Genomic DNA, 44,432 nt, shown 5'->3' on the forward strand with positions numbered 1-44,432 from the left:
ACGATGATGCGGCGCAGCTCGCGCTCCTTCTTGCGCACGTCGTCGACCTGGCCGCGCACCATGTCGCACAGCTTCTCGATGGTCTTGGCCGTGAAGCGGATGGTCATCAGCTCCTCGGACAGCGCGTGCTGCGCCTTCATGTACGTCGGCGTGCCGTAGCCTTCCTTGTCGTAGACCTTGTGCACCTTCTCGAACAGGCCGGCGATGCGGTCGAAGCGCTCCAGCGCCTGCAGCTTGAGCTCCTCGAGCTTCTTGGTCAGCGCCTTGGAGCCGCCGTTGCCGTCGTCGTCGTCGTCCGCGTCGAACTCGTCGAAGTCCTCCTCGGCGACGTAGTCGTCGGCTTCGTTGGGGTCGGAGAAGCCGTCCACCACGGTGGAGATGACGACCTTGCCCTCACGGATGTCCTTGGCCATCTCCAGGATCGCCGCGATGGTCGCGGGCGAGGCGGAGATGGCCTCCATCATGGCCTGCAGGCCGGCCTCGATGCGCTTGGCGATCTCGATCTCGCCCTCGCGCGTGAGCAGTTCCACCGTGCCCATCTCGCGCATGTACATGCGCACCGGGTCGGTGGTGCGGCCGAATTCGCTGTCCACCGTGGACAGGGCGGCCTCGGCTTCCTCCTCGGCCTCCTCCTCGGTGGCGGCGGTCGGGCCGGTGTTGGTCAGCAGCAGCGTCTCGGCATCGGGCGTCTGCTCGTAGACGGCCACGCCCATGTCGTTGAGCATGGACACCACGACTTCCAGCGTCTCGGCATCGACCAGCTTCTCGGGCAGGTGGTCGGTGATCTCGGCGTGCGTCAGGTAGCCGCGGGTCTTGCCGAGCTTGATCAGCGTCTTCAGGCGCTGGCGCCGCTTGGTCATCTCCTCTTCGGTCAGGATCGTCTCGTCCAGGCCGAATTCCTTCATCAAGGCCCGTTCCTTGGCCTTGCTGATCTTCATGCGCAGCGGCTTGACCTTTTCCGGGGTCTCGGCCACTGCCGGCTCCTCGGCGAATTCGGCCTCGATGTCGGACAGGTCCTCGTCCTCGGCTTCCGGCTTTTCGGCGGCCTTGGGCTTGCGGCCGCGCTTGGCGGCGCCGGCCGACTTGGCGGGTGCCGCGGACTCGGCGGCAGCCGCCTTGGGCGGCCGGCCGGGCTTCTTCTTCGCAACCTCCTCCCCGGCAGGGGCGGCGGCCTTGGCGAGCTTCTTCGGATCGTCCTTGGCGGCGGCCTTCTCGGACTTGGCGGTGGCGGGGGTCTTGGTACTGCTGGACACGGGCTTGGCTCTCGTTGACTGCTTGGCCGCGGCGGATGGCGCCGCGGGCTTCACGACCTTGAGCGCCGCCCTGGCGGGCGGCGAAGCGGTTTTGACCGGTTTTTTCGCGCTCGGTTTCGATTGCGGCTTGGCGAGCTTCGCTGGCTTCGATGCGGGCATGGACACCTCGGAACGACAGAACAGGTTGCGCCACAAACTACCTGGCGCGGGCGAAGAAGGCCGCGCGCCGGCAAGCGCTCAGGCCTTCGGTGGGCAAGATGGGTGGGCGAACATTTGGGGTGCAGTCCTTGCGGTGAGGTGGCGCTGTCGTGCTCGCTGTGGAGGCACGGTCGGCCGGCCCGGAGGTGCTGCTGTCGCTCTTGCCGCTGACAAACCGTAAATTATACCGTCCGGCCGCTTTTTCAAGCCCGCAACTGCCGCCGGTCGTCCAGCAGCTGCTGCTGGCGCCGGCTCAGCTTTAGCAGGCGACCCACCCGCGACGGGTCCGATTGCGGCAGCCGGTTCGCCTCCTCGATCGCCGCGGCCGCCAGGTCGAGGTGGATCTCCACCATCGACAGGCGCAGGTCGCGCTCGGTGGTGTCTATGTCCTCGACCACCCGGCTGATCGGCTGGCTCTCGTCGTAGGCCATCAAGCGCTCGGCGAGGCCGGCGAACTCCAGGCCCTGCAGGCCGGCCTGCAGGGCGGCCCAGGGCTGGCCGCCGTGCTCCTGGCTGCCGCTGTCGAGCCAGCCGAACAGGTCGCCCAGCGGCGCCTGCAGCCGGCACAGCACCTCGTGGTCGGGCTGGGTCAGCAGGTCCCAGCTGGACGAATGCCGCAGGACCAGGCGCGCGATGGTCTCGGCGAACGCGACGGTCTTGGGCTTGACCGGCTGCCGGCGCCCGACCTGCGCGGGGCGCGGCTCGCGCTCACGGCGCCGGCCGGCGCCGCCCGAGCCCGGCAGCCGCCACAGCTGCGCCAGCTCATGCGGACCGACCTGCGAGCGGTCGGCGATTTCGGCGAACAGCTGGCGCCGGAGGGCACCGTCGGGCAGGGCGGCCCAGAGCGGCTGCGCCATCGTGAGCATGCGCGAGCGTCCCTCGGCGGTCGAGAGGTCGCAGTCCTCGGCGGTGGCCTCCAGCAGGAACACGCTGAGCGGCACCGCCTGCCGCACGTAGCGCAGGAATTCGTCCTGGCCGTGCGCGCGGATGTAGCTGTCGGGATCGTGCTCGGCCGGCAGGAACAGGAACTTGACGCTGCGGGTGTCGCCGGCATGGGGCAGGGCCGCCTCCAGCGCCCGTCGGGCGGCACGCCGGCCGGCGGCATCGCCGTCGAAGCTGAAGACCACGCTGTCGGTGAAGCGGAACAGCTTCTGGACGTGCTCGGGCGTGCAGGCCGTGCCCAGCGTGGCCACGGCATTCGGGAAGCCGAGCTGGGCGAGCGCCACCACGTCCATGTAGCCCTCGGTCACCAGCACGTAGCCGGCTTCGCGCACCGCGTTGCGGGCTTCGTACAGGCCGTACAGCTCGCGCCCCTTGCTGAACACCGGCGTCTCGGGCGAGTTCAGGTACTTGGGCTTCTCGTCGCCCAGCACCCGGCCGCCGAAGCCGATGCACTCGCCCTTGACGTTGCGGATCGGAAACATGATCCGGTCGCGGAAGCGGTCGTAGCGGCGGGCCTGGCCGGCGCCGGCGCCGGCATCCTCCTCGCCGGCGATCACCAGCCCGCTGTCGACCAGCAGCGGGTCGTCGTAGGCCGGGAACACGCTGGCCAGGCCGTGCCAGCCCTCGGGCGCGTAGCCCAGGCCGAACCGGCGCGCGATCTCGCCGGACAGGCCGCGGCCCTTGAGGTAATCGATGGCCCTGGGCGATCCCTTCAGCTGCCTGCGCCAGGCCTGGCCCGCCTTCTCCAGTACGTCGGTGATCGTCGCCTGCTGGCGGCGCAGCTGCGCCGCCAGTTCGCGGTCCCGCGGCGAGCGGTCGTCCTGCGGCACCTCCAGGCCGTACTGGCCGGCCAGGTCCTTGACGGCTTCGACGAACCCCATGCCGGCGTGCTCCATCAGGAAGCCGATCGCGTTGCCGTGCTGGCCGCAGCCGAAGCAGTGATAGAACTGCTTGGTCGGGCTGACGGTGAACGAAGGGGATTTCTCCGCGTGGAAGGGACACAGCCCCTGGAAATTCGCCCCGGCCTTCTTCAGCTGGACGTGCCGGCCCACGATCTCGACCACGTCGGCGCGGGCCAGCAACTCCTGGATGAACGACTGGGGAATGGCCATCGGCTCGGTATTCTTACCTAACGGCGGCGCCGCCCGTGCGCGTACGCTCCCGGGGCGCGCGCCCATGAACGACAGGAGACTTGAATGGCCAGCATCTTCGACCAGGACCTTCCCCGCAACCCGGCCAACTTCACGCCGATCACGCCCCTGTCCTTCCTGGAGCGCACCGCGGAGGTCTATCCCGAGCAGCTGGCGATCGTGCACGGCGGACTGCGCCGGACCTGGGCGGAGGTGTACAGCCGCTGCCGGCAGCTGGCCTCGGCGCTGGCGCGGCGCGGCATCGGCCAGGGCGACACGGTGTCGGTGATGCTGCCCAACACGCCGCCGATGGTGGAGGCGCACTTCGGCATTCCCATGGCCGGCGCGGTGCTCAATGCGCTGAACACGCGCCTGGACCCCGAGACGGTCGCCTTCATGCTGGACCACGGCGAGGCCAAGGCGGTGATCGTGGACCCCGAGTTCGCGCCGGTGATGAAGAAGGCGCTGGCACTGCGCCAGCGGGCGGCACCGCTGCTGGTCATCGATGTCGAGGACCCGCTGTACACCGGACCGGTGGAGCGCATCGGCGAGATCGGCTACGACGCCTTCGTGGCCCAGGGCGACGCCGCCGACCCCTGGCAGATGCCGGCCGACGAGTGGGACGCGATCGCGCTGAACTACACCAGCGGCACCACGGGCAACCCCAAGGGCGTGGTCTACCACCACCGGGGTGCCGCCACCAACGCCGTTTCCAACATCCTCGAGTGGGACATGCCCAAGCACGCCGTCTACCTGTGGACGCTGCCCATGTTCCACTGCAACGGCTGGTGCTTCCCCTGGACCGTGGCGGCCCGCGCCGGCGTCAACGTGTGCCTGCGGCGGGTCGAGGCCCGGGCGATCGTCGATGCCATCAAGGAGCACGGCGTCACGCACTACTGCGGCGCGCCCATCGTGCAGGGCATGCTGGTCAACGCGCCGGAGGAAATGAAGAAGGGCCTGCCGCGTGGCGTCAAGGCCATGGTGGCGGGCGCCGCGCCGCCGGCGTCCATGATCGAGGGCATGGAACGGCTGGGCTTCGACCTCACGCACGTGTACGGCCTCACCGAGGTATACGGTCCGGCGACCGTGTGCCCCAAGCACGAGGCGTGGGAGCAGCTGGACATCGGCGAGCGGGCCCGCCTGAACGCCCGCCAGGGGGTGCGCTACCACCTGCAGCAAGGCGCGATGGTGATGGACCCCGAAACCATGCAGCCGGTGCCCTGGGACGGCGAGACCATGGGCGAGATCATGTTCCGCGGCAACATCACCATGAAGGGCTACCTGAAGAACCCCGCCGCGACGCAGGAGGCGTTTGCCGGCGGCTGGTTCCACACCGGCGACCTGGCGGTGCAGTACCCGGACGGCTACATCAAGATCAAGGACCGCAGCAAGGACATCATCATCTCGGGCGGCGAGAACATCTCCTCGATCGAGGTGGAGGACGTCCTGTACCGGCACCCCGACGTGCTGGCCGCGGCGGTGGTCGCCCGGCCCGACCCCAAGTGGGGCGAGACGCCCTGCGCCTTCGTCGAACTCAAGCCCGGCGCCGCCACACGGGTGGAGGACATCGTGGCGCACTGCCGCAAGCACCTGGCCAGCTTCAAGATTCCCCGCGCCGTGGTGTTCGGGGAGCTGCCCAAGACCTCGACCGGCAAGATCCAGAAGTTCGAGCTGCGCAAGCAGGCCGGGTCGGCCGCTGCCATCGACGTCTGAGTCTCTTTGGTCTTCGCCCTCCGGAGCGGGATCGGGCAAGTCCGGGCGGGTCAGTCGCCCATCACGACGCCCTCGCGACGCGGGTCCGCGCCGCCGAACCAGAAGCGCTGGCCGTGCGCCTGGCCGCGGGTCAGCATCTGCAGCCCGCTGGGCATGGGCCTTTCGCGCACCTCGGCACCGCGGGCGCGCAGCGCCTCGACGGTGGCGGGCGGGAAGCGCTTTTCCTCCAGCAGCGTCGGGCCGTTGAGCGACCCGAAGTTCGCCAGGTCGATCGCCTGCTGCGGCGTCAGGCCCCAGTCGAGCACGCCATACAGGCTCTTGGCCGTGTAGTGGATGATCAGCGCGCCACCGGGGCTGCCGGCGCTGGCGACCAGCCGGCCACTGGCCTTGTCGAACACCAGCGTCGGCGACATCGACGAGCGGGGCCGCTTGCCTGGCTGCACCCGGTTGGCGATGGGGCGGCCCTGCGCGTCGGCGGGCGCGAAGCTGAAGTCCGTCAGCTCGTTGTTCAGCAGGAAGCCCCTGACCATCTGGCGCGAGCCGAACTGGGCCTCGATCGTGGTCGTCATGGCGAGGGCGTTGCCTTGCGAATCGACGATGCTGATGTGCGAGGTTCCGTACTCGGGCTGTGGCGCCATCGGCGCGTAGCCGCTGCCCACGGCACCGGGCGTGCCCGGCTGCGCGACCTTCATGCTGCGGGGGCCGATCAGGCGGGCACGCTGCGCGAGGTACGCCGGGTCCAGCAGCGACATCCAGCTGCCCGCCGGCGGCTCGACGAAGTCCGGGTCGGCGACATACAGCCCCCGATCCGCGAAGGCGAGTCGCGAGGCTTCGGTGTACAGGTGCAGCCAGTCGGCGCTCGGCAGCCCGTCGTCCAGGGGCAGCGAGGCGGCATCGGTGTTCGACAGGATGCCCAGGATCTGGCCGATCGCGATTGCGCCCGAACCCGGCGGTGGAAAGCCGCAGACGCGGTAGTCCTTGCCGCGCGCGCGGTGGTCGTGGCACAGCGGCGCGCGCTTCTTCGGCTGGTAGCCGGCCAGGTCGGCGAGCGTCATGCGGCCGGGGTTGGTGGGGTGCTGCCGGACCTTGGCCACGATCGCCTGCGCCACCTCGCCCCGGTGCAGCGCGTCCGATCCTTCCCGGGCGATGCGGCGCAGGACCGCCGCCAGCTCCGGGTTGCGCAGCCTGGAGCCGAGCTCGCGCACCCGCCCGTCCGGGCCGAAGAAGTAGCCGGCCGCCGCCGGGTCCTTCTTCAGGTGGGCGTCGTCCCTGGCCATCGAATGCAGGCGCGGACCAACCGCGAACCCGCCTTCGGCCAGCGCGATGGCCGGCCGGAACAGCGTGGCCCAGGGCAGCCGGCCATGCTCCCGGTGCGCCAGTTCCAGCATGCGCACGGCGCCCGGTACGCCCACCGGACGGCCGCCCGCCACCGCGTCGTTGAAGGCCAGGGGCTTGCCGTCGGCGCCGAGAAACAGCTTCTCGTCGGCCGCGGCCGGTGCGGTTTCGCGCCCGTCGTAGGCCTCGACCCGCTGCCCGTCGTAGTGCAGCAGGAACGCGCCGCCGCCGATGCCGCTGGATTGCGGCTCGACCAGCGCCAGCACCATCTGCACCGCGATCGCGGCATCCACCGCGGAGCCGCCGGCCTTCAGCACCTGGTAGCCCGCGTCGGTCGCCAGCGGGTTGGCCGCGGCGACGGCGAACTCCTGTGTTGCCCAGCCGGGCTTTTCCGTATAGCCCGAGGCTGCCTCGGGCAGCACCCGGTGCTGGTAGCGGAAGTCGGATGGCGTACTGGCGCAGCCCGCGAGGACGGCAGCCAGCGCCAGTGCGCCGAGCGCGGATTTCAGGGCGCCTCCTTTCCCGGGAGACCCATCCTGGCGGGCCCGGGTCAGCGGGGTGCGAGGCGGATCGCGCCGTCGAGGCGGATCACCTCGCCATTGAGCATGTCGTTCTCGAAGATGTGCTTGGCGAGCCTGGCGTAGTCCTGCGGGGTGCCCAGCCGCGAGGGGAAGGGCACGCTGGCGGCCAGCGAGTCCTGCACTTCCTTGGGCATGCCGAACAGCATGGGCGTGCCGAAGATGCCGGGAGCGATGGTCATGTTGCGGATGCCGTTGCGCGCCAGGTCTCGGGCGATCGGCAAGGTCATGCCGACCACGCCGCCCTTGGACGCGCTGTAGGCGGCCTGGCCGATCTGGCCGTCGTAGGCGGCAACCGAGGCGGTGGAGATCAGGCAGCCGCGCTCACCGGTCGGCTCGGGATCGTTCTTGGCCATGGCGTCCGCCGCCAGCCGGATCATGTTGAACGAGCCGACCAGGTTCACGGTGATGGTCTTGGCAAAGACGGCCAGGCTGTGCGGGCCGTTCTTGCCCACGGTCTTCTCGGCCGGCGCGATGCCGGCGCAGTTGACCAGGCCCATCAGCTTGCCCATGGACACCGCCTTGGCCACCACCGCCTGGCCGTCGGCTTCCTGGCTGACGTCGCACTTGACGAACGCGCCGCCGATGTCCCGGGCGACGGTTTCGCCCTTTTCGACCTGCATGTCGGCGATGACGACCTTGCCGCCTTCGGCTGCCAGCATGCGCGCAGTGCCTTCGCCGAGGCCGGACGCGCCGCCGGTGACGATGAAGACCTTGCCCTTGATGTCCATGGAATGCTCCTGATTGAGTTGACGTGCACGTCAATTATCGCGGAGGTGGGAAGCCAGCCACTGGACGACCGGCCACCCCCGCCGCTCGACCGCGGTTGTCGGTGCGCCGCCGCTGGAGCGCGGCGCTCGCTCTTCCCTGGATCCCGGCTTTCGCTGCGCTCGCTGCTGGATATGGGCTGCTGCGTTGCTACTGGAGATGGGCTGCTGCGTCGCTACTGGATCCCGGCTTTCGCTGCGCTCGCCGGGATGACCTCGCGCGGGCCGCGTTGCGGCCCTTGCGAGGTCACTTGAACCCGGCTCGGTCCAGCATTTGCTGGACCTTGACCTGGTTGGCGCCGACCGCGGCCAGCGGAATGGTCTCGGCCTTGAAATCGCCGCCGCCGCTCATGGCTTCCAGTGCCGGGTTGCTGACCTTCACGCCCTTGGCGGTGGGCCACTCGTTGTTGCCGTTGGCGAAGTGGTTCTGCGCCTCGGGGCTGGCCAGGTACTCCAGGAACTTGACCGCCGCGGCGGTGTTCTTCGAGTTCTTGGCCACGGCGCCGCCGGCGATGTTCAGGTGCGTGCCCCAGGATTGCTGGTTGGGGAACACCACCGCGACCTTCTCCATCACCGCACGGTCCTCCGGCTTGGACGAGCGCATCAGGCGCGCGACGTAGTAGCTGTTGCCCACGGCGATCTGGCACTCGCCCGCGGCCACGGCCCGGATCTGGTCGGTGTCGCCGCCCTTGGGGTCGCGCGCCAGGTTGGCCTTGAGCCCGTTGATCCATTCCTGCGCCTTGGCCTCGCCCAGGTGCTCGGTGATGGCGCCGAACAGGGACAGGTTGTACGGGTGCGAGCCGGAGCGGATGCAGACCTTGCCCTTGTTCCTGGCGTCGGCCAGCTCCTCGTAGGTGTCCACGTCCTCGCGCTGGACCTTGTTCTTGTCGTACACCACGACGCGGGCGCGCGTGGAAAACCCGAACCAGGGCGTGCCTTCGGCCGACGCCTTGCCGCGGTACTGGGCCGGGATCGCGTCCTCGAGCACCTTGGACTTGACCGGCTTGAACAGGCCCTCGACTTCACCCTTGTACAGGCGGGCGGCGTCCACCAGCAGGATCACGTCGGCGGGAGAGGCGGCTCCCTCGGCCTTCAGCCGCGCCATGATGCCCGCGTCATCCGCATCCACGCGGTTGATCTTGATCCCCGTGGCCTTGGTGAAACCGCCGTACAGCGCCTCGTCGGTGGGGTAGTGCCGCGCCGAGTACAGGTTGAGGACCTGCTCCTGCGCGAAGGAGGGCAGGGCAATGCAGGCCAGCGCGGCGGCGGCGAAGAGGGCTTTACGGCTCATGCGGGGACTCCGGGAAGAGGAAAGGTTGAGGATGGGGACGCGCGCATCATAGAGCAAACGCGAATCATTCTCAATCGCGGATTCAGCCCCGGCACCTGAGCGGGTGGCGGGCTGGCAGCCGCGCCGCGCCCGGGCGAAAAAAAACCCAGCCTTGCGGCTGGGTTTGAAGGATCCCTGAACCTGAAAGGTATCGAAAGGACCCGAGGAGACAACCTGAAGAACTCCCGGTTCGATCACGAGAGTGTCGGATAGACGCTCCGTGGCGTGTAGAGTTCCTGCCCAATCCAGTTGCGGGCCGCGGCCCGCATTTCAAGTGCCCGGCTCAGCGCTTGGCGCGGCTGCCGGTCTTGGCGGCGTTCACGGCCGTGTTGGCGACCGCGTTGAAGTTGGCTTCGGCCACTTCGGTGGCCTGCTTGACGGCCTTCTGCACCGATTCCAGCGCGTTGTTGCCGGCGGCGACGGCGCTCTTGAACACGGCGACGGCGGTCTCCGAGCCGGCGGGCGCGTTCTTGGCAGCGTTGTCCACCACGGTCATGAATTTCTTCTGGGCCTCGGTGGCCTGGGCTTCGAAGGCCCTGCCGAACTCGGCACCGGTGCCGGCGGCGATGTCGTACAGGTGGCGGCTGTAGGCCGCCGTCTTTTCGGCCAGGGGCTGGAACAGGCTCGCCTGCAGGGCCAGCAGTTCCTGCGCGTCCTTGACGTTGAGGGCGTGCTGGGCGGTGCCGGCGGCTTCGACCAGCGCGGCCTTGGAGGCGGTCATGTTCAGCTCGACGAGCTTCTCCACGCCTTCGAAGGCCTTGGCGGTCAGGCCGAAGAGGGTTTCGACGGAGGCCTTCTGGGAGGCGAGGACTTGTTCAGCGGTCAGCATTGCAGTTTCTCCAAAGGGGTAGGTCAGCGGATGTGCTGCCATGCCGGCCGGAGCCTTGATGTTGCAGTGCAGCATACGCCTAGTATAGGGGCCCATGCCGCCGGTGCAAGTCTTTTTTGTTGCGACGCAGCAATCTAGAGTCGCGCACCCAGGGAAGGCGCCGCCGCCGCCGCCTGTCCACAATCGTGCATGCAGGTCTTCCACGCCAGCCAGTTCGTCCTGCCGCTGCCACCGGGCCACCGCTTCCCGATGGCCAAGTACCAGCTGCTGCGCGATCGGCTGGGCGACGAGCTGACCGGGCTGCGCTTCATGCCGGCGCCGCAGGCCAGCGACGGCGAACTGGCGCTGGCCCATGAGCCGGGCTACATCCGGCAGATCCACGAAGGCACGGTCGACCCGGCCGTGCTGCGCGAGATCGGGTTCCCCTGGAGCCCGGCCATGGCCGAGCGTGCAAGGCGTTCGGTCGGTGCCACCATCGGTGCGTGCCGGGCAGCCTTCGCCGAGGGCGTGTCGGGCCAGATCGCCGGCGGCACGCACCACGCCTGCGCCGACCGGGGCGGGGGCTTTTGCGTGTTCAACGACGCGGCCGTGGCGGCCCGGTTGATGCAGGCCGAGCAGGCCCGCCTCGGCCGCCATCTTCGCGTGGCCATCGTCGACCTGGACGTGCACCAGGGCAACGGGACCGCGCGCATCTTCCGTGGCGACGACAGCGTCTTCACGCTGTCGCTCCATGGCGGCCGCAACTTTCCCTTCCGCAAGGAGCCGTCCGACCTGGACGTGGACCTGCCCGACGGCTGCGGCGACGACGAGTACCTGCAGGCGCTGGAAGGCGCGCTGTCGGAGCTGGAGCGCCGCTTCGATCCCGGCCTGGTGATCTACCTGGCCGGCGCCGATCCGCACGAAGGCGACCGGCTCGGCCGCCTGAAGCTCAGCTGGGACGGCCTGGAGGCACGCGACCGGCGGGTGTTCGACTGGGCCTGGCAGCGTGGCCTGCCGCTGGCCTTCGCCATGGCCGGCGGCTACGGCCGCCGGCTGGACGACACCGTGCAGGCGCAGGTCAACACCTTCCGGGTGGCCTTGCACTACTGGGGCCGCTGGCAGAATCGGCGCCGATGAGCGACAGTCCCAAGCCCCAGCCCGAGCCCCGCAGCGCCTACAAGGCCTTCCGCACGATCAGCAGCCGCTGGATGGACAACGACGTGTACGGGCACGTCAACAACGTCGTCTACTACAGCTGGTTCGACACCGCCGTGAACGCGCACCTGATCGAGCGGGGCGTGCTCGACATCCACGGCGGCCAGACCATCGGCCTGGTGATCGAAACCCAGTGCAACTACTTCGCGCCGCTGTCGTTCCCGCAGGCCGTCGATGCGGGGATCCGGGTGGCCCGGCTGGGGACCTCCAGCGTGCGCTACGAGGTGGGGCTGTTCGCCGCCGGCCAACCCCTCACGGCCGCCAAGGGCCATTTCGTGCACGTGTACGTCGACCGTGCCAGCCGCCGGCCGGTGCCGCTGCCGGCGCCCCTGCGCGCGGAGCTGGAGTCGCTGCGATGAGCGCCGGCCGCGTCCGCTCCGTGGTGGCCGACCCGGCCAGCGTGGCCACGGCCATCGAAAGCCGCATGTCCGCGCGGGCCTTCCTGCCGACGCCGGTGCCGCGCGAGACGATCGAGCGGGTGCTGCAGTTGGCCAGCCGCGCGGCTTCGGGCACCAACACCCAGCCCTGGAGGGTGTACGTGCTGCAGGGTGGCAGCCGCGACCGGCTGTCGGCCCAGGTGTGCGCGGCCTACGACGCGATCTACGCCGATCCCTCGCTGGCCGCGCAGTACGGCGAGGACTACGACTACTACGCGCGGGAATGGGTCTCGCCCTACATCGACCGCCGGCGCCAGAACGGCTGGGGCCTCTACGGCCTGCTCGGCATCGAGCGGGGCGAGAAGGACAGGATGCACGCGCAGCACCGGCGCAACTTCCGCTTCTTCGACGCGCCGGTGGGGCTGATGTTCACCATCGACCGCATCCTGGGGCGCGGTTCGCTGCTGGACTACGGGATGTTCCTGCAGACCCTGATGCTGGCGGCGCGGGCGCAGGGGCTGCACACCTGCCCGCAGGCGGCCTGGAACGGGTTCTCCAGGATCGTCCTGCCGCACATCGGCGCCGGCGAGGGCGAAATGCTGGTCTGCGGCATGTCCATGGGCTACGCCGACGAGTCGCAGCCCGTGAACGGATTCGACACGCCGCGCGAATCGCCCGGCGCGTTCACCCGCTGGCTGGAATAGCGCCCTGCGGGAGCCGGGCGCTGCAGGTGCGCCCCGGTGGATTGGTATGCTCGCCGGCAGGCGGCCCCCACGCAGGCCGTCGTTCCCGGAGGAGACCATGACGTTTGCGCGCCCCCTCGGCGTAGCCCTGGCGCTGCTCGCGCCTCACCTGGCCATGGCGGCCGAATTCGACGGCCGCCAGCTCACCCCCGTGTGGGGCATTCCCTTCGCCGGCATCCTGCTGTCGATCGCGCTGATGCCCCTGCTGGCGCCGCACTTCTGGCACCACCATTTCGGCAAGGTGGCCGCGGCCTGGTCGCTGGCCTTCCTGGTGCCGTTCGCCATCCTGTTCGGCCCGGGCGTGGCGGGGGCCGCCTTCGTGCATGCGGCACTGGCCGAGTACATCCCGTTCGTCATCCTGCTGACGGCGCTGTTCACGGTCTCGGGGGGCATCTACATCAGTGGCAACCTGCGCGGCAGCCCGGCGCTCAACACCGCCATCCTGGCGATCGGCTCGGTGCTGGCCAGCTTCATGGGCACGACCGGCGCGTCCATGCTGCTGATCCGCCCGCTGATCCGCGCCAACGACAACCGCCGCCACAAGGCGCACGTGGTGGTGTTCTTCATCTTCACCGTCTCCAATGCCGGCGGCTCGCTCACGCCGCTGGGCGACCCGCCGCTGTTCCTGGGGTTCCTCAAGGGCGTGGACTTCTTCTGGACCGTCAGCCACATCTTCCCCGAGACGCTGTTCCTGCTGGGCGCCCTGCTGGCCCTGTTCTATGCGCTGGACAGCTGGTACTACCGGCAACCGGGTGAAGTGGAGCCGGTCGACCCGACGCCCGAAACGCGCGGCATCGGCTTCGACGGCGCGCGCAACTTCTGGCTGCTGGGCGCGATCGTCGGTCTGGTCCTGCTGTCCGGCTTCTGGAAATCGCCGGTGGTGTTCAACGTGGCCGGCACCGAGGTCGGCCTGCCCGGCATCGTGCGCGACCTCGGCCTGATCGCCGTGACCATCGCCTCGCTCACGATCACGCCGGCCACCGTGCACGCCGACAACCAGTTCGCCTGGGCACCGATGCAGGAGGTCGCCAAGCTGTTCGCCGGCATCTTCCTGACCATCATCCCGGTCATCGCCATGCTGCGCGCCGGCGTGGAGGGCCCGTTCGGCGCCGTGATCGCGGCGGTGACGCGGCCGGACGGCTCGCCCGAACCGGCGATGTACTTCTGGGCCGCGGGCGTGCTCAGCTCCTTCCTGGACAACGCCCCGACCTACCTCGTGTTCTTCAACACCGCCGGCGGCGATCCGCAGGTACTGATGACCACGCTGGCGCCGACGCTGGCGGCGATCTCGGCGGGCGCGGTCTTCATGGGCGCCAACACCTACATCGGCAACGCGCCCAACCTGATGGTCAAGGCGATTGCCGAGGACCGCGGCGTGGACATGCCCAGCTTCTTCGGCTACATGGCCTGGTCGGCGGGTATCCTGCTGCCGCTGTTCGCCCTCATCACCTTCATCTGGTTCCGCTAGTCCCATGAGCAAACCCGCCGTCCTCGTCGCACGCCCCGTCTTTCCCCAGGTCATCGAGAAGCTGCAGCAGCACTTCGAGGTCGAGCACAACCAGGCCGATGCGGCCTGGGGCCGCGAGCAGCTGATCGAGCGCCTGCAGGGCAAGGCCGGCGTCTTCACCACGGGCGGCGAGCGCATCGACGCGGCGCTGCTGGCGGCCTGCCCGCGGCTGAGGATCTGCGCCAACATGGCCGTGGGATACAACAATTTCGACCTGGCGGCGATGACGGCGGCGAAAGTGCTGGGCACCAACGCGCCCGACGTGCTGACCGAGACCACGGCCGACTTCGGCTTCGCGCTGCTGATGGCCACCGCCCGCCGCATGACCGAGAGCGAGCATTACCTGCGCGCCGGCCAGTGGAAGAAGTGGTCCTATGACCTGTTCGCGGGCGCGGAGGTGCACGGCAGCACCCTGGGCATCCTGGGCATGGGCCGCATCGGCCAGGGCATCGCCCGGCGCGGCGCCCATGGTTTCGGCATGAGCGTGATCTACCACAACCGCTCGCGCCTGGCCCCGGAGATCGAGGCCCAGTGCAAGGCACGCTACGTCGGCAAGGACGAATTGCTGCGCGAGGCCGACCACCTCGTGCTGGTGCTGCCGTACACGGCCGAATCGCACCATGCGATCGGGGCTGCCGAGCTGGCGCAGATGAAGCCCACGGCCACGCTGGTCAACATCGCGCGCGGCGGCATCGTCGACGACGCGGCACTGGCCCAGGCCCTGCGCGAGCACCGGATCGCGGCGGCCGGGCTCGACGTGTTCGAGGGCGAGCCCCGGGTCCACCCCGACCTGCTCTCCGTGCCCAACGTGGTGCTGACGCCGCACATCGCCAGCGCCACCATTCCCACCCGCATGGCCATGGCCAACCTGGCGGCCGACAACCTGATCGGCTACCTGCTGCACGGCAAGCCGGTGACGCCGCTCAACCCCGAGGTGCTCGCCTGAGCGACCCGGCCTGGCTGCTGGCCGGCGTGGCCCTGGCCGCCACGGCGGGCCTGCTGGCGCTGGTGCTGCTGGCCGTGCTGCTGGCGCGCAAGCCGCCCACCGACGGCCTGCGCACGGAACTGCTGGCGGCCGGCGAGCGACTCGAGCGCGAGCTGCGCCGCGAAATCAGCGAGTCGACCCGCGGCGTGCGCCAGGAAACGACGCAGACGCTGGCCACGTTCCAGCGCGCGCTGCTGGAGCAGGCCTCGCAGGCCACCCGCACCCAGAACAGCCAGATCGATGCCTTTGCGCAGCAGCTTACCCTGCTGCAGAAGACGCTGGCGGACACGCTGGGCACCCAGCTGCAGGGCCTGAGCGAATCCAACGCCCGCCGGCTGGCCGAAGTGCGTGGCACCCTGGAGGAGCAACTGGCGATCCTGCAGCAGACCAACGCCGCCCGGCTGGACGAGATGCGGCGCACGGTGGACGAGAAACTGCAGGCCACCCTGGAGGCGCGGCTGGGCGAGAGCTTCCGCCAGGTCGCCGAGCGGCTCGAGCAGGTGCACAAGGGCCTGGGCGAGATGCAGTCGCTGGCGCAAGGCGTGGGCGACCTGCAGCGCGTGCTGGCCAACGTGAAGGCGCGCGGCGTGTTCGGCGAAGTGCAGCTGGAGGCATTGCTGGAGCAGGTGCTGACGCCCGAGCAGTACGCGCGCCAGGTCGAGACCCGGCCCCACAGCCGGCAGCGCGTCGATTTCGCCGTCAGGCTCCCCGGCCGGGTCGGCGAGGGCGTGCCGGTCTGGCTCCCGATCGATGCCAAGTTCCCGCGCGAGGACTACGAGCGGCTGCTGGAAGCGGCCGACCGTGCCGATGCGGCCGGCGTCGACAGTGCCGGCCGCGCGCTGGAGCTGCGCATCCGCCAGGAGGCCCGGTCGATCTGCGAGTGCTACCTGTGCCCGCCGCACACCACCGATTTCGCCATCCTGTTCCTGCCGGTGGAAAGCCTGTATGCCGAGGTGCTGCGCCGGCCCGGCCTGATGGACCAGCTGCAGCGCGACTACCGCGTCACGCTGGCCGGCCCGACCACGCTGCTGGCGCTGCTCAACAGCCTGCACATGGGGTTCCGCACGCTGGCGCTGGAGCGGCAGGCTTCCGAAGTCTGGAAGGTGCTGGGCGCGGTCAAGACCGAGTTCGAGCGCTACGGCACCTGGGTCGACCGCATCCGCGAGCAGGTGCGCAAGGCTGCCGAGACACTGGACGACGCCCAGGTGCGCACCCGCCAGATGCGCCGGGCGCTCAAGACGGTGGAGGCCCTGCCCGAAGAGCAGGTCCAGGCCGTGCTGCCGCCGCCTGCGGGGCAGGGCAGCGAAGCAGCGTGAGCGGCGGCCTCAGTCCCGAGCTGCTGCGGCTGATCACCGGCCAGGTGTTCCTGCACGCCTGCATGGCGGGCATGCGAATGGCGGCGCCGCTGATGGCGCTGCGCTCGGGCTACAGCGAAGCGGCCGTCGGCGTGCTGCTGGCCCTGTTCGCGCTGATGCAGGTGTTCCTGGCCCTGCCGGCCGGGCGCTACGCGGACCGGCACGGGCTGCGGCGGCCGTTCGCCTGGTCCGTGCTCGCCGCGTCCCTCGGCGGCAGCCTGGCCGTGGCCTTTCCGCTGTTCCCGGTGCTCTGCCTCTCCGCGCTGCTGACGGGCGGCGCTGCCGGCGCCGCGTCCATCGCACTGCAGCGCCATGTCGGCCGCGCGGCCGCCGACGCGACCCAGCTGCGCCAGGTGTTCTCCTGGCTGGCGATCGGGCCGGCTTTCTCCAACTTCCTCGGGCCGTTCGCCGCCGGGCTGGCGATCGACCATGGCGGCTTCCGGCTGGCCTTCCTGCTGCTGGCGGTGCTGCCGGTGATCGGGTGGTTCTGGGTGCGCCGCGCGCGCGAGCTGCCGCCGGTGCAGGCGCCGGCCGGCGAACGCGCGGGCACGGCCTGGGACCTGCTGCGCGAACCCGGCTTCCGGCGCCTGCTGCTGGTGAACTGGCTGCTGTCCTCGTGCTGGGACGTGCACACCTTCGTGGTGCCGGTGCTGGGCTACCAGCGGGGCCTGTCGGCCTCCGTGATCGGAACGCTGCTGGGCGCTTTCGCCATTGCCGCCGCCGCGGTGCGCGTGGTGATGCCGGCAGTGGCCGCCTACCTGAAGGAGTGGGCGGTCATCACCGCGGCCATGGCTGCCACCGCGGCGCTGTTCACGGTCTATCCGCTGCTGCCCTCGCCGCTGTCGATGGGGCTGTGCTCGGTGATGCTGGGAGTGGCGCTGGGCACCGTGCAGCCCATGATCATGAGCATGCTGCACCAGATCACGCCCGAGCACCGGCATGGGCAGGCGGTGGGGCTGCGGCTGATGGCGATCAACGCCTCCAGCGTCAGCATGCCGCTCCTGTTCGGCGCCGCCGGTGCCGTGATCGGTATTTCGGGGGTGTTCTGGGTGGTGGCCGGCATCGTGGCGACCGGCACGCGGCTGTCGCTGCGGCTGGGCCGCAGCCATCCCGGAGGTCACAGGCGGTAGAAGCCCTTGATGATGTCCCAGGCCGCCTCGGGTTCATCGGCGTACTGGAACAGCTGCAGGTCGGCCGGCGAGATCACCCCTTCCTCGACCAGCACGCCGAAGTCGACCAGCCGCTTCCAGTAGTCCGACCCGAACAGCACGATGGGCACCTGGCGCGACTTGCGCGTCTGCACCAGGGTGATCACCTCGAACAGTTCGTCCAGCGTCCCGAAGCCGCCCGGAAACGCCACCAGCGCCTTGGCGCGCATCATGAAGTGCATCTTGCGCAGGGCGAAGTAGTGGAACTTGAACGACAGGTCGGGCGTGACGAATGGATTCGGGGCCTCCTCCATCGGCAGCGCGATCGACAGGCCGACGCTGCTGCTGCCCGCTTCCCAGGCGCCGCGATTGGCGGCCTGCATGATGCCGGGCCCGCCGCCGGTGCAGATGAAGAGCCGGTCCTTCGGCTCGCGCGCGGCGCTGTACTGCGCCACGAGCTTGCCGAACGCACGCGCCTTCTCGTAGTACCTGGCGTTGCGCGCCAGCGCCCGCGCGCGGCGGATCACCGCCTCGTCTTCGCCGGCCTCGGCCGCGGCCAGCAGGGCCGCCGCTTCCTCTTCGCTGCGGAATCGTGCGCTGCCGAACACGACGATGGTGTTCTCGACGCCGTGCGCCTGCTGCTCGAGGTCGGGCTTGAGCAACTCCAGCTGGAAGCGGATGCCGCGGGTCTCGCGGCGCAGCAGGAACTCCGGATCGGCGAAGGCCAGCCGGCTGGCCGCCGGCTCGAGCGGCAGGCCCTCGTCGGAGTGCGCCTTGATCGTGGCCCAGGCGTCGGCCAGCCGGCCGTCGCGGATGTTGCGGGTGGAAGACATCGACCGATTTTCGCGGCAAACCCCGATGGCATGGGGTTATCCTCTCGCGCCGAGAACAACACTGGGGACAACCGTGGAGGAGCCGCTTTTCCACGTGGTGCTGGAAGGCCGCAAGGTGGGTCCTTACGACCGCCGCACGATCGTCGGCATGCGCATCCGCAAGACGCTGCCGAGCGAACAGGTGCTGCTCGACACCGCAGGCCAGCAGCTCACGGTGGCCGACCTGATCGGCCGTCCGCGGGCCCACCGCGACTATGCGCCCAGCCGCACCAGCACTTTCCCGGTGGTGCAGGCCACCTACCCCGCCAGCCTGGTCGCCGTGCAGGGCCGCGGCATCGCCATTCCGGCCTTCCGGGGCGAGATCGAAGCGCGCGTCCAGTCGAAGGTGCTGAGGATCGCCGGCCGCTTCCGGCGGGGCCTGGGCTGGAAGGAAGATCGCGTCAAGCTGCCGCTGCAGGACATCGTGCACGCGCGGGCCTGCGGCAGTGAAGTGGAGATCGGCCTGAAGCTGAAGGCGCGCGGCGGCCGTGCGCAGCGCATCCGCCTGGATCTGCTCACGCCATCCGCCGCCGCCGAGTTCCTGGGATGGTTGCCCGATGCACGCCCCTGGCCCGCGGACGAGCCCACCCCGGGCGGGCGCGGCGTGCACGCGCACCTGCTGTGGGCCGCGGTGGCCGGCATCGCGCTGGTGATCCTGGTGGTGCTCGTGGTGCTGGGCCGCCTGCGCTACTGACCCGGCAGGGCGAGGGCCAGCCCCAGCGGAACGAACACCACGGCCAGCGCATTGCCCAGCAGGATCATCGCGGCGACGCGCTCCGGCTCCTGGGCGTAACGCTCCGCCAGCAGGAACTGCATCACGGCCGGCGGCAGCGCGCCGAAAAGGATCAGCTGTGCGCGCGCCGGGCCGGTGAGATCCAGCGCCCAGGCCAGCGGCACGGCCAGCAGGAGCCCGACCAGCGGACGCGCGAAGGCGCCCAGCAGTCCGCGCGGGACGTCCTGCGGCTGCAGCGCCGTCAGGCGCACCCCCAGCGCGAACAGCATGAGCGGAAGCGTGGCCTCGCCCATCAGCCGCATGCCGGTCATCAGCATGTCGGGCGGGCGGATGCCGCTGGCGGCGCTGGCGAAGCCGAGGGCCGCCGAAACCATCAGCGGCGACAGCAGCAGGTCGCGCGTGCTGGCGCTGGCGCTGGTGATGCGCGCACCCAGCGAGAAGTGCAGCACGTTGCTGATCGAGAACAGCGCCACGGCGGCGCCGAAGTGCTCCGGCCCGAAGGCCAGCAGCGCCAGCGGCAGGCCCATGTTGCCGCAGTTGTTGAACATGACCACCGGCACCAGGCTGCGGGCCTGGGTGCCGGTGGCCCGGGCGAGCGCCCAGGCGAGCACGCCGCAAGCGAGGATCAGCAGCGCGCCGGCGGCCAGCAGGCGCTCGTGCTCCTGCAGCCGGAAATCCTTTCCCGCGAGCGCGGTGTAGACGAGCAGCGGCGTCATCACGTCCAGCACGATGCGGTTGAACGAGCGCAGGTCCGGTTGCCGGCGGCGTGCGTAGCCGAAGCCGATCGCGACGATCAGGAACACCGGGACGATCACCTGCGCAATGCGCAGCAGCAACTCCATTCAGGCGGTCTTCCGCGCGAGCCAGCGCAGCAGCGGCTCGCGGGCCTGGGCCAGGCCCTTGTAGGCCAGCACGGCGGCGCTCATGGACGCCAGTGCGGCGTGCAGCCGCAGGGCCTTGGGGATGCTGTCGACGGCCTGTGCCAGCGGCTGCACCATCACGCGGATCGTGAACACCGCCTGGCGGGAGCCCTGGCCGACGGGAAAGAAGGTCTGCCGCTCGGCCCGCAGCCAGCAGGCGCGGGCGAAGGCCTCGTCGTCGCCATCGGCCGGCCAGGGCGCGCGTGGCTGCCGATGCGGATGCTGGTCGAAGCGCGCAGAAGGGCTCACGGTCCAGACGAATCGCTCCCAGCGCTCGCCGGAGGTGGCAAGGCCCACCAGCCGCGGTCCTGCGCCCAGCAGGGCGGCGTTGTCGGCCACGGGCGCGTGCACTTCGGCAAAGCCGAGGCCGAGCTTGTCCTCCGGCGCCCAGCGCGAGGGCACGCAGACGCACAGCCACGGCAGCGTGCCATCGGCGCCATCGAGCACGGCGAAGTCTTCCTCGAACGCGAGCTCGAGGCGCTCCGCGTCGAAGGCGGGGTGGCCTTCCACGGCAGCCTGCCGTGCGATCGCAGCCAGGGCGGGTGCGGGGTCGAAGCCCGCGGCGACGTGCCGCGAAGCGCCGGCCTCGTGCACGCGGCGCTTTTCCTCGAACAGCGCCGACCCCGGCGCCAGCGCCGTCAGGTGGCGTGCGGCGGGCCCGAGCCGGCGCAGCCCCGGCTGCATGCGGAAGGGCGCGGCGATCCGGTCGAAGTCGAAGTCCATGGCGGCGGGAGAAACGAAAAAGGCTCCTTCCGGAGCCTCCATCCAGGGTGCGCCGCGATCAGACGCGACGGCGGTACTCGCCGGTGCGCGTGTCGATCTCGACCTTGTCGCCCTGGGCCACGAAGATCGGCACGCCGATCTCGAAGCCGGTGGCGATCTTGGCCGGCTTGAGCACCTTGCCCGAGGTGTCGCCCTTGACGGCCGGCTCGGTCCAGGTGATCTCGCGCTCGACGCTGGTGGGCAGCTCCACCGAAATCGCCTTGCCTTCGTAGAACACCACTTCGGCGGTCATGCCGTCCTCGAGGTAGTTGAGCGCGTCGCCCATGTTCTCGGCCTCGACCTCGTACTGGTTGTACTCGCCGTCCATCCAGACGTACATCGGGTCGGCGAAGTAGGAGTAGGTGCAGTCCTTCTTGTCCAGCACGATCTGGTCCATCTTGTCGTCGGCCTTGAAGACGACTTCCGTGCCCTGGTTGGACAGCAGGCTCTTGAGCTTCATGCGCACGGTGGCGGCGTTGCGGCCGCCGCGCGCGTATTCGGTCTTGAGCACGACCCAGGGCGCGGCGTTCTGCATGATCACGTTGCCGGCGCGGATTTCTTGAGCGATTTTCATGGGGTTCGGGTGGCGAAATAGGCCGCGGGGCGCGCCCGCGTGGCGGGCGCGAGGGGGCGGCGGTGGGCGCGAGGCGCCAGCCAGGCAGGCCGCTCGCGCAAAGCCTTGGGATTTTACTTGGTTTTGGCCGGCCGGCCGCCTATTGCGGCGCGGCGAAGCGCATCAGCTCGCTGACGAGGTCGGGCCGGGCGAGCAGGCGGTGCCGGGCCTGCTCCACGCAAGCCCGCCAGCCACCGGTGTCGATGGCGGGCAAGGGCCAGCCGGGGCGGTTCCAGCCCGAGTGGAAGGCTCGCAGGCTGTCCGGTGCCCCCAGCCAGTCGAGGAAGGCCTCCAGCTTGGCGAAATGGACGTCGTCGTGCTGCGGATAGATGTTCCACACCAGCGGCTGGCCGGCCCACAGCGCGCGCGCCAGCGAATCCTCGCCGCGCACCAGGTTGAGGTCGCAGGCCCACAGCAGTTCGTCGAACTGCGGCTGGGGCATCAGCGGCAACCAGTGCACCCGCAGCGGGCCGGTGTCCGCCCGCCCGGCAAGCCACTGCCGCACGGCGGCTTCGGCCCGGCCCGCCGTGACCAGCAGGCGCGTGGGCGATGCAGCACCGGCCAGCTGGTCGAGGAGCGCCGGCAATCCGGGCGGCTCGTAGCAGAACAGGCTGACGAGGCGCTCGCCGCTCCAGTCGATCCCGCGTGCGCCAAGCCAGGCGGCGCGGTCGAAGGCGGCCTGCCTCTGCAGCAGGCCGGGCTCGCGGACCAGCCCTCCGGTGGCCGCCGTGAAGCCCGGGTGGAAGAAGCGCTTGGTCAGGCCCTTGCCCGGCCCGCCGAGCACCGGCGAGGGCAGGCCGTGGCAGCGCTCGACCCAGGCTTCGGCCGACAGGTATTCGAGGTTGATCCAGGCCGGCTGCCGGCCCGTTGCCCGCGTGCGTTCGGCGATGGCGGCCACGAAGGCCGGTTCCGGCTCGCAGGCGAAGGCCTCGACCACGACGTCGCCGGGCTGCGCGGTGCCGCTGTCCGGCCAGGGCAGCACCGTCACGCCCGGGTGGCCGGCCGGCGCCATCCAGGCCAGCGCGCCCGCGTCGTCCACCCACAGCCGCACCCGCTCGCCGCGCTGCGCCAGGTCGGCGGCCACCCGCCAGCACACGCCGATGTCGCCGTGGTTGTCGATGACCTTGCAGAAGATGTCCCAGCGCATGCTGCCCGGATAATAAGCATCGATGTCCGCCGTGCATTCCGACCAACTGCTGGCCGAAGTGGCCGCGCTGCCGCAGCTGCCCGGCGTGTACCGCTACTTCGACGCCGCCGGCGGCGTGCTCTACGTCGGCAAGGCGCGCAACCTGAAGAAGCGCGTCTCGAGCTACTTCCAGAAGAACCACGGCGGCACGCGCATCGGCCACATGGTCTCGAAGATCGTGCGCATGGAGACCACCGTGGTGCGCTCCGAGGCCGAGGCGCTGCTGCTCGAGAACAACCTGATCAAGGCGCTCAACCCGAAGTACAACATCCTGTTCCGGGACGACAAGAGCTATCCCTACCTGAAGATCGACGGCATCGCGGACAAGGCGGAATTCGACGGCGGCAAGGGCGGTCACCCCAGTCCCGATGACTTTCCGCGGGTGGCCTACTACCGCGGCTCGGTCGATCGCAAGCACCGCTACTTCGGGCCCTACCCGAGCGCGTGGGCGGTGAAGGAGTCGATCCAGCTGCTGCAGAAGGTGTTCCGGCTGCGCACCTGCGAGGACACGGTGTTCGCCAACCGCACCCGGCCCTGCCTGCTCTACCAGATCAAGCGCTGCTCGGCGCCCTGCGTGGGGCTGATCACCCCCGAGGCCTACCAGCAGGACGTGCGCAATGCCGAGGCCTTCCTGCGCGGCGAGACCCAGGCCGTGCTGTCGCAGCTGGAAGCCCGCATGCTGCAGCATGCCGAGAAGCTGGAGTTCGAGCAGGCCGCCGAGCTGCGCAACCAGATGACGGCCCTGTCCAAGGTGCTGCACCAGCAGTCGGTGGACACCGGCTCGGACAAGGACGCCGACATCCTGGCCGTGAAGGTGCAGGGCGGCAAGGCCTGCGTGAATTTGGCCATGGTGCGCGGCGGCCGCCACCTGGGCGACCGGCCCTACTTTCCGTCCCAGGTCGAGGACGCCACGGCGGTGCAGGGCTTCGACGATGCGCAGGATGCGGCGCCGGCCCAGCCGGTGGAGGTGCAGGTGCTGGAGGCCTTCATCGCGCAGCACTACATCGGCGTGCCGGTGCCGCCGGCACTGATCACCAGCGTCCCGGTCGGCCGGGAGCTGGTCGAGGCCCTGTCGGAGCAGTCGGGCGTGAAGATCACCGCCGTGCACCACCCGCGCGAGCAGCGCCGCCTGTGGCTGGAGATGGCCGAAAAGAACGCCGGCATCCAGCTGGCGCGGCTGCTGGCGCAGGAGGGTTCTCAGCAGGCCCGCACCCGCGCGCTGGTGGACGCACTGCAGCTGGAACCCGACGACCTGGACTCGTTCCGGGTGGAGTGCTTCGACATTTCGCACACTGCAGGCGAGGCCACGCAGGCCTCCTGCGTGGTGTTCCACGACCACCGCATGCAGAACAGCGAGTACCGCCGCTACAACATCGAGGGCATCACGCCGGGCGACGACTACGCCGCGATGCGGCAGGTGCTCACGCGCCGCTACGCGCGGCTGGCGCAGGCCGGGCGCGATCCGCCGGAGGCGGCGCCGCCCGCCCTGGGAGAGCCGCTCGATCCGCCGGCCGGGCTGGACGACCCGGCGCCCGCGGACGCAGGCAAGCGTGCCCCAAGGACCTCGCGCGGCGGCGCCACCCGCCTGCCCGACCTGGTGCTGGTCGACGGCGGTCGCGGCCAGGTCAGCATGGCGCGCGAGGTGTTCGCGGAACTGGGGCTGGACCTGTCGGTCATCGTCGGGGTGGAAAAAGGCGAGGGCCGCCGTGTCGGCCTGGAGGAACTGGTGTTCGCCGATGGCCGCGCGAAGGTCTGGCTGGGCAAGGACTCGGCGGCTCTGATGCTGGTGGCCCAGATCCGCGACGAGGCACACCGATTCGCCATCACCGGCATGCGCGCCCGACGCGCTAAGGTGCGGGTCGGCGGCAGCCGGCTGGAGGAGATCCCCGGCATAGGCGCCAGGAAGCGTGCCCGACTGCTGCAACGATTCGGCGGCATCCGGGGCGTGGCATCGGCCGGTGTCGACGACATCGCCGCCGTCGAAGGCATCGGGCGCGAACTGGCCGAGGAGATCTACCGTGCGCTTCACTAGGCTTCCCGCCACCGCTTCCGCCGCGCTGCTGGCTGCCTGCACCGCGCCGGGTCCCGCTCCGATTCCCGCCACCGTGGGCACGCCCGGCGCGCAGCCGGCCGTGGTGGCCGGTGCGCGGCCATCGCGCAGCCATGCCGGTCCGGCCCGGTCGTGGGACGAGTACAAGCTGCGCGTGGCGCAGCGCATCATGGAGGCCAGCCCCGGGGAGACCTTCGAAGGCGTCCTGCCGGATCCGCTGCAGTCCATCCCGGTGCTGCAGATCCAGTTGAACCGCGACGGCTCGCTGCGCAACGTCACCGTCCTGAGGGTGCCGCGCCAGTCGCCGCAGACGGTGGACATGGCCATCCGCGCGATCCGCCGTGCGGCGCCCTTCGAGCCGGTCGGCCATCTGCCGCGGCCCTGGCAATTCAGCGAAACCTTCCTCTACAACGACGACCTGAAGTTCCAGCTGCGCACGCTCGTCGAGGCGCACTGAGCTTTCGCGGGGGCGCGCCGGGGCGCCATGACAGAATCGCGCCCATGTTCTTCACGGTACCCACGATCCTGACCTGGACGCGCATCGTCGCCATCCCGCTGATCGTGGGGGTCTTCTACCTGCAGATGCCGCCCGAGCCGGTGCAGAACCTGGTGGCCACCGCGATGTTCATCGTGTTCGCCCTGACCGACTGGCTGGACGGCTTCCTGGCGCGGCGCCTGAAGCAGACCTCGGCCTTCGGCGCGTTCCTCGATCCGGTGGCCGACAAGTTCCTGGTGTGCGCATCGCTGCTGGTGCTGGTGCACCTGGGCCGCGCCGACGTGTTCGTCGCGCTGATCATCATCGGGCGCGAGATCGCGATCTCGGCGTTGCGCGAGTGGATGGCGCAGATCGGCGCCTCGCGCAGCGTGGCGGTGCACATGCTCGGCAAGGTCAAGACCACCGTGCAGATGGTCGCCATTCCCTTCCTGCTGTACGACGGGCACCTGTTCGGCACGATCGACACCGGCGTGTGGGGCCACTGGCTGATCTGGGCCGCCGCCATCCTCACGGTCTGGTCGATGGTCTACTACCTGCGCAAGGCGCTGCCGGAAATCCGCCAGCGAGTGAAGTAATCCCCATGAACGACAAGGACCGGCAGGACCTGCTGCTGCGGGCCATGCCCGCGGTGTTCGTGCTGATCTGGAGCACGGGCTTCATCGTGGCGCGCTACGGCATGCCGCACGCGCCGCCGCTGAAATTCCTGGCCGTGCGCTACACGCTCTCGGTGGCGTGCTTCGTCGCCTGGGCGGTCGCCGCCGGAGCGGCCTGGCCGAGGAACCGCTCGCAGGCGATGCACCTGGCGGTGGCCGGCATCTTCATGCACGCCGGCTACCTGGGCGGCGTGTGGGCCGCCGTCAAGGACGGCATGGGCGCGGGCGTGTCCGCCTTGCTGGTCAGCCTGCAGCCGGTGCTGACCGCCTTCTGGGTGTCGGGCCGCGGGGGCGAGGTCGGACGGCGGCAATGGATGGGCCTGGCGCTCGGGCTGGCCGGACTGGTGCTGGTGGTGTGGGAGAAGCTGGGCATCGGCGAGGTGCACGCGCGCAACCTGCTGTACGCCCTCATCGCGCTGCTGTCCATCACCATAGGGACGCTGTACCAGAAGCGCTTCGTGCAGCCCTGCGACGTGCGCACGGCCAACCTGGTGCAACTGGCCGCCGCCCTGGTCGTCACGCTGCCGTTCGCGCTGCTGGAAGCCGAAGCCATGCGGTGGACCACTGCGCAGGGCGGGCTCAATGCGGAGCTCGCCGGCGCGATGGCCTGGTCGGTGCTGGGCCTGACGCTGGGCGGCAGTTCGCTGCTGTACCTGCTGATCCAGCGCGGCGCCGCCACCACCGTCAGCAGCCTGATGTACCTGGTGCCGCCGACCACCGCGCTGATGGCGTGGGTGCTGTTCGGCGAACCGATCACCGCCGTGATCATCACGGGCGTCGCGCTCACCGCCGTGGGGGTGAGCCTGGTGGTGCGCTCGCCCGCACCGCTGCCGGCGGCCGCCCGGCAACGACCATCGAACCTGGAGCAACCATGAGCAAGAAGAGGATCGCCGTCATCGCCGGCGACGGCATCGGCAAGGAAGTCATGCCCGAGGGCGTGCGCGTGCTGGAGGCGGCCGCCGGCAAGTTCGGCATCGACCTGCAGTTCGACCATTTCGACTTCTCCTGCTGGGACTACTGCGAGAAGCACGGCCAGTACCTGCCGGACGACTGGAAGGACCGCATCGGCGGCCACGACGCCATCTTCTTCGGCGCCGTCGGCTGGCCGCAGAAGATTCCCGACCATACTTCGCTGTGGCAGTCGCTGCTGCTGTTCCGCCGCGAGTTCGACCAGTACGTGAACCTGCGGCCGGCCCGGCTGATGCCCGGCATCACCGCCCCGGTGGTACGCAGGGACGGCAGCCCGCGCCAGCCCGGCGAGATCGACATGTACATCGTGCGCGAGAACACCGAGGGCGAGTACTCCAGCATCGGCGGCCGCATGTATGCCGGCACCGAGCGCGAAATCGTCATGCAGGAGACGGTGATGTCGCGAGTGGGTGTCGACCGGGTGCTGAAGTTCGCCTTCGAGCTGGCGCAGTCGCGGCCGAAGAAGCACCTGACCAGCGCCACCAAGTCCAACGGCATCGCGATCACCATGCCGTACTGGGACGAGCGCGTCGCCGAGATGGCCAAGGCCTACCCCGGGGTGCAGCTGGACAAGTTCCACATCGACATCCTCACCGCGCACTTCGTCCAGCGGCCGGACTTCTTCGACGTGGTGGTGGCCAGCAACCTGTTCGGCGACATCCTCAGCGACCTGGGGCCCGCCTGCACCGGTACCATCGGCATCGCGCCCTCGGCCAACCTGAATCCGGACCGGCGCTTTCCTTCGCTGTTCGAGCCGGTGCACGGATCCGCCCCGGACATCGCCGGGCGCAACATCGCCAACCCGATCGGCCAGATCTGGTGCGGGGCGATGATGCTGGAGTTCCTGGGGCACAAGGATGCGCACGATGCGGTGCTGCGCGCGATCGAGCAGGTGCTGGACCCGAAGTCGGGGGCGCCGCGCACCCCGGACATCGGCGGCAACGCCGGCACCGGCGACCTCGGACGGGCCATCGCCGCGGCCCTCTGAGCGCCCCGGAAGCCGCGCCCCGCCTGTTGTAAAGCTGCCCGCCTTATTGACAGGGTGGGGTGCGGTGGCTTTAATCGGCGCCAGTGGTCCACGGCCGCGACAGAAGTCTCCCTCTTCCTGGCATCGGCCCCGCGACGGCGAGCCGCAGGAGAGACGGGAGACATGATTTTTTGAGGGACACCGTCCAACACCAACTCTCCAAGAGGGGCACCTGTGAACAAAACCGAACTGATCGAGCACATCGCGAAACACGCCGACATCTCCAAGGCGGCCGCCACGCGTGCGCTGGAATCGATGATCGGCGCCGTCAAGACGACGCTGAAGAAGGGCGGCTCCGTGTCGCTGGTGGGATTCGGCACCTTTGCGGTCGGCAAGCGCGCCGCCCGCAGCGGCCGCAATCCGCGCACCGGCGCGCAGATTAAAATCAAGGCTGCCAAGGTGCCCAAGTTCCGTCCCGGCAAGGCGCTCAAGGATGCGCTCAACTGACCGGTCAGCCTGCAGGTGGGGTGCTTAGCTCAGCTGGTAGAGCGGCGCCCTTACAAGGCGTAGGTCGGCGGTTCGATCCCGTCAGCACCCACCAACCACGAGAAGGCGAACGGATGTTCGCCTTTTGTTTTTCACCGGCACCCGCATATTTGTCGAGAGTCGCGCATGTTTGAATTCGTCCGCAAGCACACCAAGATCATGCAGGTCGTGCTGTTCCTGCTGATCGTGCCGTCGTTCGTGCTGTTCGGCCTGGAGGGCTACAGCAACTTCCAGGAACGCGGCGCGACGGTGGCCAAGGTGGACGGTCGCGAGATCTCGCAGTCCGACTGGGACAACGAGCACCGCACCCGCAGCGACCGCCTGCGCCAGCAGATGCCCAACCTCGACGCCAAGCTGCTGGACAGCCCGCAGACACGCTACTCGACCCTGGAAGAGATGGTGCGCGACCGTGTCCTGATCGCCGCCGCGCACAAGGGCCGGCTCATGGCCAGCGACCAGCGCCTCGCGCGCGAACTGCAGGGCAACGAGGTGATCGCCTCGCTGCGCGGCCCCGACGGCAAGCTGGACATGCAGGCCTACAAGGAACTGCTCGGCCGGCAGGGCATGTCGCCGCAGATGTTCGAGGAGTCCGTGCGCCAGGAGATCGGGCAGCGGCAGGTGCTGGCCGGGGTGGTGGCCAGCGGGCTGGCATCGCCGGCGCAGGCCGGCGTCTCGCTCGACGCCTTCTTCCAGCAGCGCGAAATCCAGGTGGCCCGCTTCGACCCGGCCGACTACGTTGCCAAGGTGAACCCGGCCCAGGCCGACCTCGAGGCGTACTACAAGGAGCACCCGCAGCAGTTCCAGGCCCCCGAGCAGGCCGGCATCGAGTACGTGGTGCTGGACCAGCAGGCGCTGATGAAGGAGATGCCGGTCAACGAGCAGGACCTGCGCACCTACTACGAGCAGAATGCGCCGCGGCTGGAGGAACGCCGTGCCAGCCACATCCTGATCGCCGTACCCAAGGGTGCACCGGCCGAGCAGAAGGACAAGGCCCGCGCGCAGGCGCAGCAATTGCTGGAGCAGGTGAAGAAGGATCCCGACAGCTTCGCCGAAGTCGCGAAGAAGCACTCGCAGGATCCCGGATCGGCGCCCAACGGCGGCGACCTCGACTTCTTCGCGCGGGGTGCCATGACCAAGCCCTTCGAGGATGCGGCGTTCGCGCTCAAGAAGGGGCAGGTCAGCGACCTGGTGGAGTCCGAGTTCGGCTTCCACATCATCAAGCTCACCGACGTCAAGGGCCGCACCTTCGAGCAGATGCGCCCGGAACTGGAAGCCGAGATGCGCAAGCAGCAGGCGCAGCGCAAGTTCGCCGAGAGCGCCGACAGCTTCTCCAACGCGGTCTACGAGGCGGCCGACGGCTTCAAGTCGGTGGCCGATCGCTTCAAGCTGGACGTGAAGACCGCCACCGTGCAGCGCACACCCGCGCCGGGCACCACCGGCGTGCTGGCCAGCCCCCGGCTCCTGGAGGCCGTGTTCGCGCCCGAGAGCATCGAGAAGAAGCGCAACACCGAGGCGGTGGAAGTGGCCCCGGGCGTGCTGGCATCGGCACGCATCGTGCAGTACAGCCCGGCCCGCACCCGGCCGCTGGCGGAGGTGCAGGACGAGGTGCGCAAGCGCGTGATCGCAACGCGCTCGGCCGAGATGGCGAAGAAGGAAGGCCAGGAGAAGCTGGCCGCCTGGAAGGCCGATCCCGCGACCGCGAAGCTCTCGGAGAAGCTGGTGGTCTCGCGCGAGGACCCGGCGCGCCAGCCGCAGCAGGTGGTCGAGGCGGCGCTGCAGGCCGACCCCGGCGCGCTGCCGTCGCTGGTCGGCGCCGACCTCGGTGCGCAGGGCTACGCCCTGGTCAGGGTCAACCGCATCGTGCCGCGCGGCGAAGTGCCTGCGGCCGCGGCGCAGCAGCGGCAGGCGCTGTACACGCGCATGTGGACCAGCGCCGAGGCGCTGGCCTATTACGAGCTGCTCAAGGACCGCTACAAGGCGCAGATCCTGGTGCCCCGGCCCGCCGCGGAGGGCGCGGAAACGGCGGCGCGCTGACGGGCTGCGCCGCCGCGCGCGGCTATAATCGCGGTCTTTCCGTGGTGGCTGTAGCTCAGTTGGTAGAGTCCCAGATTGTGATTCTGGTCGTCGTGGGTTCGAGTCCCATCAGCCACCCCACCGAAACCCGAAGACATCAGGCCCTTGCGAGGGCCTGATGTCGTTCAGCGGGACTCCGGTGCGCTGCCTGCCGGTGGCAGGCTCCGGGACCCGGGCCGACGGCGGGCCGTGGCCCGACCCGCGCCGCCGCGCCTACTTCTGGTCCGGCTGCTTGGGATCCTGCTTGGCCTGCCGCGCCACTTCGGCGCCGGCGGCCCTGCGTTCCTTGCGCGCTGCTTGCCGCTCGGCCTTGGAGGCGGTACCTCTCGTGGCAGAAGTCTGGGGCTGCTCCCCAGGCTTGCCCGTCTTGGCGGCCTGGCGGGCCTCCTCGATGCACCGCTGGCGGGTGGCGGCCTGTTCGGCAGGGGTGCCCTGGGGCGCCGCTCTCCTGCATTGCTCGTCGTAGTCCACCTCGCCCCTCGATTGCGCGAACGCGACGGTTGACAGCAGCAGGCCGGAAAGGGCGATTGCGATCGCAGAGTGGTTCATGTCGTTTCTCCAGGTGACTTGGGATGGAATGGCAGGAGTTCGAAAGAATCGATCCCCTGGATCACTATCGACGGCGGTGGCGTGCGCAACTTGATTCCACGCAAGCGAAAACACTGCCCGCCGGGAGGCACGTCGCGACGGGCGACCCCGTGCCGCGAAGCCGGGTGCACCAACGGGCAGGGGACTTCCATGGTCAGCGCGCCTGCAACCGGTTGATGTATTCGACGAGGGACAGGATCCTCGCCCGGACAAGCGCCTCCGCGTCGTAGGGCATCTCGCCGTAGTACTCGGCATCGCGCACGCGGTAATCCATGCCCCAGATGGGCATGTCGCGCGGGCCGTGCGCGGCCACCTTGCCTCCTTCGATCGATTCGTACAGGCGGTTGATCGGCAGGATCCCTCCGTTGCTCCTGGCCAGTTGCGTGAGATCGGGCGGGCTGCGCCGCAACAGGTCCGCCATCGGCCCCTTGCCCTTGCCGTCGCGGCCGTGGCAGCTTGCACAGTTGGCGTCGAATTCCCGCCGTCCGACATCGATCACGCGCTGCTGCCCCGGCGGTTGGGCGTTCGTCTGCGCAGGGGAGGGCTGGGCGCCCGCTGCGCCAGCCATCAGGGCTGACCCAAGGAGCCCTGCGATCAAGGGGGCGGCTCTGCAGTTCATGGGTGGACCTTTCCCGGTTGAAAAGTGCCCATTCCATTCCCGTGTCGGTGCGACGGCTTGATTGCACGCAAGCGCCAGCCCACCCGCAGGTTCGGGCCTCGACCATGCAACTACGGGCCCGGCCCCGGTATTTCTACAGAAGCCGCGCCGCACCGATCGCCAGACAGTGGGCTTCCAGATCCTGGAGCCACCCGATGCACGCCCACCCCAATCTGCATGGCTTGCCGGCAGCCAATGTCGTGCCGCTCGCCTCGCCTGCATTCCCCTCGATCCCTTCGGACGGGGGATTCGCCGGCTGTGTTCCGTGCCAGTTGCGGCAGGAGTGCATCGCAGCCTGCATGGCGCGGAGCGCGAGGCGGTCGGCGGGCCAGCTGCTGATCGGGCGCAGGCGAGTGCGCAAAGGGGAGTGCCTGTATCGCGAGGGCCAGCCCTTCCGTTTCGTCTACGCGGTGCGGTACGGCACCTTGAAGACGGCTTTCTCGCTCGACGATGGCGACGAGCAGGTGTCCGGCTTCTTCTTCGCGGGTGAACTGATCGGCTTGGAGGGCCTGGCGCGCGGCCGCCACGTCAGCCATGCAGTGGCGCTCGAGGACTCCGAAGTCTGCTGCATTCCCTATGAGGAAATGGCTCGCCTGCCCGCAGCGGGAAGTGCGCCGGCCCCGGCCGTCCGCCTGGCCCAGCTGGTCTCGTCGGAGCTGGTGCGGGACCAGGCAGCCAAGGCCATCGCCGCGCTCAGGCAGGCGGACCCGCGGGTCGCCGCATTCCTGCTGATGCTGTCCGGCCGCATGCGGGAGCGGGGCCTGTCCGGCTCCGAGTTCGAGCTGCGCATGTCGCGCGCGGAGATCGGCAGTTACCTCGGGTTGACGCTGGAAAGCGTCAGCCGCGCCTTCGCGTCATTCGCCGTGCAGGGCTGGATCGAGGTGCACAAGCGCAGCGTGCGCGTGCTTTCCTGGGGTCCCCTGGAGCGGCTGTGCCTGCCGGCGCTGTCGGCCGTCCAGGATCGCCAGGTGCCTGGCGTCGACCGCGAGCGCGAGTCGGCCTGCGTCACAGGCGCGAGGACGCGAACGCGATCAGCTCCGCTCCGCTGCGCAACTCCAGTTTCTGCTTGATGTTGGCGCGGTGGAAGTCCACGGTGCGTACGCCCAGGTCCAGCGCACTCGCGATTTCCTTGGTCGTCTTGCCCCGCTTGAGCAGTTCGAGGATTTCGATCTCGCGGGCCGTCAGCGAGCAGGCCGCCGGCGCGGCCGTGGCGGCCGTTCCATTGCGCCGGCACAGCTTGGCGGCGATTCGCGAAGCCAGCCTGGGGCTGATCCACCGCTCGCCGGCCAGTGCGGCCCGCGCGGCGGGCACGATGTTCGCGTACGCCGTCTCCTTCATGACGTAGCCGGCGGCGCCGAGCGCCAGCACCTGCTCGCCGTAGAGCATCTCGTCCTGCATGGACACGACCAGCACGGGCCGGGGGCCTTGTGCCGCCACGGCCTGGCGGACGGTCTCGAGCCCCTGCGAGTCGCCAAGGCCCATGTCGGTGATCACCAGATCGGGGCGGATCGCGGCGATGGCGCGCAAGCCGTCGGAAAGCGATCCGGCGCCGGCCGCCACTTCCAGGCCGTCGCACTTCAGCAGTGTTTCCAGGCCGAAGCGAACGATGTCGTGATCGTCGATCAGCAAGACAGTGCTCATCATGGTCTGCGAAGAGCTGCCTGCCATCCTATGCGCGCTGGTGGGGCGGGTTCAAGCTCAGCTGGTCGGTCCCCATGAGTGCCTGGTGGCCTCACGCCGTTTCGATCGCGTGGCCCGGGGTGCGAACGGGCTCCCGATGGGGCGTGGGCATCGGAAAGGTGATCCGTACGCGCGTGCCACCCAGGGGTGAGGCGGCCAGCTCGATATCCCCGTCGATCGCGAGCGCCCTGGCCCGCATGGACCTGAGCCCGAGGCCGGGGTGCAGCTCCAGGTCCTGAGGTCGCAAGCCGATCCCATCGTCATCGATCGTCAGCCGGCCCACGAGCGCGGTGCCGGACAGCATCACGCGGATGCGAGTCGTCGCCGCGTGCCGCACGGCATTGGCGACCGCCTCCTGCGCGATGCGGAACAGGTGCCCCGCGGCTTCGGGCGAGAGCCGGCTGAAGTCGCCGCGGGAGACGAAGCTGCAGCGCGCTCCCGGGCGGCTGAACTGCGCAACCAGCTGTTCGAGCGCGGCGGTCAGCGCGCCCTGCTGCTCGCCGGCCGGCAGGATGCCCCGCGAGATCTGGCGCAGGCTCGCGATCGCCCGTTCGAGCTGGGCCAGGGCCCGGGCGACCAGCGAGCGGTCGCCCGGCTGCAGCCTCGGCTCCAGCTGGGCCAGGAGCAGGGAAGCCCCCGCGAGCGTGGACCCCACGTTGTCGTGCAGCTCGCTGGCGATTTCGGCCTGTCGCCGGTGCATCTGCTGCACGAGCGCGCGCTGGAAGCGCGCATGCATGCGCTGCACGTCGGATTGGGCGCGCGAAAGCCCGGCGGCGTTCTCGTGCAGGCGTCGGCGAAGTTCATTGGCCTCCGAGAACGCCAGCGGGCCCGAGGGCAACTGGAGTGGAGGGTGGAGGGCCTCGTCCACCAGGGCGTTGACCGAACGAACGATGTTCCTTCGCAAGCGGACCGCCAGCCAGAGTCCCAGCGCAAGGAGCACGGCAGCGCCGGCGGCCAGGTACGCGGCCTTGCCCCAGACGGGTGCATAGAGCGTGGCCTGCGGAACGCTCACGACGACGCTCCAGCCGAGCGTGGGCAGCGTGCGGAAGGCCGTCAGAACGGGCAGGTTGTCCAGGGTGGTGGATTCGGCGATTCCCTCCTCGTCGCGGAGCATGCGCGCGCGCAGGTCCGGCGAGATCGTGCGCCCGGCGAAGATATCCGGCTGCGGGGCGCGGGCCACCAGCACGCCCTGGCTGTCGACGATCGCGGCGATCCAGCCGAACGGCGCGTTGTCCAGCAGGTGCTGCAGGCGACGCACCTCCAGGGCGCCCGCCAGCGCGTAGAGAACGCGCCCATCGCGGACCACGGGTATGGCGACGCCCACGATCAGGCGACCCGAAACCGGCGCCCGCGCGACGTCAATGAGGTCTGCCTGGCCGGTCCTGGCCACCTTGGCCAGTGCTTCCGTACTGCGGCTCGGCAGGGGCAGGCCCGGGTCGATCCGCGTGTTGACCACGTGCTCGCCGCCGGGCCGGATCAGGACGATGCCGTCGAGGCCTGCCACCAGGGCCGTACGCCGTGCCTCGGCGTCGAACGAGTCCCAGCCGGAATTGTCCGCGGGCACCTGCTCGGCCAGTTGGCCGAGATGGCGCTGGATGCCTTCGATGTGGACCCGCAGCCCGCGCGACAGCAGCACCGTCCTGGAAAGCAGTTCCTCTTCGGTGACTGCGCGCGAGTTGCGGGTTTCCAGGACGACGAGTGCAACGGCGGCGAGCAGTGCGGGCAGGTAGATCGCCAGCACGAGCTGGACCAGCAGGGACCGGATGCTCGGTGCGCGGCGGTGCAGGAGATCGCGAGAAACGGTTGGCACCGGCACAGTCTGCTGGGCTCGCCCGGAATGTCTTTGCGTACCATCAAGATGGCGCGAGGCAGGCCGACAGCGCACCGCCGCCATGGCATCCCGGCCGTGCCTGCGGCCAATCGCCGTATTCCCACGTCCACCGGCGATGCTTCCTAGGCACCGACCCCCAGCCGATCGACGACCTTCGAGACGCCGGGCGCGGCCGTCGCAGTGCCGATCGCTGCATCGTGCTCGGCCAGCGAATCGACCCTGCCCTTGAGGGTCACGATGCCGCCGTCCACTTCGATGGAGATGCGCGAAGCCTCGCGGTGCGCGTGCCGGGTGAATGCCGCCATGATCTGGTCCCGGATCCGCTGGCTGTCGGCGGAGGTCCGCACCGTGATCTCGTTCGTCACGCCCCGCACGCCCGCCAGCGGCTCGACGGCGCGCTCAGCCGCCCTGGACTGGTACAGCCACTCGACTTCGCCGCTGAGCGTGACCCAGCCGTCCTCGACCTCGACGCGGACGCTCCCGGGCGGCACGAAGGTGTGCCAGCCCAGCGACTGGATGGCCGCCTGCGCCAGCTCGGTATCGTTGCGCTTGTGCCCGGGCGCGAGGCTCACCTCGAGGTCGAGCGCAATCCCCCGTACCCCGGCCACGCGCCTGACGGCGCGCTCGACGGCCCATTTCTGCATGTACGTGGGCAGCGTACCGCTCACGGTCACGACCCCGTCCTTGACGGCGACTCCGACCCGGCCGGAATCCACCGCCGGGTCCCAGGCCAGCTCGACGGCCACGTCTTCCTTGATCTGCGCATCGGCTTTCATGCGATCGACTCCTTGCAAGTTGAAGGGGCGCCTGTCCATTGCAGGCGGGCCTGCGAATCTAGGCCTGCTGCGCCCGCCACCCTTGATCGCACGCAAGACGGCTTCCGGGCGACAGGGGTGCCTTGCGCGTGCGCAAGATGGCTGCCCGCGCGAAGCCGATGATGCTGGGTGCCGTCTCCGGCAGGAGCTGAAGAACCGCGCGCTGAACGGCGCCCTTTGCATGGCCCACCCATCCGATGAGCACCGTGCAGCCGGACTCTCCATCGGTGAGGCCCGGGCGCGGCTGCTGCGCCATGGCCCGAACGGGATCGAGAGGCCCCGCCGGCGGGGCTTGCGTTGCTGGCGGAAGTGCTGGCCGAGCCGATGTTCCGGCTGCTGGCCGCGGCGGGGCTGTACCTTCTGATCGGCGAGCCGGCCGACGGCTTGCTGTCCGCCCGTTTTGCCTGCATGACTGTCGGGCTGGTGCTCTGGCAACGCTGGCGCAGCGACCGGGCGTTGGAGGGCCCGCGCTCGCGCGCTGCCCCACTGGCTCGCGTGCGCGGCGGGACGGCCGGGTTGCGCCGGCTGCCGGCGACCGTGGTTCGGCTTGCGCGGAAGCTTGATTGCGCGCAAGGCGACCCCGCCGCCCGACCGAATACTGGACCGCTCGCACCCCGGGAGATTCCCATGAGCGCCAAGCAACTCCTCTTCCACGACGACGCCCGCGACCGCATCCGGCGCGGCGTCGAGATCCTGGCGGAAGCGGTCAAGGTCACGCTGGGGCCGCGCGGGCGGACCGTGCTGCTGGAGCGCGAGTTCGGCGCCCCGCAAATCGTTAATTCGGGCGTGGTGGTGGCGCGCTCGATCGAGCTGGAGGACCGGTTCGAGAACATGGGCGCGCAGCTGCTGCGCGAGGTCGCCGCACGGACCAGCGAGATGGCCGGCGACGGCACCACCACGGCCACGGTGCTGGCCCACGGCATGGTGCAGGAGGGCCTGAAGCACCTGGCCGCCGGCATGAACCCGATGGAACTGCGGCGCGGCATCGAGCGCGGCATCGAGGCCGTCGTCGGCGAGATCCGGCGCATGGCGCAGCCCTGCACGTCATCCGAGGCGATCGCCCACGTGGCCGCCATCTCCGCCAACAACGACCGCTCCATCGGCGAGCTGATCGCGCGCGCCATGGACAAGGTCGGCCGCGAAGGGGCGATCACCATCGAGGACGGCAGCGGCATCGCCAGCGAGCTGGAGGTCGTCGAAGGCCTGCAGTTCGACCGCGGGTTCCTGTCGGCGTACTTCATCAACAACGCGGAACGGCAATCGGCGGTGCTGGAGAACGCCTGCATCCTGCTGCACGAGCAGAAGCTGTCGTCGCTGCAGGAGATGCTGCCGCTGCTGGAGGAGGTCGCCAAGGCCGGCAGCCCCCTGCTGGTGATCGCCGAGGACGTCGAAGCCGATGCCCTCGCCACGCTGGTGGTCAACACCGTGCGGGGGGTGATCCGCAGCTGCGCCGTGCGGGCGCCGGGCTTCGGCGACCGGCGCAAGGCGATCCTGCACGACATCGCCGCGCTCACCGGAGCCAGCGTGGTTTCGGCCGAGACGGGCCTGGGCCTGGAGAAGGTGCGCATCGAGCACCTCGGGCGCGCCCGCCGTGTCGAAGTCGACAAGGAGCACACCACGCTGGTCGGCGGCGGCGGCGACCCGTCGCGGGTGCGCGACCGGATCGCGGCGATCCGGCGCGAGCGCGCTACGGCCAGCAGCGAGTACGACCGCGGGCAGCTCGACGAACGGATCGCCAAGCTCTCCGGCGGCGTGGCGCTGATCAAGGTCGGGGCGGCGACGGAGACCGAGCTGAAGGAGCGCAAGCTGCGGGTCGAGGATGCGCTGCACGCCACGCGCGCGGCGGTGGAGGAAGGCATCGTGCCCGGCGGCGGGGTGGCCCTGCTGCGGGCGCGCAAGGCGTTGCACGACGTGCGGCTGCCGAGCATGGACGAGGACTGCGGCCTGCGCATCGTCGCGCGCGCCCTGGAGGAGCCGCTGAGGCGCATCGCGGCCAACGCGGCGGTGGAGCCCTCCATCGTGCTGCACCGGGTCGACGACGCGACCGAGCCCGCGTGGGGCTACAACGCTGCGACCCGCGACTATGGCGACCTGCTGGCCATGGGCGTGATCGACCCTGCGAAAGTGACGCGGCTGGCGCTGCAGAACGCCGGCTCGATCGCCAGCCTGATCCTGACGATCGACTGCATGATCGGCGACGCCAGGCGCGCCCACGGGCCGTCGCCCGGCGTGCCGCCGGAGATGCTTTGACCGCCGGTGGCGGCACCATCGCAGGCCTCGACGCGAAGGTCGCGGCCCTGCGCGATCCGGGCAGCTACCCGGAGCCGGTGTCCCGGGTCGAGGCCCTGGAGACCCACATGTCCTGGGTCTTCCTCACGCCCCGGCATGCCTGGAAGCTGAAGAAGCCGGTGTGCCTGGAGGAGCAGGATTTCAGGACCCTGGAGGCGCGGCGCTTCTACTGCGAGGAGGAACTGCGGCTCAACCGGCGGCTGGCACCGCAGGTCTACCTCGCGGTGGTGCCCTTGCGTGTCGGCGGCGACGGGCGGCTGCGCGTGGGCGGCGCGGGGGAGGTGCAGGACTGGCTGGTCCAGATGCACAGGCTGCCGGCAGCGTCGATGCTGGATCACCTGCTGGCCACCGGCGCCGCGTCGGCGCCTCACATGCGGGCGGTGGCTGCGCGCCTGTGCGCGTTCTACCGCGGCCAGCCGCCCGCGCCGGTGGACGCGGCCGGGTATCGCCACCTGCTCTCCGGCCACGTGCGGGATTCCGGGCGCGACCTGTGCCGACCCGAAGGGGGCCTTCCGGAGGAAACGGTCAGGGCCGTGTGCACCGCGCAGCGTGCGCTCCTGCGCTCGGCAGCCACCCTGCTCGAGCGACGGGTCCGGCAGGGCCGGGTCGTCGAGTGCCACGGCGACCTGCGGCCTGAACACGTGTACCTGGGCGAGCCGCTGGCCATCATCGACTGCCTCGAGTTCTCGCTGCGCCTGCGGATCCAGGATGCCGCCGACGAGGTCGGCTTCCTGGCGCTGGAGTGCGAGCGCGCCGGCGCAGCGCCGCTGGCCGAGGTCCTGCTCCAGGCCTACCGTCAGGGCAGCGCGGATGACGTGCCCCGCGAACTGGCCCACCTGTACCAGAGCTGCCGCGCGATCGTGCGCGGCCGGTTGGCGGTCCGGCACCTGCTCGAGCCGCGCACGGACGCCGCCAAGTGGCGGCGGCGGGCACGCCAGTACCTGGCGCTGGCCATCCGGCACCTGCGCGCCGCCGGCATCAGGCCTGCACCAGATCGGTCAGCGAGCCGCCGGCGTGCATCCGCCGGATCGCTTCGGCGAACAGCGGTGCGGTCGGAAGCACCGTGAGCTTGTCGCGCGCGGGTCCCGGCGGCAGGCGCAGCGGCGGCACCGAGTCGGTCACGGTGACGCCGGCCAGTGCATCGTCGGCGAGCACGCGGGCGGCGTCGCCCGTGAACAGGCCATGGGCCGCGCCTGCATGGACGGCCTCGGCGCCGCGCCTGCGGCATGCCGCCGCGGTGCGTGCCAGGGTGGTGCCGCTGCCGATCAGGTCGTCCACGACAATGGCGACCCGGCCGGCGACGTCCCCCACGAACAGGTCGCCGCTGACCACGCCTTCGCTGCGGTGCTTTTCCGCGAATGCCGAGCCCACGGGACGGCCCAGCAGCGTGGCCAGGCGCTGCCGGAAGGCGTCGGCCCGGTGGATGCCGCCCGCGTCGGGTGCGACCACCACGGCGTCGCGCGGGCCCACCAGCTGGGCGAAGTGCGCGGCCATGAGTCCGTGCATTTCGAGGTGCTCCGCCGGGCGGCGGAAGGCGTTCTGGTAGGCGGCGGGATTGTGCACTTCCAGCGTCACGATGCGGTCCATGCCGACCGACTCGAGCAGGGCTGCCACGTACCGCGTGGTGACCGGATCGCGCGCCTTGCTCCTGCGGTCCTTGCGCGCATAGGCCAGGTAGGGGACCACCGCCGTCACGCTCGCCGCCGATGCGTCCTTCAGGGCCCCGACGAGGAACAGCAGCCGGCACAGCTTGTCGTTGACGCTGCGGTGGGCGTCGCCGTACAGCGAATGCAGCAGGTACACGTCGCGGCCGCGCACGCTGGCCAGCGGCCGCGACTTGTGCTCGCCGTCCTCGAACTCGCGCTCCTCGTGCGGCGCCAGCGCACGGTCCAGGCAGCGCGCCACGGCCTCGCCCCACTCGCGACTTCCCTCCAGCGCGAAAAGGCAGGGCCCGTCGGGTGCGCAAGTCGCCTCGGGGCGGCTGGGGCTGGCGATGTGCATGGGGATCTCCCGAAAGATGCCGGCCACCATGCTGCTTGCACCGGCTCCTGCGGGCTTGCGCCGGATCAAGGCGGGCGAGGTGCCGCGGACGGAGGAACTGCTCGCCCCGGATGTGTTCGTCCGCACCGTTCAGCTGTGCGCCGCACCGCCCCGGACGGGGGCGCGCGCTTGATGCGGCTCAAGTCGCGGCCAGGGGGCGGTGCCGATCATGTCCCCGCGAGGACGTTCCCATGACCGAACCGCCACCTGCCGGCGCCATCCGCATCCGCAAGGACGTGGGTGCGCTGCATCCGCCGCCGAACCTCGGCGACTATGAGGCCGTGCGGGCCGCCTTCAGCTGGGATGCGGCGCGCCGTCTGCTCGACGGCCTGCCCGGCGGTCGCGGCCTGAACATGGCGCACGAGGCGGTGGACCGCCACCTGCTGCACGGCCGCGGCGAACGCGCGGCACTGCGCTGCATCGCCCGGTCGGGCGAGCGCCGCGAACTGAGCTTCCGTGCCTTGGCCGAGGAGACCAGCCGCTTCGCCAATGCGCTGGAATCGCTCGGCGTCGAGCCTGGCGAGCGCGTGTTCGTGATGATGGGCCGGGTGCCGGAGCTCCACGTCGCGGTGCTCGGGGCGCTCAAGGCGCGTTGCGTGGTCACGCCCTTGTTCTCCGCTTTCGGGCCGGAACCGATCGCCGCCCGGGCGGCGATGGCCGACGCCCGCGTGCTGGTCACGACGCCCGAGCTGTACCGGCGCAAGGTGCAGGGCCTGCGCGAGCGCCTCCCCGGCCTGCGCCACGTCATCCTGGCCGGCGAAGGCGCAGCCGAGGGGCCGGGCGTGCAGCGCTGGGACGAGCGGGTCGGGCAGGCCAGCCCGGTGTACACCATTGCGCCGACCGCAGCCGAGGACATGGCCCTGCTGCACTTCACCAGCGGCACGACGGGCCGGCCCAAGGGGGCGGTGCACGTGCACGACGCCGTGCTGGCCCACCTGGTCACCGGGCTGCATGCCCTGGACCTGCACGAGGACGACGTGTTCTGGTGCACCGCCGACCCGGGCTGGGTCACGGGCACCAGCTACGGCATCCTCGCCCCGCTGTGCAACGGCGTCACCAGCGTCGTCGTCGAGGCGGAGTTCGATCCACAGCTGTGGTACGGCGTGCTGGCGCGCGAGCGGGTGTCCGTCTGGTACACGGCGCCGACGGCCATCCGCATGATGATGAGGCTGGGCACTGCCGCGGCGCGCGAACACGACCTGTCCGCGCTGCGCTTCATGGCGAGCGTGGGCGAGCCGCTCAACCCGGAGGCCGTGCTGTGGGGCCGGGAGGCCTTCGGACTGCCGTTCCACGACAACTGGTGGCAGACCGAGACCGGCGGGATCATGATCGCGAACTACGCCGCCATGGACGTCAAGCCCGGGTCCATGGGCAAGCCGCTGCCGGGGATCGAGGCCGCCATCGTGCGCCGCTCCGCGGCGGGCGCGGTCGAACCCGTCGTGGATCCGTCCATCGAAGGGGAACTGGCGCTGAAGGCGCCGTGGCCGTCCATGATGCGCGGCTACCTGCACGAGGACGAGCGCTATCGCAAGTGCTTCGCGCAAGGCTGGTATCTCACGGGCGACCTCGCCCGCCGTGACGAGGACGGCTACTTCTGGTTCGTCGGCCGGGCCGACGACGTGATCAAGTCCGCCGGGCACCTGATCGGGCCGTTCGAGGTGGAGAGCGTACTCCTGGAGCATCCCGCGGTGGCCGAGGCCGGCGTGATCGGCAAGCCCGACCCGGTGCTGGGCGAAGTGGTCAAGGCCTTCGTCGCGCTCAAGCCGGGGCGCGAGGCGGGCGAGCCGCTGCGACGCGAACTGCTCGGGCATGCGCGCCGGCGACTCGGCGCCGCGGTCGCGCCCAAGGAGATCGACTTCCGGGCCGGCCTGCCGCGCACGCGCAGCGGAAAGATCATGCGCCGGCTGCTGAAGGCGCGCGAACTGGGCCTGCCCGAGGGCGACCTGTCCACGCTGGAGAGCGACGAGCGATGAACGCCAAGCTGCACCTCGACCGCGCCCGCCTGCAGCAGCTGTACCGCGAGATGCTGCGGATCCGCCGCTTCGAGGCCAAGTGCGTGGAGCTGTACCAGGCGCAGAAGATCCGGGGCTTCCTGCACCTGTACGACGGCCAGGAGGCGGTGGCGGTCGGCGTGGTCGGCGCCCTCGAGCCGCGCGATGCCGTCGTCGCCACCTACCGCGAACACGGCCAGGCGCTGGCGCGCGGCGTGCCGATGCCGGCGCTGATGGCGGAGATGTTCGGCAAGGAGCAGGGCTGCTCGCGCGGCCGAGGCGGCTCGATGCACGTGTTCGACGCCGCGCGCCGCTTCTTCGGCGGCAACGCCATCGTGGGCGGCGGCCTGCCGCTGGCCGCCGGCATCGCGATGGCCGACGCCCGGCTGCGCGCCGGCGCCATCACCGCCTGCTTCTTCGGCGAGGGCGCCGTGACCGAGGGCGCCTTCCACGAAACCATGAACCTGGCCGCGCTGTGGCGGCTGCCGCTGCTGCTGGTGTGCGAGAACAACCTCTATGCCATGGGCACGCCGCTGGCCGATGCGGAATCGCAGACGGCCATCCACCTCAAGGCGCAGGCCTACCGCATGGCTGCGCAGAGCGTGGATGGCATGGACGTGGTCGCCGTGGAGGCGGCCGCCGCGCGGGCCGTTGACCGGGTGCGCGCAGGCGGTGGCCCGTTCCTGCTCGAGTGCCGCACCTACCGGTTCCGGGCCCATTCCATGTTCGACGCGCAGGGCTATCGCACGGCGGACGAGGTGGAGGCCTGGCGGCGGCGCGACCCGATCGAGTGCCTGCGCCGCTGGATGCTGGACACCCGCCAGGCCGGCGAGACGGCGCTGGCCGCGATCGAACAGGGCGTGGACCAGGAGATCGCCGCGGCAGTCGCGTTCGCGGAAGCCGGCACGCTGGAGCCGGTCGAGGCGCTGGAGCGCTTCGTGCTGATGGACAGCGTGCCGCAGGAGCAGCCGGGGGCGCTGCCATGAATCTGCCGCAACGCATGACCTACCGCGAAGCCTGCCGGCAGGCCATCCGCCAGGCCCTGCTGGAGGATCCGCGCACCTTCGTCATGGGCGAGGACGTCGGCAAGTACGGCGGCTGCTACGCCGTGACCAAGGGGCTGCTGCAGGAGTTCGGTCCGCAGCGCATCGTCGACACGCCGCTGGCCGAGAACGGCTTCGTGGGCGCCGGCATCGGCGCCGCCGTCGCCGGACTACGGCCCATCGTGGAGATCATGACCTGCAACTTCAGCCTGCTGGCGCTCGACCAGATCCTGAACAACGCCGCCACGCTGCCGCACATGTCGGGCGGGCAGTTCGCCGTGCCGCTGGTGATCCGCATGGCCACAGGAGCCGGCCGCCAGCTGGCGGCGCAGCATTCGCACAGCCTCGAGGGCTGGTATGCCCACATCCCGGGGCTGAAGGTGTTGGCACCCGGGACCGTCTCGGACGCGCGCTTCATGCTCGCCGCCGCCCTGGCCGATCCCAACCCGGTGCTGCTGTTCGAGCACGTCGCCCTGTACAACCTGGAGGACACCATCGACCCCGGCCTGGCGCAGGCGGGCATTTCGACGGCGCGCGTGCTGCGGACCGGCCGGCACCTGACGCTCGCTTCGTATGGCGGCACCATCCCCAGGTGCCTGGATGCGGCCGAACGGCTGGCTGCGCAGGGCATCGAAGCCGAGGTGGTGGACCTGCGCGTCCTGCGGCCGCTCGATGACGACACGGTGGCCGCGTCGGTGGCGCGCACCCGCAGATGCCTGATCGTGGACGAGGGCTGGCGCAGCGGCTCGCTGTCGGCCGAGCTGGCCGCTCGCCTGTCCGAGCGTTGCTTCTACGAGCTCGATGCGCCAGTGCGGCGCGTGTGCAGCCGGGAAATGCCCGTGCCCTACGCGGCCCACCTCGAGGCGGCGGTGCTGCCCGGCGCGGACCAGGTGGCGGGTGCGGCCCGCGCGCTGCTGGGAAGGGATTGAGGGCATGCAGGACTTCCGCATGCCCTCACTGGGCGCCGACATGGAGAGCGGCCGGCTCGTCCAGTGGAAGGTCCTCCCGGGCAGCCGGGTGCGGCCGGGCCAGGTGGTTGCCGTCGTCGAAACGCAGAAGGGCGCGATCGACGTGGAAATCTTCCTCGACGGCGTGATCGAGCAGCTGGTTCCGCCCGGCACGGAGCTGGCCGTCGGCGCCCTGCTGGCGCGGGTGCGGACGGAAGGCGAGCCCGTCACGGCCGAGACGGCTCCGCAGCCGGCCGCCGCCTCCGGCGCGGCGGCCCGGCCGGCCCCCGTGCAGCCGCCGCCGGCCGTGCCCGCGCCTGTCGCCG

General features: G+C 70.3%; 40 protein-coding genes and 2 tRNA genes. 25 read left to right on the top strand and 17 right to left on the bottom strand.

Annotation, left to right across the window (positions count from 1 at the left end):
• The coding region (locus V6M57_RS07355; protein ID WP_332814341.1) for an RNA polymerase sigma factor region1.1 domain-containing protein at positions 1–1,412 on the bottom strand (1,412 nt) is incomplete at its 3' end.
• 242 nt (positions 1,413–1,654) lie between these two features.
• A complete protein-coding gene (gene dnaG, locus V6M57_RS07360; RefSeq protein ID WP_332814342.1) occupies positions 1,655–3,505 on the bottom strand; it encodes a DNA primase in 1,851 nt (616 codons plus the stop codon).
• 84 nt (positions 3,506–3,589) lie between these two features.
• Here dnaG and V6M57_RS07365 point away from each other — a divergent pair, with 84 nt between their 5' ends.
• Positions 3,590–5,236: an acyl-CoA synthetase gene (locus tag V6M57_RS07365; RefSeq protein ID WP_332814343.1), complete on the top strand. Its 1,647-nt coding sequence runs from the start codon at positions 3,590–3,592 to the stop codon at positions 5,234–5,236.
• A gap of 50 nt (positions 5,237–5,286) precedes the next feature.
• Here the strand turns inward: V6M57_RS07365 and V6M57_RS07370 are convergent, their stop codons facing one another.
• The 4 genes from V6M57_RS07370 to V6M57_RS07385 form a co-directional block, all read right to left on the bottom strand.
• The gene (locus V6M57_RS07370) at positions 5,287–7,080 is read right to left on the bottom strand and encodes a gamma-glutamyltransferase family protein (RefSeq protein ID WP_332814378.1); all 1,794 of its coding nucleotides are present in this window, start codon (positions 7,078–7,080) and stop codon (positions 5,287–5,289) included.
• 41 nt (positions 7,081–7,121) lie between these two features.
• The gene (locus tag V6M57_RS07375) at positions 7,122–7,880 is read right to left on the bottom strand and encodes a 3-hydroxyacyl-CoA dehydrogenase (RefSeq protein ID WP_332814344.1); all 759 of its coding nucleotides are present in this window, start codon (positions 7,878–7,880) and stop codon (positions 7,122–7,124) included.
• Between the two features lie 283 nt (positions 7,881–8,163).
• Positions 8,164–9,207 (bottom strand): extracellular solute-binding protein, encoded by a 1,044-nt coding sequence (locus tag V6M57_RS07380; protein WP_332814345.1) that lies wholly within the window; start codon positions 9,205–9,207, stop codon positions 8,164–8,166.
• A gap of 322 nt (positions 9,208–9,529) precedes the next feature.
• The gene (locus tag V6M57_RS07385; RefSeq protein WP_332814346.1) at positions 9,530–10,075 is read right to left on the bottom strand and encodes a phasin family protein; all 546 of its coding nucleotides are present in this window, start codon (positions 10,073–10,075) and stop codon (positions 9,530–9,532) included.
• Positions 10,076–10,264: 189 nt separating this feature from the next.
• Between V6M57_RS07385 and V6M57_RS07390 the strand changes: the two genes are divergently transcribed.
• The 7 genes from V6M57_RS07390 to V6M57_RS07420 all read left to right on the top strand — a co-directional run bounded on the left by V6M57_RS07390 (position 10,265) and on the right by V6M57_RS07420 (position 17,366).
• The gene (locus V6M57_RS07390) at positions 10,265–11,191 is read left to right on the top strand and encodes a histone deacetylase family protein (protein ID WP_332814347.1); all 927 of its coding nucleotides are present in this window, start codon (positions 10,265–10,267) and stop codon (positions 11,189–11,191) included.
• On the top strand, positions 11,188–11,628 hold the full coding sequence (locus V6M57_RS07395) for an acyl-CoA thioesterase (RefSeq protein WP_332814348.1): 441 nt from the start codon (positions 11,188–11,190) through the stop codon (positions 11,626–11,628). The genes V6M57_RS07390 and V6M57_RS07395 overlap by 4 nt, the downstream gene beginning before the upstream one ends.
• Positions 11,625–12,350, top strand: a complete 726-nt coding sequence (locus tag V6M57_RS07400) for a nitroreductase (RefSeq protein WP_332814349.1) — start codon at positions 11,625–11,627, stop codon at positions 12,348–12,350. The genes V6M57_RS07395 and V6M57_RS07400 overlap by 4 nt, the downstream gene beginning before the upstream one ends.
• A gap of 97 nt (positions 12,351–12,447) precedes the next feature.
• On the top strand, positions 12,448–13,857 hold the full coding sequence (locus V6M57_RS07405) for a sodium:proton antiporter (protein WP_332814350.1): 1,410 nt from the start codon (positions 12,448–12,450) through the stop codon (positions 13,855–13,857).
• Positions 13,858–13,861: 4 nt separating this feature from the next.
• The gene (locus V6M57_RS07410) at positions 13,862–14,842 is read left to right on the top strand and encodes a 2-hydroxyacid dehydrogenase (RefSeq protein ID WP_332814351.1); all 981 of its coding nucleotides are present in this window, start codon (positions 13,862–13,864) and stop codon (positions 14,840–14,842) included.
• Between the two features lie 26 nt (positions 14,843–14,868).
• Complete coding sequence (rmuC, locus tag V6M57_RS07415) at positions 14,869–16,197, top strand: DNA recombination protein RmuC (protein ID WP_442968793.1); 1,329 nt, start codon at positions 14,869–14,871, stop codon at positions 16,195–16,197.
• A gap of 62 nt (positions 16,198–16,259) precedes the next feature.
• Positions 16,260–17,366, top strand: coding sequence for an MFS transporter (locus tag V6M57_RS07420; RefSeq protein WP_442968794.1), 1,107 nt, complete (start codon positions 16,260–16,262; stop codon positions 17,364–17,366).
• Here V6M57_RS07420 and V6M57_RS07425 read toward each other — a convergent pair.
• Positions 17,354–18,217: a TIGR00730 family Rossman fold protein gene (locus V6M57_RS07425; RefSeq protein ID WP_332814353.1), complete on the bottom strand. Its 864-nt coding sequence runs from the start codon at positions 18,215–18,217 to the stop codon at positions 17,354–17,356. The genes V6M57_RS07420 and V6M57_RS07425 overlap by 13 nt on opposite strands.
• A gap of 73 nt (positions 18,218–18,290) precedes the next feature.
• On the opposite strand from V6M57_RS07425, the gene V6M57_RS07430 reads away from it, so the two are divergent.
• A complete protein-coding gene (locus V6M57_RS07430; RefSeq protein ID WP_332814354.1) occupies positions 18,291–18,950 on the top strand; it encodes a hypothetical protein in 660 nt (219 codons plus the stop codon).
• Here the strand turns inward: V6M57_RS07430 and V6M57_RS07435 are convergent.
• The 4 genes from V6M57_RS07435 to earP all read right to left on the bottom strand — a co-directional run bounded on the left by V6M57_RS07435 (position 18,944) and on the right by earP (position 22,431).
• On the bottom strand, positions 18,944–19,831 hold the full coding sequence (locus V6M57_RS07435) for an AEC family transporter (protein ID WP_332814355.1): 888 nt from the start codon (positions 19,829–19,831) through the stop codon (positions 18,944–18,946). The genes V6M57_RS07430 and V6M57_RS07435 overlap by 7 nt on opposite strands.
• Positions 19,832–20,632, bottom strand: a complete 801-nt coding sequence (locus V6M57_RS07440) for a heme-dependent oxidative N-demethylase subunit alpha family protein (protein ID WP_332814356.1) — start codon at positions 20,630–20,632, stop codon at positions 19,832–19,834.
• Between the two features lie 58 nt (positions 20,633–20,690).
• A complete protein-coding gene (efp, locus tag V6M57_RS07445) occupies positions 20,691–21,245 on the bottom strand; it encodes an elongation factor P (protein WP_332814357.1) in 555 nt (184 codons plus the stop codon).
• Positions 21,246–21,384: 139 nt separating this feature from the next.
• Complete coding sequence (gene earP, locus V6M57_RS07450) at positions 21,385–22,431, bottom strand: elongation factor P maturation arginine rhamnosyltransferase EarP (protein WP_332814358.1); 1,047 nt, start codon at positions 22,429–22,431, stop codon at positions 21,385–21,387.
• A gap of 22 nt (positions 22,432–22,453) precedes the next feature.
• On the opposite strand from earP, the gene uvrC reads away from it, so the two are divergent.
• The 9 genes from uvrC (at position 22,454) to V6M57_RS07495 (ending at position 30,305) form a co-directional block, all read left to right on the top strand.
• Positions 22,454–24,502, top strand: coding sequence for an excinuclease ABC subunit UvrC (gene uvrC, locus V6M57_RS07455; RefSeq protein WP_332814359.1), 2,049 nt, complete (start codon positions 22,454–22,456; stop codon positions 24,500–24,502).
• A complete protein-coding gene (locus V6M57_RS07460; protein WP_332814360.1) occupies positions 24,489–24,977 on the top strand; it encodes a hypothetical protein in 489 nt (162 codons plus the stop codon). The genes uvrC and V6M57_RS07460 overlap by 14 nt, the downstream gene beginning before the upstream one ends.
• 44 nt (positions 24,978–25,021) lie before the next feature.
• Positions 25,022–25,591: a CDP-diacylglycerol--glycerol-3-phosphate 3-phosphatidyltransferase gene (gene pgsA / locus V6M57_RS07465; RefSeq protein ID WP_332814361.1), complete on the top strand. Its 570-nt coding sequence runs from the start codon at positions 25,022–25,024 to the stop codon at positions 25,589–25,591.
• Positions 25,592–25,596: 5 nt separating this feature from the next.
• Positions 25,597–26,544: a DMT family transporter gene (locus tag V6M57_RS07470; protein ID WP_332814362.1), complete on the top strand. Its 948-nt coding sequence runs from the start codon at positions 25,597–25,599 to the stop codon at positions 26,542–26,544.
• Positions 26,541–27,626 (top strand): tartrate dehydrogenase, encoded by a 1,086-nt coding sequence (locus tag V6M57_RS07475; protein WP_332814363.1) that lies wholly within the window; start codon positions 26,541–26,543, stop codon positions 27,624–27,626. Before V6M57_RS07470 ends, V6M57_RS07475 begins: the two co-directional genes overlap by 4 nt.
• Positions 27,627–27,839: 213 nt before the next feature.
• Entirely contained in the window at positions 27,840–28,112 is a 273-nt protein-coding gene (locus V6M57_RS07480; RefSeq protein WP_013901776.1) for an HU family DNA-binding protein, read from the top strand.
• A gap of 18 nt (positions 28,113–28,130) precedes the next feature.
• A tRNA-Val gene (locus V6M57_RS07485) sits at positions 28,131–28,206 on the top strand.
• A 71-nt stretch (positions 28,207–28,277) separates the two neighbouring features.
• Positions 28,278–30,185, top strand: a complete 1,908-nt coding sequence (locus tag V6M57_RS07490) for a SurA N-terminal domain-containing protein (RefSeq protein ID WP_332814364.1) — start codon at positions 28,278–28,280, stop codon at positions 30,183–30,185.
• Positions 30,186–30,229: 44 nt separating this feature from the next.
• A tRNA-His gene (locus V6M57_RS07495) sits at positions 30,230–30,305 on the top strand.
• A gap of 132 nt (positions 30,306–30,437) precedes the next feature.
• Here V6M57_RS07495 and V6M57_RS07500 read toward each other — a convergent pair.
• Positions 30,438–30,773, bottom strand: coding sequence for a hypothetical protein (locus V6M57_RS07500; RefSeq protein WP_332814365.1), 336 nt, complete (start codon positions 30,771–30,773; stop codon positions 30,438–30,440).
• A gap of 193 nt (positions 30,774–30,966) precedes the next feature.
• Positions 30,967–31,380 (bottom strand): c-type cytochrome, encoded by a 414-nt coding sequence (locus V6M57_RS07505; RefSeq protein ID WP_332814366.1) that lies wholly within the window; start codon positions 31,378–31,380, stop codon positions 30,967–30,969.
• A gap of 245 nt (positions 31,381–31,625) precedes the next feature.
• On the opposite strand from V6M57_RS07505, the gene V6M57_RS07510 reads away from it, so the two are divergent.
• The gene (locus V6M57_RS07510) at positions 31,626–32,540 is read left to right on the top strand and encodes a cyclic nucleotide-binding domain-containing protein (protein WP_332814367.1); all 915 of its coding nucleotides are present in this window, start codon (positions 31,626–31,628) and stop codon (positions 32,538–32,540) included.
• Here the strand turns inward: V6M57_RS07510 and V6M57_RS07515 are convergent.
• The 3 genes from V6M57_RS07515 to V6M57_RS07525 form a co-directional block, all read right to left on the bottom strand.
• Positions 32,476–33,111: a response regulator transcription factor gene (locus tag V6M57_RS07515; RefSeq protein ID WP_332814368.1), complete on the bottom strand. Its 636-nt coding sequence runs from the start codon at positions 33,109–33,111 to the stop codon at positions 32,476–32,478. The genes V6M57_RS07510 and V6M57_RS07515 overlap by 65 nt on opposite strands.
• Positions 33,112–33,202: 91 nt before the next feature.
• Positions 33,203–34,891: a sensor histidine kinase gene (locus tag V6M57_RS07520; RefSeq protein WP_332814369.1), complete on the bottom strand. Its 1,689-nt coding sequence runs from the start codon at positions 34,889–34,891 to the stop codon at positions 33,203–33,205.
• Positions 34,892–35,103: 212 nt separating this feature from the next.
• Positions 35,104–35,757: a BON domain-containing protein gene (locus V6M57_RS07525; protein WP_332814370.1), complete on the bottom strand. Its 654-nt coding sequence runs from the start codon at positions 35,755–35,757 to the stop codon at positions 35,104–35,106.
• Positions 35,758–36,423: 666 nt separating this feature from the next.
• Between V6M57_RS07525 and groL the strand changes: the two genes are divergently transcribed.
• Both groL and V6M57_RS07535 read left to right on the top strand, forming a co-directional pair.
• Positions 36,424–38,046: a chaperonin GroEL gene (gene groL, locus V6M57_RS07530; RefSeq protein ID WP_332814371.1), complete on the top strand. Its 1,623-nt coding sequence runs from the start codon at positions 36,424–36,426 to the stop codon at positions 38,044–38,046.
• A complete protein-coding gene (locus V6M57_RS07535) occupies positions 38,043–39,152 on the top strand; it encodes a hypothetical protein (RefSeq protein WP_332814372.1) in 1,110 nt (369 codons plus the stop codon). Before groL ends, V6M57_RS07535 begins: the two co-directional genes overlap by 4 nt.
• On the opposite strand, the gene V6M57_RS07540 is transcribed toward V6M57_RS07535, so the two are convergent.
• Positions 39,064–40,086 carry a ribose-phosphate diphosphokinase gene (locus V6M57_RS07540; RefSeq protein ID WP_332814373.1) on the bottom strand — a complete coding sequence of 341 codons (1,023 nt, stop codon included), beginning with the start codon at positions 40,084–40,086 and terminating at the stop codon, positions 39,064–39,066. The two genes, V6M57_RS07535 and V6M57_RS07540, sit on opposite strands and share 89 nt — an antisense overlap.
• 230 nt (positions 40,087–40,316) lie before the next feature.
• Between V6M57_RS07540 and acsA the strand changes: the two genes are divergently transcribed.
• The 4 genes from acsA to V6M57_RS07560 all read left to right on the top strand — a co-directional run.
• A complete protein-coding gene (acsA, locus tag V6M57_RS07545) occupies positions 40,317–42,098 on the top strand; it encodes an acetate--CoA ligase (RefSeq protein ID WP_332814374.1) in 1,782 nt (593 codons plus the stop codon).
• Positions 42,095–43,102, top strand: coding sequence for a pyruvate dehydrogenase (acetyl-transferring) E1 component subunit alpha (gene pdhA, locus V6M57_RS07550; protein WP_332814375.1), 1,008 nt, complete (start codon positions 42,095–42,097; stop codon positions 43,100–43,102). The genes acsA and pdhA overlap by 4 nt, the downstream gene beginning before the upstream one ends.
• Positions 43,099–44,088 carry an alpha-ketoacid dehydrogenase subunit beta gene (locus V6M57_RS07555; RefSeq protein WP_332814376.1) on the top strand — a complete coding sequence of 330 codons (990 nt, stop codon included), beginning with the start codon at positions 43,099–43,101 and terminating at the stop codon, positions 44,086–44,088. The genes pdhA and V6M57_RS07555 overlap by 4 nt, the downstream gene beginning before the upstream one ends.
• Before the next feature lie 4 nt (positions 44,089–44,092).
• On the top strand, positions 44,093–44,432 hold a 340-nt coding region (locus V6M57_RS07560; protein ID WP_332814377.1), incomplete at its 3' end, for a biotin/lipoyl-containing protein.

Source organism: Ramlibacter sp. (genome assembly GCF_036676645.1).
Classification (GTDB): domain Bacteria; phylum Pseudomonadota; class Gammaproteobacteria; order Burkholderiales; family Burkholderiaceae_C; genus Ramlibacter.

Excerpts from the sequence above, each read along its gene's own strand:
- dnaG (WP_332814342.1), bottom strand. The coding sequence starts at position 3,505 with ATGGCCATTCCCCAGTCGTTCATCCAGGAGTTGCTGGCCCGCGCCGAC.
- V6M57_RS07365 (WP_332814343.1), top strand. The coding sequence starts at position 3,590 with ATGGCCAGCATCTTCGACCAGGACCTTCCCCGCAACCCGGCCAACTTC.
- V6M57_RS07375 (WP_332814344.1), bottom strand. The coding sequence starts at position 7,880 with ATGGACATCAAGGGCAAGGTCTTCATCGTCACCGGCGGCGCGTCCGGC.
- V6M57_RS07380 (WP_332814345.1), bottom strand. The coding sequence starts at position 9,207 with ATGAGCCGTAAAGCCCTCTTCGCCGCCGCCGCGCTGGCCTGCATTGCC.
- V6M57_RS07385 (WP_332814346.1), bottom strand. The coding sequence starts at position 10,075 with ATGCTGACCGCTGAACAAGTCCTCGCCTCCCAGAAGGCCTCCGTCGAA.
- V6M57_RS07390 (WP_332814347.1), top strand. The coding sequence starts at position 10,265 with ATGCAGGTCTTCCACGCCAGCCAGTTCGTCCTGCCGCTGCCACCGGGC.
- V6M57_RS07395 (WP_332814348.1), top strand. The coding sequence starts at position 11,188 with ATGAGCGACAGTCCCAAGCCCCAGCCCGAGCCCCGCAGCGCCTACAAG.
- V6M57_RS07400 (WP_332814349.1), top strand. The coding sequence starts at position 11,625 with ATGAGCGCCGGCCGCGTCCGCTCCGTGGTGGCCGACCCGGCCAGCGTG.
- V6M57_RS07405 (WP_332814350.1), top strand. The coding sequence starts at position 12,448 with ATGACGTTTGCGCGCCCCCTCGGCGTAGCCCTGGCGCTGCTCGCGCCT.
- V6M57_RS07410 (WP_332814351.1), top strand. The coding sequence starts at position 13,862 with ATGAGCAAACCCGCCGTCCTCGTCGCACGCCCCGTCTTTCCCCAGGTC.
- V6M57_RS07420 (WP_442968794.1), top strand. The coding sequence starts at position 16,260 with ATGGCGGGCATGCGAATGGCGGCGCCGCTGATGGCGCTGCGCTCGGGC.
- V6M57_RS07425 (WP_332814353.1), bottom strand. The coding sequence starts at position 18,217 with ATGTCTTCCACCCGCAACATCCGCGACGGCCGGCTGGCCGACGCCTGG.
- V6M57_RS07435 (WP_332814355.1), bottom strand. The coding sequence starts at position 19,831 with ATGGAGTTGCTGCTGCGCATTGCGCAGGTGATCGTCCCGGTGTTCCTG.
- V6M57_RS07440 (WP_332814356.1), bottom strand. The coding sequence starts at position 20,632 with ATGGACTTCGACTTCGACCGGATCGCCGCGCCCTTCCGCATGCAGCCG.
- efp (WP_332814357.1), bottom strand. The coding sequence starts at position 21,245 with ATGAAAATCGCTCAAGAAATCCGCGCCGGCAACGTGATCATGCAGAAC.
- earP (WP_332814358.1), bottom strand. The coding sequence starts at position 22,431 with ATGCGCTGGGACATCTTCTGCAAGGTCATCGACAACCACGGCGACATC.
- uvrC (WP_332814359.1), top strand. The coding sequence starts at position 22,454 with ATGTCCGCCGTGCATTCCGACCAACTGCTGGCCGAAGTGGCCGCGCTG.
- pgsA (WP_332814361.1), top strand. The coding sequence starts at position 25,022 with ATGTTCTTCACGGTACCCACGATCCTGACCTGGACGCGCATCGTCGCC.
- V6M57_RS07470 (WP_332814362.1), top strand. The coding sequence starts at position 25,597 with ATGAACGACAAGGACCGGCAGGACCTGCTGCTGCGGGCCATGCCCGCG.
- V6M57_RS07475 (WP_332814363.1), top strand. The coding sequence starts at position 26,541 with ATGAGCAAGAAGAGGATCGCCGTCATCGCCGGCGACGGCATCGGCAAG.
- V6M57_RS07490 (WP_332814364.1), top strand. The coding sequence starts at position 28,278 with ATGTTTGAATTCGTCCGCAAGCACACCAAGATCATGCAGGTCGTGCTG.
- V6M57_RS07500 (WP_332814365.1), bottom strand. The coding sequence starts at position 30,773 with ATGAACCACTCTGCGATCGCAATCGCCCTTTCCGGCCTGCTGCTGTCA.
- V6M57_RS07505 (WP_332814366.1), bottom strand. The coding sequence starts at position 31,380 with ATGGCTGGCGCAGCGGGCGCCCAGCCCTCCCCTGCGCAGACGAACGCC.
- V6M57_RS07510 (WP_332814367.1), top strand. The coding sequence starts at position 31,626 with ATGCACGCCCACCCCAATCTGCATGGCTTGCCGGCAGCCAATGTCGTG.
- V6M57_RS07515 (WP_332814368.1), bottom strand. The coding sequence starts at position 33,111 with ATGAGCACTGTCTTGCTGATCGACGATCACGACATCGTTCGCTTCGGC.
- V6M57_RS07525 (WP_332814370.1), bottom strand. The coding sequence starts at position 35,757 with ATGAAAGCCGATGCGCAGATCAAGGAAGACGTGGCCGTCGAGCTGGCC.
- groL (WP_332814371.1), top strand. The coding sequence starts at position 36,424 with ATGAGCGCCAAGCAACTCCTCTTCCACGACGACGCCCGCGACCGCATC.
- V6M57_RS07540 (WP_332814373.1), bottom strand. The coding sequence starts at position 40,086 with ATGCACATCGCCAGCCCCAGCCGCCCCGAGGCGACTTGCGCACCCGAC.
- acsA (WP_332814374.1), top strand. The coding sequence starts at position 40,317 with ATGACCGAACCGCCACCTGCCGGCGCCATCCGCATCCGCAAGGACGTG.
- pdhA (WP_332814375.1), top strand. The coding sequence starts at position 42,095 with ATGAACGCCAAGCTGCACCTCGACCGCGCCCGCCTGCAGCAGCTGTAC.
- V6M57_RS07555 (WP_332814376.1), top strand. The coding sequence starts at position 43,099 with ATGAATCTGCCGCAACGCATGACCTACCGCGAAGCCTGCCGGCAGGCC.